The sequence below is a fragment of the Nocardioides limicola genome (assembly GCF_016827675.1).
Classification (GTDB): domain Bacteria; phylum Actinomycetota; class Actinomycetes; order Propionibacteriales; family Nocardioidaceae; genus Nocardioides; species Nocardioides limicola.
On sequence record NZ_JAERJA010000006.1, the window covers coordinates 57672 to 113872 of the forward strand.

59 protein-coding genes and 2 pseudogenes (2 of these 61 cut by a window edge) are annotated in these 56201 nt (G+C 68.5%); 41 read left to right on the forward strand and 20 right to left on the reverse strand.

Annotated features, from left to right (window positions below; genetic code table 11):
- Positions 1 to 306, forward strand: partial view of a 50S ribosomal protein L9 gene (gene rplI, locus JKG67_RS12570; protein WP_203337668.1) — the 3' portion only. Its footprint begins 144 nt before the window's first position; only the last 306 of its 450 coding nucleotides appear in the window; its start codon lies beyond the left edge, outside the window; it ends in the stop codon at positions 304 to 306.
- A 115-nt stretch (positions 307 to 421) separates the two neighbouring features.
- Here the strand turns inward: rplI and JKG67_RS12575 are convergent, their stop codons facing one another.
- Together JKG67_RS12575 and JKG67_RS12580 are read right to left on the reverse strand one after the other, a co-directional pair.
- Positions 422 to 952 carry a hypothetical protein gene (locus JKG67_RS12575; protein ID WP_203337669.1) on the reverse strand — a complete coding sequence of 177 codons (531 nt, stop codon included), beginning with the start codon at positions 950 to 952 and terminating at the stop codon, positions 422 to 424.
- A 29-nt stretch (positions 953 to 981) separates the two neighbouring features.
- Positions 982 to 2337, reverse strand: coding sequence for an MATE family efflux transporter (locus JKG67_RS12580; RefSeq protein WP_203337670.1), 1356 nt, complete (start codon positions 2335 to 2337; stop codon positions 982 to 984).
- Positions 2338 to 2830: 493 nt separating this feature from the next.
- Here JKG67_RS12580 and dnaB point away from each other — a divergent pair, with 493 nt between their 5' ends.
- On the forward strand, positions 2831 to 4243 hold the full coding sequence (gene dnaB / locus JKG67_RS12585) for a replicative DNA helicase (protein ID WP_203337671.1): 1413 nt from the start codon (positions 2831 to 2833) through the stop codon (positions 4241 to 4243).
- A gap of 180 nt (positions 4244 to 4423) precedes the next feature.
- Complete coding sequence (locus tag JKG67_RS12590; protein ID WP_203337672.1) at positions 4424 to 5050, forward strand: class I SAM-dependent methyltransferase; 627 nt, start codon at positions 4424 to 4426, stop codon at positions 5048 to 5050.
- A 462-nt stretch (positions 5051 to 5512) separates the two neighbouring features.
- Here the strand turns inward: JKG67_RS12590 and JKG67_RS12595 are convergent, their stop codons facing one another.
- Positions 5513 to 6145 (reverse strand): Crp/Fnr family transcriptional regulator, encoded by a 633-nt coding sequence (locus JKG67_RS12595; protein ID WP_203337673.1) that lies wholly within the window; start codon positions 6143 to 6145, stop codon positions 5513 to 5515.
- A gap of 70 nt (positions 6146 to 6215) precedes the next feature.
- On the opposite strand from JKG67_RS12595, the gene JKG67_RS12600 reads away from it, so the two are divergent.
- Positions 6216 to 6986, forward strand: a complete 771-nt coding sequence (locus JKG67_RS12600) for a sulfite exporter TauE/SafE family protein (protein ID WP_203337674.1) — start codon at positions 6216 to 6218, stop codon at positions 6984 to 6986.
- 145 nt (positions 6987 to 7131) lie between these two features.
- Here JKG67_RS12600 and JKG67_RS12605 read toward each other — a convergent pair whose 3' ends face one another.
- Positions 7132 to 7674, reverse strand: a complete 543-nt coding sequence (locus JKG67_RS12605) for a TetR/AcrR family transcriptional regulator (RefSeq protein ID WP_203337675.1) — start codon at positions 7672 to 7674, stop codon at positions 7132 to 7134.
- Between the two features lie 68 nt (positions 7675 to 7742).
- Here JKG67_RS12605 and JKG67_RS12610 point away from each other — a divergent pair, with 68 nt between their 5' ends.
- Positions 7743 to 8693: an alpha/beta hydrolase gene (locus JKG67_RS12610; RefSeq protein WP_203337676.1), complete on the forward strand. Its 951-nt coding sequence runs from the start codon at positions 7743 to 7745 to the stop codon at positions 8691 to 8693.
- Between the two features lie 161 nt (positions 8694 to 8854).
- Positions 8855 to 9166 (forward strand): annotated as a pseudogene (locus tag JKG67_RS19235) (DUF1990 family protein); the annotation flags it as partial.
- A 151-nt stretch (positions 9167 to 9317) separates the two neighbouring features.
- On the opposite strand, the gene JKG67_RS12620 reads toward JKG67_RS19235, so the two are convergent.
- Complete coding sequence (locus JKG67_RS12620) at positions 9318 to 9713, reverse strand: RidA family protein (protein ID WP_203337813.1); 396 nt, start codon at positions 9711 to 9713, stop codon at positions 9318 to 9320.
- Between the two features lie 132 nt (positions 9714 to 9845).
- Here JKG67_RS12620 and JKG67_RS12625 point away from each other — a divergent pair, with 132 nt between their 5' ends.
- From JKG67_RS12625 to JKG67_RS12645, 5 genes are all read left to right on the forward strand, one after another.
- Entirely contained in the window at positions 9846 to 10817 is a 972-nt protein-coding gene (locus JKG67_RS12625) for a helix-turn-helix transcriptional regulator (RefSeq protein ID WP_203337678.1), read from the forward strand.
- 320 nt (positions 10818 to 11137) lie between these two features.
- Positions 11138 to 12718 (forward strand): ATP-binding cassette domain-containing protein, encoded by a 1581-nt coding sequence (locus JKG67_RS12630; RefSeq protein WP_203337679.1) that lies wholly within the window; start codon positions 11138 to 11140, stop codon positions 12716 to 12718.
- A 59-nt stretch (positions 12719 to 12777) separates the two neighbouring features.
- The gene (locus JKG67_RS19240; protein WP_203337680.1) at positions 12778 to 12948 is read left to right on the forward strand and encodes a TetR family transcriptional regulator; all 171 of its coding nucleotides are present in this window, start codon (positions 12778 to 12780) and stop codon (positions 12946 to 12948) included.
- Positions 12927 to 13661, forward strand: a complete 735-nt coding sequence (locus JKG67_RS12640; RefSeq protein ID WP_307816548.1) for a DUF6069 family protein — start codon at positions 12927 to 12929, stop codon at positions 13659 to 13661. The genes JKG67_RS19240 and JKG67_RS12640 overlap by 22 nt, the downstream gene beginning before the upstream one ends.
- Positions 13658 to 14449 (forward strand): SRPBCC family protein, encoded by a 792-nt coding sequence (locus tag JKG67_RS12645; RefSeq protein ID WP_203337682.1) that lies wholly within the window; start codon positions 13658 to 13660, stop codon positions 14447 to 14449. The genes JKG67_RS12640 and JKG67_RS12645 overlap by 4 nt, the downstream gene beginning before the upstream one ends.
- A 122-nt stretch (positions 14450 to 14571) precedes the next feature.
- Here JKG67_RS12645 and JKG67_RS19245 read toward each other — a convergent pair.
- The 3 genes and pseudogenes from JKG67_RS19245 to JKG67_RS12660 form a co-directional block, all read right to left on the reverse strand.
- A pseudogene (locus JKG67_RS19245) lies at positions 14572 to 14781 on the reverse strand (GrpB family protein); the annotation flags it as partial.
- Positions 14782 to 15469: 688 nt separating this feature from the next.
- Positions 15470 to 15898, reverse strand: coding sequence for an ester cyclase (locus JKG67_RS12655; protein WP_203337684.1), 429 nt, complete (start codon positions 15896 to 15898; stop codon positions 15470 to 15472).
- A complete protein-coding gene (locus tag JKG67_RS12660) occupies positions 15895 to 17367 on the reverse strand; it encodes an FAD-binding oxidoreductase (protein ID WP_203337685.1) in 1473 nt (490 codons plus the stop codon). The genes JKG67_RS12655 and JKG67_RS12660 overlap by 4 nt, the downstream gene beginning before the upstream one ends.
- A 12-nt stretch (positions 17368 to 17379) precedes the next feature.
- Between JKG67_RS12660 and JKG67_RS12665 the strand changes: the two genes are divergently transcribed.
- Positions 17380 to 18546, forward strand: coding sequence for a LuxR C-terminal-related transcriptional regulator (locus tag JKG67_RS12665; RefSeq protein WP_203337686.1), 1167 nt, complete (start codon positions 17380 to 17382; stop codon positions 18544 to 18546).
- Between the two features lie 63 nt (positions 18547 to 18609).
- Here JKG67_RS12665 and JKG67_RS12670 read toward each other — a convergent pair whose 3' ends face one another.
- Both JKG67_RS12670 and JKG67_RS12675 read right to left on the reverse strand, forming a co-directional pair.
- Complete coding sequence (locus tag JKG67_RS12670; protein WP_307816549.1) at positions 18610 to 18816, reverse strand: DUF3556 domain-containing protein; 207 nt, start codon at positions 18814 to 18816, stop codon at positions 18610 to 18612.
- Positions 18765 to 18956, reverse strand: coding sequence for an FAD-dependent oxidoreductase (locus JKG67_RS12675; protein ID WP_203337814.1), 192 nt, complete (start codon positions 18954 to 18956; stop codon positions 18765 to 18767). Before JKG67_RS12675 ends, JKG67_RS12670 begins: the two co-directional genes overlap by 52 nt.
- Positions 18957 to 19204: 248 nt before the next feature.
- Here JKG67_RS12675 and JKG67_RS12680 point away from each other — a divergent pair, with 248 nt between their 5' ends.
- From JKG67_RS12680 to JKG67_RS12690, 3 genes are all read left to right on the forward strand, one after another.
- Positions 19205 to 19495 carry a virulence factor gene (locus JKG67_RS12680; RefSeq protein ID WP_203337687.1) on the forward strand — a complete coding sequence of 97 codons (291 nt, stop codon included), beginning with the start codon at positions 19205 to 19207 and terminating at the stop codon, positions 19493 to 19495.
- 87 nt (positions 19496 to 19582) lie between these two features.
- Positions 19583 to 22132: a helix-turn-helix transcriptional regulator gene (locus JKG67_RS18900; protein ID WP_203337688.1), complete on the forward strand. Its 2550-nt coding sequence runs from the start codon at positions 19583 to 19585 to the stop codon at positions 22130 to 22132.
- A 66-nt stretch (positions 22133 to 22198) separates the two neighbouring features.
- Positions 22199 to 22645, forward strand: coding sequence for a cupin domain-containing protein (locus JKG67_RS12690; RefSeq protein ID WP_203337689.1), 447 nt, complete (start codon positions 22199 to 22201; stop codon positions 22643 to 22645).
- 48 nt (positions 22646 to 22693) lie between these two features.
- On the opposite strand, the gene JKG67_RS12695 is transcribed toward JKG67_RS12690, so the two are convergent.
- The 3 genes from JKG67_RS12695 to JKG67_RS12705 are packed head-to-tail and all read right to left on the reverse strand — an operon-like array spanning position 22694 to position 26120.
- Positions 22694 to 23362: a response regulator gene (locus JKG67_RS12695; protein ID WP_203337690.1), complete on the reverse strand. Its 669-nt coding sequence runs from the start codon at positions 23360 to 23362 to the stop codon at positions 22694 to 22696.
- On the reverse strand, positions 23359 to 25419 hold the full coding sequence (locus tag JKG67_RS19105) for a sensor histidine kinase (protein ID WP_203337691.1): 2061 nt from the start codon (positions 25417 to 25419) through the stop codon (positions 23359 to 23361). Before JKG67_RS19105 ends, JKG67_RS12695 begins: the two co-directional genes overlap by 4 nt.
- Positions 25416 to 26120, reverse strand: a complete 705-nt coding sequence (locus JKG67_RS12705; protein WP_203337692.1) for a hypothetical protein — start codon at positions 26118 to 26120, stop codon at positions 25416 to 25418. The genes JKG67_RS19105 and JKG67_RS12705 overlap by 4 nt, the downstream gene beginning before the upstream one ends.
- A gap of 217 nt (positions 26121 to 26337) precedes the next feature.
- Between JKG67_RS12705 and JKG67_RS12710 the strand changes: the two genes are divergently transcribed.
- From JKG67_RS12710 to JKG67_RS12790, 17 genes are all read left to right on the forward strand, one after another.
- Positions 26338 to 27123, forward strand: a complete 786-nt coding sequence (locus tag JKG67_RS12710; RefSeq protein ID WP_203337693.1) for a hypothetical protein — start codon at positions 26338 to 26340, stop codon at positions 27121 to 27123.
- Between the two features lie 416 nt (positions 27124 to 27539).
- A complete protein-coding gene (locus tag JKG67_RS12715; protein ID WP_203337694.1) occupies positions 27540 to 28874 on the forward strand; it encodes an aromatic ring-hydroxylating oxygenase subunit alpha in 1335 nt (444 codons plus the stop codon).
- Positions 28841 to 29461 carry an aromatic-ring-hydroxylating dioxygenase subunit beta gene (locus JKG67_RS12720; RefSeq protein WP_307816550.1) on the forward strand — a complete coding sequence of 207 codons (621 nt, stop codon included), beginning with the start codon at positions 28841 to 28843 and terminating at the stop codon, positions 29459 to 29461. Before JKG67_RS12715 ends, JKG67_RS12720 begins: the two co-directional genes overlap by 34 nt.
- 3 nt (positions 29462 to 29464) lie before the next feature.
- Complete coding sequence (locus JKG67_RS12725) at positions 29465 to 29749, forward strand: YceH family protein (protein ID WP_203337695.1); 285 nt, start codon at positions 29465 to 29467, stop codon at positions 29747 to 29749.
- On the forward strand, positions 29746 to 30447 hold the full coding sequence (locus JKG67_RS12730) for a type 1 glutamine amidotransferase (protein ID WP_203337696.1): 702 nt from the start codon (positions 29746 to 29748) through the stop codon (positions 30445 to 30447). Before JKG67_RS12725 ends, JKG67_RS12730 begins: the two co-directional genes overlap by 4 nt.
- Before the next feature lie 25 nt (positions 30448 to 30472).
- Positions 30473 to 31960 (forward strand): glutamine synthetase family protein, encoded by a 1488-nt coding sequence (locus JKG67_RS12735; RefSeq protein ID WP_238998392.1) that lies wholly within the window; start codon positions 30473 to 30475, stop codon positions 31958 to 31960.
- A 24-nt stretch (positions 31961 to 31984) separates the two neighbouring features.
- Positions 31985 to 32305 (forward strand): 2Fe-2S iron-sulfur cluster-binding protein, encoded by a 321-nt coding sequence (locus JKG67_RS12740; RefSeq protein WP_203337697.1) that lies wholly within the window; start codon positions 31985 to 31987, stop codon positions 32303 to 32305.
- Position 32306: 1 nt separating this feature from the next.
- Complete coding sequence (locus tag JKG67_RS12745) at positions 32307 to 33566, forward strand: NAD(P)/FAD-dependent oxidoreductase (protein WP_203337698.1); 1260 nt, start codon at positions 32307 to 32309, stop codon at positions 33564 to 33566.
- A gap of 80 nt (positions 33567 to 33646) precedes the next feature.
- Entirely contained in the window at positions 33647 to 34369 is a 723-nt protein-coding gene (locus tag JKG67_RS12750) for an alpha/beta fold hydrolase (RefSeq protein ID WP_307816551.1), read from the forward strand.
- A gap of 85 nt (positions 34370 to 34454) precedes the next feature.
- Entirely contained in the window at positions 34455 to 35375 is a 921-nt protein-coding gene (locus tag JKG67_RS12755) for a LysR family transcriptional regulator (RefSeq protein ID WP_203337700.1), read from the forward strand.
- A complete protein-coding gene (locus JKG67_RS12760) occupies positions 35372 to 36475 on the forward strand; it encodes a mandelate racemase/muconate lactonizing enzyme family protein (protein ID WP_203337701.1) in 1104 nt (367 codons plus the stop codon). The genes JKG67_RS12755 and JKG67_RS12760 overlap by 4 nt, the downstream gene beginning before the upstream one ends.
- Positions 36476 to 36525: 50 nt before the next feature.
- Positions 36526 to 37383: a catechol 1,2-dioxygenase gene (gene catA, locus JKG67_RS12765; RefSeq protein WP_203337702.1), complete on the forward strand. Its 858-nt coding sequence runs from the start codon at positions 36526 to 36528 to the stop codon at positions 37381 to 37383.
- Positions 37383 to 37682 (forward strand): muconolactone Delta-isomerase, encoded by a 300-nt coding sequence (gene catC / locus JKG67_RS12770; protein ID WP_203337703.1) that lies wholly within the window; start codon positions 37383 to 37385, stop codon positions 37680 to 37682. The genes catA and catC overlap by 1 nt, the downstream gene beginning before the upstream one ends.
- 50 nt (positions 37683 to 37732) lie before the next feature.
- The gene (locus JKG67_RS12775; RefSeq protein WP_203337704.1) at positions 37733 to 38917 is read left to right on the forward strand and encodes a thiolase family protein; all 1185 of its coding nucleotides are present in this window, start codon (positions 37733 to 37735) and stop codon (positions 38915 to 38917) included.
- Entirely contained in the window at positions 38914 to 39609 is a 696-nt protein-coding gene (locus JKG67_RS12780) for a 3-oxoacid CoA-transferase subunit A (RefSeq protein WP_203337705.1), read from the forward strand. Before JKG67_RS12775 ends, JKG67_RS12780 begins: the two co-directional genes overlap by 4 nt.
- Positions 39606 to 40301, forward strand: a complete 696-nt coding sequence (locus tag JKG67_RS12785; protein WP_203337706.1) for a CoA-transferase — start codon at positions 39606 to 39608, stop codon at positions 40299 to 40301. The genes JKG67_RS12780 and JKG67_RS12785 overlap by 4 nt, the downstream gene beginning before the upstream one ends.
- Before the next feature lie 229 nt (positions 40302 to 40530).
- Positions 40531 to 41868 (forward strand): flavin monoamine oxidase family protein, encoded by a 1338-nt coding sequence (locus tag JKG67_RS12790; RefSeq protein ID WP_203337707.1) that lies wholly within the window; start codon positions 40531 to 40533, stop codon positions 41866 to 41868.
- Positions 41869 to 41893: 25 nt separating this feature from the next.
- On the opposite strand, the gene JKG67_RS12795 is transcribed toward JKG67_RS12790, so the two are convergent.
- Both JKG67_RS12795 and JKG67_RS12800 read right to left on the reverse strand, forming a co-directional pair.
- The gene (locus tag JKG67_RS12795; protein ID WP_203337708.1) at positions 41894 to 42298 is read right to left on the reverse strand and encodes a nuclear transport factor 2 family protein; all 405 of its coding nucleotides are present in this window, start codon (positions 42296 to 42298) and stop codon (positions 41894 to 41896) included.
- A 61-nt stretch (positions 42299 to 42359) separates the two neighbouring features.
- Positions 42360 to 42857: a GNAT family N-acetyltransferase gene (locus JKG67_RS12800; protein ID WP_203337709.1), complete on the reverse strand. Its 498-nt coding sequence runs from the start codon at positions 42855 to 42857 to the stop codon at positions 42360 to 42362.
- 66 nt (positions 42858 to 42923) lie between these two features.
- Between JKG67_RS12800 and JKG67_RS12805 the strand changes: the two genes are divergently transcribed.
- The 3 genes from JKG67_RS12805 (at position 42924) to JKG67_RS12815 (ending at position 44468) form a co-directional block, all read left to right on the forward strand.
- Complete coding sequence (locus JKG67_RS12805; RefSeq protein WP_203337710.1) at positions 42924 to 43154, forward strand: FitA-like ribbon-helix-helix domain-containing protein; 231 nt, start codon at positions 42924 to 42926, stop codon at positions 43152 to 43154.
- Entirely contained in the window at positions 43141 to 43533 is a 393-nt protein-coding gene (locus tag JKG67_RS12810) for a type II toxin-antitoxin system VapC family toxin (RefSeq protein ID WP_203337711.1), read from the forward strand. Before JKG67_RS12805 ends, JKG67_RS12810 begins: the two co-directional genes overlap by 14 nt.
- A gap of 179 nt (positions 43534 to 43712) precedes the next feature.
- Entirely contained in the window at positions 43713 to 44468 is a 756-nt protein-coding gene (locus JKG67_RS12815) for a hypothetical protein (RefSeq protein WP_203337712.1), read from the forward strand.
- Positions 44469 to 44477: 9 nt separating this feature from the next.
- Here JKG67_RS12815 and JKG67_RS12820 read toward each other — a convergent pair whose 3' ends face one another.
- Positions 44478 to 44936, reverse strand: a complete 459-nt coding sequence (locus JKG67_RS12820) for a GNAT family N-acetyltransferase (protein ID WP_203337713.1) — start codon at positions 44934 to 44936, stop codon at positions 44478 to 44480.
- A gap of 96 nt (positions 44937 to 45032) precedes the next feature.
- Between JKG67_RS12820 and JKG67_RS12825 the strand changes: the two genes are divergently transcribed.
- Positions 45033 to 45608: a TetR/AcrR family transcriptional regulator gene (locus JKG67_RS12825; RefSeq protein WP_238998426.1), complete on the forward strand. Its 576-nt coding sequence runs from the start codon at positions 45033 to 45035 to the stop codon at positions 45606 to 45608.
- The gene (locus tag JKG67_RS12830) at positions 45605 to 46546 is read left to right on the forward strand and encodes a patatin-like phospholipase family protein (protein WP_203337715.1); all 942 of its coding nucleotides are present in this window, start codon (positions 45605 to 45607) and stop codon (positions 46544 to 46546) included. Before JKG67_RS12825 ends, JKG67_RS12830 begins: the two co-directional genes overlap by 4 nt.
- A gap of 93 nt (positions 46547 to 46639) precedes the next feature.
- Here the strand turns inward: JKG67_RS12830 and JKG67_RS12835 are convergent, their stop codons facing one another.
- The 3 genes from JKG67_RS12835 to JKG67_RS12845 all read right to left on the reverse strand — a co-directional run bounded on the left by JKG67_RS12835 (position 46640) and on the right by JKG67_RS12845 (position 49699).
- On the reverse strand, positions 46640 to 47722 hold the full coding sequence (locus JKG67_RS12835; RefSeq protein ID WP_203337716.1) for a hypothetical protein: 1083 nt from the start codon (positions 47720 to 47722) through the stop codon (positions 46640 to 46642).
- A gap of 145 nt (positions 47723 to 47867) precedes the next feature.
- Positions 47868 to 49568 carry an aldehyde dehydrogenase family protein gene (locus tag JKG67_RS12840; protein ID WP_203337717.1) on the reverse strand — a complete coding sequence of 567 codons (1701 nt, stop codon included), beginning with the start codon at positions 49566 to 49568 and terminating at the stop codon, positions 47868 to 47870.
- Positions 49568 to 49699, reverse strand: a complete 132-nt coding sequence (locus tag JKG67_RS12845; RefSeq protein WP_203337718.1) for a GMC family oxidoreductase N-terminal domain-containing protein — start codon at positions 49697 to 49699, stop codon at positions 49568 to 49570. Before JKG67_RS12845 ends, JKG67_RS12840 begins: the two co-directional genes overlap by 1 nt.
- 171 nt (positions 49700 to 49870) lie before the next feature.
- Here JKG67_RS12845 and JKG67_RS12850 point away from each other — a divergent pair, with 171 nt between their 5' ends.
- The 4 genes from JKG67_RS12850 (at position 49871) to JKG67_RS12865 (ending at position 55842) form a co-directional block, all read left to right on the forward strand.
- Positions 49871 to 51049: a PucR family transcriptional regulator gene (locus JKG67_RS12850; protein WP_203337719.1), complete on the forward strand. Its 1179-nt coding sequence runs from the start codon at positions 49871 to 49873 to the stop codon at positions 51047 to 51049.
- Between the two features lie 114 nt (positions 51050 to 51163).
- On the forward strand, positions 51164 to 52558 hold the full coding sequence (locus JKG67_RS12855; protein ID WP_275403363.1) for a flavin monoamine oxidase family protein: 1395 nt from the start codon (positions 51164 to 51166) through the stop codon (positions 52556 to 52558).
- 256 nt (positions 52559 to 52814) lie between these two features.
- The gene (locus JKG67_RS12860) at positions 52815 to 53333 is read left to right on the forward strand and encodes a nuclear transport factor 2 family protein (protein ID WP_203337721.1); all 519 of its coding nucleotides are present in this window, start codon (positions 52815 to 52817) and stop codon (positions 53331 to 53333) included.
- A 352-nt stretch (positions 53334 to 53685) separates the two neighbouring features.
- Complete coding sequence (locus JKG67_RS12865) at positions 53686 to 55842, forward strand: thiamine pyrophosphate-dependent enzyme (protein ID WP_203337722.1); 2157 nt, start codon at positions 53686 to 53688, stop codon at positions 55840 to 55842.
- Between the two features lie 7 nt (positions 55843 to 55849).
- Here the strand turns inward: JKG67_RS12865 and JKG67_RS12870 are convergent, their stop codons facing one another.
- Positions 55850 to 56201: the 3' portion of a TetR/AcrR family transcriptional regulator gene (locus JKG67_RS12870; RefSeq protein WP_238998394.1), read on the reverse strand. 287 nt of this gene lie beyond the right edge of the window; 352 of the gene's 639 nt are visible here — the last part of the coding sequence; its start codon lies off the right edge, out of view; its stop codon occupies positions 55850 to 55852.

A 56201-nucleotide genomic window follows, 5' to 3' on the forward strand; every position in this document is an offset into this window, starting at 1 on the left:
TCGATCAAGGCCGCTCGCAAGGCCCGCGCGGTGCGCGACGCCGAGCACGCTGTCGAGATCAAGACCAAGCTCGAGGCCGGCACCGTGCAGCTGCCGGTCCGTGCGGGTGACAGCGGTCGCCTGTTCGGCTCGGTCACGGTCGCAGACGTGGCCGCCGCGGTCTCCGCTGCGGTCGGCGAGCAGGTCGACAAGCGGACCGTCGTGGTCGGCAACCCGATCAAGTCGCTGGGCGCCCACAAGGTGGGCGTCAAGCTGCACGACGAGGTGACGGCCACCGTGTCGCTCAACGTCGTCGCTGCCGGCTGACGAAGCTCGACGTCGCCCCGATCCTCACCGAGGGTCGGGGCGACGTGCATTTCCAGGGGTGCCTCAGGCGGGCGCCTCAAACGGGCAGATCAGACGGGCACGTCGAGCGGGCAGATCAGGCGGGCACGTCGAGGCGGGCCCACCGCCGCCCGGCGTACACGAACATCAGGCAGATCAGCATCAGCAGTGACAGCCCGGCGACGATCGGGAACCACTCCTCGAGGATGCCGATCCCGGCGCCGAACGCGAGCACCGGCAGCACGCCGGCGATCAGGATCCATCCGGCGGTGAAGCGCAGCCAGTTCCGCGCCGGCGGATCCACCGGCGCGGCGGTCTCGGCGAGCGCGACGCACAGGTACGCCGTGAATCCGAGTTGCGGCAGATTCAGCGCCCAGATCACGCCGGGGTCGGTGCCGTGCAGGGTCTCGGCGAGGTCGGGGAACCACAGCACCCCGGCGACCAGCAGGGCGATCAGGCCGAGGGTCTGCAGAGTGCGCCGGCGAGCATTGGCCAACTGAGCCTTGGCGGTGCCGACCAGCACCAGCACCCAGCCGATCGGGTCGGCGAAGATGTCGTGTCCGCTGGGCAGTTCGGCGTGCAGCGCGATGATGATCAGCCCGAGGGCGATCGGCTGCAACGGCTTCATGGCCGCCCACCCTAATGGCAGGGCGCGGGTCAGGCTGCGCCGGTGATCAGCCACCGGTCGCCGCGCGCCCGCTGCACGAGCACGACGCAGCGTACGCCCATGAACAGCACCGCGAACGCTACCCACAGCCAGGTGAGCGAACCGCCGCCGAGCGCCACCAGCAGCGCGGCCGGCGCATAGGCGATCAGGACCACCAGGCCGCCCCAGGCCAGGTAGGCGCCGTCCCCGGCACCGATCAGCACCCCGTCGAGGACGAAGACCACACCGGCCACCGGCTGGGCGAGCGCGGCGACCACCAGCACCGGCACCAGCAACGCGTGCACGCCCGGGTCGGGGGTGAAGAGCCTGCCCACCACCGGTGCGACGGCGGCCAGGGCGAGCCCGGTGACCACGCCCGAGGCGACGCCCCACTGGATCATCCGCGCCGTGGCGGCCCGCGCGGCGGGCACGTCGCCGGCGCCCAGGTGTCGGCCGGTGATGGCCTGGGCGGCGATGGCGATCGCGTCGAGGGTGAAGGCGAGGAAGGTCCACAGCGTGAAGGCCAATTGGTGGGCCGCGAGGACGGTGCCGGAGTCGTCGATGACCAGTCGTGCTGCCGCATAGGTGGTGACCAGCAACGCGGCGCGCAGGGTGAGGGTGCGGATCACCAGGGGTACGCCGGCGCGCATCGCCCGACGGACCCCGGCCAGGTGCGGGCGCATCCGGGATCCGTCGCGGCGGGCGGCCCGGGCCACCACCCAGAGCAGCAGCCCGGCGCCCAGGCTCTGGGCGATCACGGACCCGACGGCCGCCCCGGCGATGCCGAGCGCCGGCGCCGGCCCCACGCCGTACACGAGGACGACGTTGAGGATCACGTTGAGGACGTTCGCGACGACGGCGACCAGCAACGGCGTCCGGGTGTCCTGCAGGCCACGTAGGATTCCGGTCGCGGCGAGCATCACCAGCACCGGGGTCACGCCGAGCAGGCTGATCCGCAGGTAGGTCTCGGCGTGTTCGGTCACCGCGGCGCCGGCGCCGAAGAGGCCGACCAGGCGGCTGGCGGCCACCACCCCGATCAGCGTGGCGAGACCGCCGATCAGGACCGCCAGCCAGACCCCGTCCATGCCTTGGCTGAGCGCGTCGCGGCGCCGGCCGGCACCGAGCAGGCGGGCGACCTGGGCGGTGGTGCCGTAGGCGAGGAAGATGCACATCCCGACGACCGTCTGCAGGACCACCGCGGCGACGCCGAGGCCGGCGAGTTCGGCGGTGCCGAGGTGGCCGATGATGGCGGCGTCGGCGAGCAGGAAGAGGGGTTCGGTGATCAGCGCGAGCAGGGCCGGGAAGGCGAGCCGGAGGATCTCGTAGTCCTGTGCCCGGGTGGCGGGGGAGCGACGGAACCTGGGCACCGCCCGAGGGTACGACGTCGACACGCGGCGTTGACCTGCGGATTCGTCGGTGGAACACGTTCATTACCACCGAGGCGGCCTGTGAGTAAAGGGGCACTTCCTGTGGATCACGCCGAGCCGTCGCTAAGTCGACAAAGCCGCGAATGTGACCTGGGTCATGCCATTGGGTGGCCAGCAGATGAACAAAGAATCTTCCAGAAACTTTCTATCCACAGGCGGTGGACAGCGTTCGTGCAGGTCAGAGGGGGTGAACAGGGTGATAACTCGCGGGTATCCACAGGACGATCCCCAGTCTGTTCACACCGTGCCGCGTGTCGTCCACGCGTGTCCCCAGGTTATCCACAGGGGCCTGTGGACAAGGTGGTTCCATTGCGGGTGCTCCGCGGCGTACGGTCGCGTGTCTGCACCCGGATCCGCCGTCACGGAATCTGTCGGTGGCCGTGGTTAGCGTGGCGGTGTCGAGTCGTTCAGATGAGTCCAGGTAGGGGAGCCGATGAGCATCGTCGAGGACACGAGGCCACCGCTGGGGCCGGAGCCGGAGTTCGGTGACGGCCCGGCGTCGTACGAGCCCGGTCACGCGCCTCGACACCCCGGCGATCGGACGCCGCCCACCGACGATGCCGCCGAGCAGAGCGTGCTCGGTTCGATGCTGCTCAGCAAGGACGCGATCGCGGACGTGATCGAGGAGGTGCGGGGCACCGACTTCTACCGGCCGGCTCATGAGCTGATCTTCGACGCGATCCTGAACCTCTACGGCCGGGGTGAGCCGGCCGACCCGGTGACGGTGGCCGACGCACTGCAGCGCCGCGGTGAGTTGCAGCGCGTCGGCGGCGGCCCGTACCTGCACACCCTGTCGGCGAACGTGCCGATCGCCGCCAACGCCGGCTACTACGCCTCCATCGTCCGGGAGAAGGCGGTGCTGCGCCGGCTCGTCGACGCCGGCACCAAGATCGTGCAGATGGGGTACGCCGCCGAGGGCGACGCCGACGACGTGGTGGACGCCGCCCAGGCGGAGGTCTACAAGGTCACCGACAAGCGGGCCAGCGAGGACTACGCGCCGCTGAGCGACATCATGGAGGGCGTCCTCGACGAGATCGAGGCGATCGGCAACCGCGACGGCGGCATCTACGGCGTACCCACCGGCTTCGCCGACCTCGACGAGCTCACCAACGGCTTCCACGCCGGCCAGATGATCATCGTGGCGGCGAGGCCCGCTATGGGGAAGAGCACCCTTGCTCTGGACTTCTGCCGGGCGGCGTCGATCCACAACAACCTGACCAGCGTCTTCTTCAGCCTCGAGATGAACCGCGCCGAGATCACCATGAGGCTGCTCTCGGCAGAGGCGAAGGTGCCGCTGAACCACATCCGCAACGGCGAGATGACCGACGATGACTGGGCCAAGTTGGCCCGGAAGATGGGCGAGGTCTCCTCGGCGCCGCTGTTCATCGACGACTCGCCGAACATGACCATGATGGAGATCCGGGCCAAGGCGCGGCGCCTGAAGCAGCGCCACGACCTGAAGCTGATCGTGATCGACTACATGCAGCTGATGACCTCAGGCAAGAAGGTCGAGTCGCGGCAGTTGGAGGTCTCGGAGTTCTCCCGGAACATCAAGCTCCTGGCCAAGGAGCTTGAGGTCCCGGTGATCGCGCTCAGCCAGCTCAACCGTGGCTCGGAGCAGCGCGCCGACAAGAGGCCGATGATGAGCGACCTTCGCGAGTCGGGCAGCCTCGAACAAGATGCCGACATGGTGATCCTGTTGCACCGTGACGACGCCTATGAGAAGGAGTCGGCACGCCCCGGTGAGGCCGACGTGATCGTGGCCAAGCACCGCAACGGCCCCACCCGAGACGTCGTCGTCGCGTTCCAGGGGCACTACTCGCGGTTCGTGGACATGGCCCACTGACACCAGCAGTTGTGTCGAGATGCAGGAAAGATTGCCGAGCTTTCCGCGGGGAAGATTGACGAGTCCGGTCCACGAGCATCTGGTCAACGTACAGATCCGGCTGCTCGGCCCTTGCCCCATCAGCGGCCAACTCCGGATGTGCACTACGTATCGGAGGGTAGTTCTGGAACCATGGCCGCCGTGAGCGCACAACCGGGCTACGACGAACTCGCCTCCGCCTACGACGAAGCCTTCCCCGTTGCATACACCTCCGCGGTGGAGCGCCACGCGGTTGCCATCTTCGCCGATGCCGTCTTGGCGAGTGGGCTGACCGGGACCGTCCTTGACATCGGTTGCGGCACCGGGCATGTCGCTCACGACCTTTCGAAGCGCGGCATCGACGTCGTGGGTGTCGACCCATCCGAGGCAATGCTGGCCCTTGCTGCAAAGCGTTACCCAGACATCCGGTGGTCTCAGGGTGACGCGAGGATTTCTCATCTGGCCGCAGACGATCGGCTAGCAGGCATCATCGCCCGCTTCAGCCTCATCCACTTGGACCCCCAGGTGGTGCCGGAGATCCTTACCGCCTGGGTTGAGCGTCTTCAGCCCGGCGCCCACGTCCTGGTCGCGTTCCAGTGCAGCGATGATGCTGCAGAGCCAGTCGTCGAGTTCCCGCACCGGGTCGCCCGCGCGTGGAGGTGGCGTCCAGACGCGTTGTCAACTGCGCTGACCGCTGCAGGACTGTCCGAAAAGTGGCGCTCCATTGCTTCGCCTGACGACTTGCATCGCTACCCCGAATGTCATCTTCTTCATCAGATCCCGGTGTAGCGAGCGGCCGCGACGCCGGCCAACGGCTGCGGAGCGGGAATGTCTTCCGACCTAGCTCGGTGGGCGGAGTTCGGGCGGGAACTCGTCGTTCTTCGAGTAGTAATCGATCGCGCGAGTTCGCTGCTCAGGGGTGAGGCTGTCGAGCCACTGGTCGAAGCGCGCGCCGCCACCGTGGCCCCAAGACTAGGGCCGGCCGCTCGCTGCACCGCCAGCGCTCGAGGTCGTCAAGGGCACCTGAGACGGCGTAGCGCTGCCCGGCTCCCCGTGGATGACCGGCGCCGGGCGTGACGGCAACTGTGACAGGCTGAGGTGGTGGACCTCGGCTTCCGCGGGGAGGTCGCCGACCTACACCGGTACCGGCGGGGGGGGTGCCCGGATGAACCGGCCTGCGCCAGTGGGGGACGGACACACGGGTGTGCCGTGCGGGGTGGACGGTGCCGTCACGGCTGGGCGTTGCCGGCTTCACCGGGGCTGCATCTGGATGCGGTTTCGGCGGACCCGCACCAGGCCTTCGTCAGTGAGCGCGCCGAGGGCGCGGGTGACCGTGACCCGCGACAGTCCGAGCTCAGCGGCGAGGCCATCTTGCCCGTCGTCGAGCGCGATCGCGCCTTGAGAGTCGGCCATCTCACGCAGGCGATCCAGCACCCGAGTAGCGGGATCCTGGATCGCTGCGTCCAGGAAGTCGGCACGCGAGCGGTTGGCCTGAGTGGCGAGGTGGAGGGCGGTCTGCAGGAGCACCGAACGGTCGGACTCGACCAAGTCCAGGAACAGTGCTCGGGGGATGGTGCGGACGCGGCAGCGGGTGAGCGTCATCCACGTGAACAGGTGGTTCTGCCCGGCGAGCGCAGTGGCCTTGTCAATGGCGACGGGGGCGTCGTCGACCCGGATCCGGGCGACCCGCCCGCTTGCGGAGGTGCGCAGGGCGACGGCGCGCCCGGCCTCGATGATCTGCAGCGAGTCGCACGGCTCACCCTCGAGCGCGAGCACGGTGTCGGCGGGGACCATCCGGGCCGAGCTCTGGGAGGTCACGCGCTCGCACGCGGTGTCGTCGAGGCCACTGAACAGGGGGATCTTCCGCAGGGCGTCGAAGTCCATGACCACAAGTATGCGCCGTGCGTATCGCGCGATACGGAGTACAGGCGCCTGCCGCCCTACCGTGACGCTCGTGCCTGATGGTTCCGCCGATCTCATCCTCGTCATCGCCGCCGTCATCGGCGTCAGTGCCGTGCTCCAAACGAGCACAGGGTTCGGGTTCGCGATCCTCAGCGCCCCACTGCTGACCGCACTCGTGGGCGGCCCGATGGCGGTCACCACCATCACGATCACGGGGGCAACCGTCGACGCCCTGATCCTGGGCGGAAGGCGCACCCTTCCGCGACCCGACTGGCGCAGCGTCGTCGTGCTGGCGCTGTGGTCCACGCCCGGCATGGTTCTCGGAGCTGTGGCGCTGGCCAGGATGCCTCAGTCCGGGCTGCAGCTGCTGGTCGCGGCCGCTGTCCTCCTGGCGGTCGCCCACCGGGTGTACGCCGTCCGCCGTGACCTAGAGGAGTCATCACAGGCCACGCGCGTCCGAAGGCGTGGGTGGCACGCTCCTGTCGCCGGCCTCACCTCGGGGGCTCTCGGCACGTCGACCACCTTGGCCGGACCACCCGTGGTCATGTATCTCACCCGACATCTCGGAGACCCGCTGACAACGCGGGACACCCTGGTCGCGCTGTCCCTAGTGCGGCTCCCGCTGGCGATCCTCGTCCTCACGCAAGCCGGAGCCTGGGCTCCGCCCACCTCGGGGCTGTTCGTCATCCTTGCCGCCGGGGTCGTCGGCTGTGTCGCCGGACAGGGCGTGCACGCGCGCCTGGACCACCGGTCCTACCAGCGCGCGACTCTCGGACTCCTCGCCGTCGCGGCCGCCGCCGCGACCATCGCGGCGGTGATCTGAGATGCAGGGCACGCCGGCGAAGCGCGCCCTCCATTGACAGGGCATCCGGTCGTCCCGAAAACCGAACCTCCCAGGGGCACGCCGCAGGTCGCCGGTCGAGACCGCCCGGTCATAGCCGATGAGCGAGTGCAGGGATGTGAGTCCGTCAGAGCGCCGCGAGTCGCTGCACGAGGGAGTGACACAGGTCCGCGGTCGCGCCGGCGTCCAGGTCGTGAGTGACGGCTCCCTCGATGGCGAAGGTGACGACCGCGGCCTCGGCGTCGCGTTGAGCGCCCGAGACCTGGATGGTCAACTGCTCCTCGAAGAGGGCTTCCACCTGCCGGTGGAAGTCGGAGTGCCACTCCGCGATTCGCGGTGACCTGGCTACGCGGGCATGAACGGTGGCGACCAGGTGGCGTACTGGCCTCAGGTTGTCGACGAGCCACACGAACTGCTGCGCCAGGGATTGGTGGGCGACAGTCTCGTGCTGCTGGAGGAGAACCTCCAGGTACAGGTCGGCGACCGCGACGAACAGTTCGTCCTTGTCACCGAAGTACCAGTACAGGGTTGTTGGGGTGACTCCGGCGGCGGCGGCGATCTTGCCCATCGATGCCCCGTCGTAGCCCGCCGAGAGGAACAGTGAACTGGCGGCGGCAACGATCGCGTCGCGCTTCGCCTGCCGGGACTCGTCGTGTCGGTTACGTGGCACACCTCATCTTGACAGGCATTCAAGAGCGATGCCAGCATCTCTTGAATACCAATCAAGAGGAGCTCCTTGTGATCGACCGCAGCGAAGTCTTCTTCCCCTCAGGGGAGGATCGATGTCACGCATGGCTGTATCTGCCCGAGGGCGCGACCCCGGCGACTCCTGCGCCGGTTCTCGTCATGGGCCACGGCCTAGGGGCCATCAAAGAGATGCGTCTGGCCGCGTTCGCCGAACGATTCCAGGCCGAGGGATACGCCTGCCTTGTCTTCGACTACCGCCACTTCGGGCAGAGCACGGGCGAGCCCAGGGAGCTGCTGAGCATCCCCCGGCAGCGCGAGGACTGGCGGTCAGCGGTGGCCTTCGCACGCACACTGCCCGACGTCGATCCAGCCTCGGTGATCGTGTGGGGCACTTCGTTCGGAGGAGGACATGCCATCGTTACGGCCGCCGACGATCCCTCCATCGCGGCGTCGATCGCGCAGTGCCCCTTCACTGACGGGTTCGCGTCCCTGACGAGGATTCCGCCCAGAGCGGCTGCTCGCCTGACCCTGGCGGCGCTCCGCGACCTCCTCGCCGCAGCAACCGGAGGCGAACCCGTGCGGGTGCCGGTTGCTGCCCTCCCCGGCGAGGTCGCTCTGATGAGTGCGGACGACGTCTCCGAAGGAGTGCTCGAGTTGCTTGAAGCGTCCGGTCTCACCGAAGCCGAGTACAGGTCCGAAGTCCCGGCTCGCATCGGCCTCGCTGTGCCCCTCGCGAGACCAGGTCGCCGAGCTAAGGACCTGACCAAGCCTGCCCTGTTCTGCGTCTGCGACCGCGACACCGTCGCCCCCGCACGAGCCACACTGCGCCACGCCGCCAAAGCACCCAAGGGAGAGGTCCGCCGCTACGACGCCGGCCACTTCGACATCTACCTCGGCGACGACTTCGACCAGGTCATCGCCGATCAGATCGCGTTCCTACGGCAACACGTGCCGTCGCGCCTCAACGGGACAACCAACGTTGGTGACGCCGGCGGAGTGTGAACGCGCCACATTCGCGAGCTCTTCGGCGTCTTCCTATGCCGCGATCGGCTCGCTCCTGATGACGTGCGGGTGCCGGTCCTCGATGATGTCCTCGTGGCAGTACGCGAACTACCGGCCCATCGGGCCGCGGCGCTGCGCGCGCACCCTTCACCTACGAGCAGGTCGGGGCAACCGCCGGCGAGCGACCGGTGGGGTACGACTGGTTGGAGCGCTCCGCGCCGTTGGCCCGTCGAGACTTCGAGGGTGCATCCACGGACCTGTTCATGTGGCGACTCCACGAGCGGGCCGGACTCCGCGTGCAGGCATCTGAGTCACCGCTCCGACAGGACACTGTAGTTCTTATGCATCTCGGCCTGGGTCCTGCCTCACGCTTGGCCACTCTCGGCGGACCCATCACACGGAGGGTGCAGCAACTGATGACCACGCGCTATCTGCGCGCGTTGGACCGTCCCGAATCTCGACATGTTCGCTGAGGCAGGTGTTCAGGCGGGTCGGAGTGGGTGCGACTGGTCCAGGCGCAGCGCTGGTGGCAGGCGCCGATCGTACTCAGCTCACGCATCAGCAGTCATCTCCACTGCCTGCTGCCCGCGCTATCGGTGGCCGGCGCGGGCAGCAGGGAATCGCTCAGGCGACCGCGGTCCCTTCGAGTTCGATCATCTGGCCGGGAATCGCCAGCCGAGTCACGCCGAGCATGGTGGTTGCCGGCGCTACCTGGGCGGCTCCTAGCCGCGAAGCCAGCACTCCGTAGTGCTGGAAGAGCAGGTCGACGTCGGTGGTGTAGACGTTGAGCCGGACGAGGTTGGCCAGCGACATGCCGGCCGCCGTGAGCACGGCCTGTAGGTTGTCCAGGCTCAACGCAACCTGGGCTGCCATGTCTCCCTCATGCCGGGGAGTTCCGTCGGTCCCCATCGCGGTCTGCCCAGAGCAGTACAACGTCCGCGTGTGGCCGGCGACCACCTCGCCCTGGTTGAACCCCATCTCCAACGACCACGTCACCGGGTTTACGGCCACTCGTTCGATTGCCACATCAGCTCCATTCAGGTTCCTACGGGGCGTGTCCCCGATTGCGCGTCGCCGCGGTTCGGCGGCGCGTCATGAACCCTGCCGTTGAATCACGACACCTTGTGTCAGGTATTCGATAGCGTCTCTCACGTGCGAGCAGATCGGCTGGTGTCCTTGGTTCTACTGCTGCGTCAACGCGGCCAGCTGACCGCGGACACGCTGGCCCAGGAGCTCGAGGTCTCTCAGCGCACTGTCCTGCGCGATATCGAAGCGCTTTCCGCAGCCGGCGTCCCCGTCTACGCCGAACGTGGCCGGTACGGCGGGTTCTCCCTGTTGCCGGGGTTCCGGACAGAGCTCACCGGCCTCAACCACGACGAAGCCCTCGCGCTGCTCACCGCCGGCTCGGGACCCGGCGAGCAGATCTTCGGACTCGGAACCGCTCTCGCATCAGCCATGCGGAAAATCGTTGGCGCGCTCCCCGAGAGCCACCAGGTCGCTGCGAACATCGCGGTCCAGCGAATCCTCGTCAATCCCGATACCGACCTGCTCTCCCGTCGCCTGACCCAAGACCAGCTGCCTGACGCCACCCTGATAGTGGTGCGCCGCGCGGTCCTCGCCGGACGCAAACTGCGGATCCACTACGCCTCCCGCGACCAGCCACCTCAGTGGCGCACGGTGGACCCGATCGGCCTGGTCACCGTGCGAGACAAGGGCTACCTGCTGGCCACCGAATCCGGCACTGACCGGACCATGCGGATATCGCGGATCCACGCCGCCGAAGAGCTCCCCGAACGGGCGCAGCGAGCAGATCAGGTCGACCTCGAACACATCTGGGCCCAACGCTGTGCCCAGTTCCTGTCCGAGGGCCACATCCCCGTTCAGGTACGGGTGAACCCGGCGCGCCGGGATGAGCTACTCGACATGGCCGAAGCCGTGCGCGCCGAAGAGCCCGAACCAGACGGCTGGCTACGCCTCGAGGTCACCTTCCAAGACCTCTGGCATGCAGAGTGGGCGCTATGGCAACTCGGCACCAACGCCGAAGCACTCGCCCCGCCCGAACTGCGCGCCGCGCTGCACACTCGGGCACGCGCGGTCGCCGACCGCTATCGAGAGCATGCCTGAGCCCGAACCGATCCGGCGCGCGCCCACCCGGTGCCTGCCCACTTCGGAGCGAGGTCGAAACCCACCAGCACCGGTGCGACTCAAGAACTGAGCGGTGTCGAACCCGCCCCATTCGGGGCTGATCGGGATCGGACGCCACGCCAGGCTCGGCACATCTCCGGGGGCAAGCCGACGTGGAAAAAGACCTGGGTACGCAGCCCACGACCGGGCACTCGAAGCGAACTGACAGCGCGGCACAGTGAACAACCCGTCGGGAGGGCCGCCTACCTTCCTCCCATGTGCGCACAGAACCAAGGGGACGTTGTCGCTCGATCGAACGGTTGGAGGCCGAGTCGGACCTCCGTCGCTTGAACAACGAGTACTGCCATGGAGCAGACAAGCGGGACCGGGATCGATTCGCCGCTGTCTGGGCACCGCAGGCGGTCTGGGTGGTCGGCCCCCAGCAACAGTTCGAGGGCGTCGACGTGATCTGCGATGCGGTGGCCCGGCAGTGCGCAGCGTTTCGACGGATGCTGCAGTGGACACGCGAGGCGCTGGTCTGGAAGAACACCGCGCTGCGACTGATCAACGGGCTCATCCCTCACTTTCACGAGGGCAACCTCAGCGGCGCCGCGCGCACGGGTGAGATCGACGTACCCTCCACACCGCTCGACCGGATCGGACGACGAACCGGGACCGTGCTCCAGCATCCCCGTCGCCAGTTCTTCACCGACACTGTTCGCGCCGAGCTCTCCTTCGCGATGGAGAACTTCGCCTTCGACCCCGTGCGCGCCCGCGACCGGCTGACGGTGGTGATCGAGGAGTACGGTCTTGCCGGGCTCGTGTCGGCCCGGCTCTCAGAGCTCTCCGGTGGCCAACAGCAGGCCGTCGCCACCGCCGCGGCCACTGCGCATGAGCCGGACGTGCTGCTTCTCGACGAACCGACCTCCAACCTGTCTTCGGACGCCTTCGCCCGGTTCCGGATCAACCTGATGCGCCTCAAGGAGCAAGGGACGACGATCGTCATCGCCGAGCATCGCGTGCACCAACTCCGTGAGATTGCCGACCGCACGGTGTTGCTGCGGGACGGACGCGTCGACACCATCTGGGATGCCGACCAACTCGCCAAGCTGGACGATTCTGACCTCCTGAGTCTGGGTCTACGCGCCCAGTGCCCCCCGGCACGGCTGCCGCCCGTGCCGGCCGCTGGTGCCAGCATCGCGGCCGGCCCGCTGTCGCCAGTGGGGGTTTCGGAGTCGTCCGGCGTCACCCTCGACGGGGTGCGCTGCCACTTCCGTGGCCGGCTGGTGCTCGCTGTCGATCACGCCCTGTTCCGGGCGGGCAAGGTGACCGCGATCCGCGGGCCCAACGGCGTCGGCAAGACCACCCTGGTGCGCGCGATCGCCGGTCTGCAGCGTCACGCCGGGGCCGTCAGCATCGATGGCCGACGGGCATCGCGTTCACGGCGACAGCGCGCCACTTCGATGGTGATGCAAGACGTCCAGCGGCAACTCTTCTCCGACTCGGTGTCGGCTGAGCTCACCGTCGGTCTCCCTGCCGACCTGCGTGCCCGAACTCGTGTCGACGCCGCCATGCACGACCTGAACCTCCACGGTCTCGGGGATCGCCATCCGCTTTCGCTGTCCGGAGGTCAGCAGCAACGCCTGGTCGTCGCGGCGGTGCGCCTCGCCAGACGGTCCGTGGTCATCTTCGACGAACCCAGCTCCGGCGCCGACCGGTTCCACCTCGAAGCCGTCGCCGCGGCCATTCGTAGCGTGGCTGACGAAGGGGCGACGGTCCTGCTCGTCAGTCACGACGAGGAGCTCGTCACGCTGGCCGCCGACGCCGAGCTCCGCCTCCGTATCCCTGGATCGACACGTCCGGGCGTGCGAACCGATCACGAGCGAGTTCCCATGCCGTGAACTAGCGAGGATCGCTAGATCATGCCGCGCGCTCGCCGAAGCACGACTCCGAGACGATCGTGGCGGCAGCACGCGACCTGCTGATCTCCGGAGGCCCACGCGCTGTCTCGGCCCAGGCCGTGGCCGCAGCGCTGTCTGCTCCGTCGGAATCCATCTACCACCGATTCGCCAGTCGCGAGGCCCTCGCTGCGGAGGTGTGGCTCGATTCGTGCGGACGGCAGTGTCGCTGACCGTGATCTCGTTGGTCCCGCCTTTCCTCGTCGGGGCAAACACCGCCACCGCCACCGCGCTCCTCGGGCTACACCTGGTCGCTGCGGCGGTGATGACTATTGACAATTTTTCTTGTCAATGCCACGGTGGCGTCATGCAGGACGTCGAGGTCATCGAGAGCGCAGAGGCAGCCACCGCCGCGCTGGATCCGGTCCGGGCCCGGCTGCTCGGTGAGCTGGCCGTCCCGGCCTCCGCCGCCGGGCTCGCCGCCCGGGTCGGCATCGCGCGCCAGAAGGTCAACTACCACCTCAAGGCGCTCGAGGCGCACGGCCTGGTGGAGCTGTCCGAGGAGCGCCGGCACGGGGGCATCACCGAGCGGGTGCTGCAGGCGTCGGCGGCGTCGTACGTCGTGTCGCCGGCGGCCGTCAGCGCGTCCGCGGCCGACCCGGACGCCAACGCAGACCACCTGTCGGCGGGCTACCTCGTCGCGCTGGCCGGCCGGCTGGTGCGCGAGGTCGGCGCCCTGGTGCGCCGGGCCGGAGCGTCCGGCAAGCGCCTGCCGACGTTGACCATCGACACGCAGGTCGGCTTCCGGTCGGCCGCCGACCGGGCTGCCTTCGCGGACGACCTGACCGCCGCGGTGCTCGACCTGGCCGCTCGCTACCACCACGACCACGGGCGCCCGCACCGGCTCGTCGTCGCCGCCCACCCACTTCCTGAGGAGAGCGCATGAGTACCACCCCGAACGTCCCGTACCGCCTGGAGTTCAGCGTCGAGGTGCCGGGCACCCCGGAGCAGGTCTGGCAAGCCATCGCCACCGCCAAGGGCATGAGCGCCTGGTTCCTGCCGACCGAGATGGAGGAGCGCGAAGGCGGATCCCTGCACTTCACCATGGGCCCCGAGATGGGCTCGGACGGCCAGGTCACCGGCTGGGACCCGCCGCGCCGCCTCGTCTACGAGGAGGACTGGGCCGCCCTCATGGGCAAGGACCCGGATGCGCTCAGCCCGCTGACGTCGGAGTTCCTCGTCGAGGCGCAGTCCGGCGGCACCTGTGTCGTGCGCGTCACCAGCAGCGGCTTCGGGACCGGCGCCGCCTGGGAGTCGGAGTTCTGGGACGACATGGGCTCCAACTGGATGCCGTTCTTCGACAACCTGCGCCTCTACCTGTCGCACTTCCCCGGCCAGGAGGCCACGCCGCTGGAGGCCACCGCCTCCCACCCCGGCGACGCGGAGGCGCTCTGGTCAACCCTGCACGACGCGCTCGGGCTGGGCGATGAGGGCGCGACGGTCGAGGTGCGCGGCGCCACCGGCACGGTCGAGCGTGTCGGCGAGCGGCAGACGCTGGTCCGGCTCACCGCGCCGCTGCCCGGGATGCTCAGCGTCTTCGCGTACGGCGAGGGCGACGGCAAGGCGACGGCGGGCGTACGGGCGTACCTGTTCTCCGCCGACGCGGCGGACTACGTGCGGCGCGAGGAGCCGGCCTGGCAGGCCTGGCTGCAGGGGCTCTCCGTCCCCGCCTGAACCTCTGCGCGGAACCGTACACCCCTGCCCGCGAGGCTCACTGTGCGAAGGTCGAGAAGGCAGCCAGAGCGTCTTCCCCAACTCGGAACTGACTTCAACCCTCGCGGACGTTCCGCGCCGCACTATGAGTGCTCAGTAAGCACCCGGGCGACGAACGCAGACTTGGCCTCGGTGTAGCCGGGCCGGTCGAGGGCATGCTCACGCAAGAGTCGCCTCTTGAGGTTCTGGTACTCCTGCCGAAGCGTCACGTCCGAGCGAAGCGCGTCCCTGAAACGCAGGCGCAGACGCCACTCTTCGGAGTCCGCCTCGATCAACGACAGGTAGTGCGTCCGCCACTCGTCTGGCCCTTCGGAAGGAAGACCCGACTCTCGTACACCCGGTCGGTCAGGCGGAGTTCCAGGGCTCGACGTGGGAGTCCGAACGCGTCATCCTTCACCCGAGGCATGCTAGGCCAGGCGGCCGCATGCCCAGGCACTCAGATAGCCACGAGCTGGTCGTTGGCGTCGCGCCAACGCTTGACCATCGACGAACCTAAGCCGGAGCAGCTCGCCGCGTCGCATCCCGGTGCGGGCCAAGGCGATGACCATGAGCCGGTCGAGCAGGTTCGGCAGAGCCCGCGCCGCGTTCATGAACGCGACAGCCTTGGCGTCGTCGAGGAACCTCGGCAGGGGCCTGTCGAGTCGGGGACGGTCGCTGGCGTAGACCGGGATCCGTGCCGGGGCGTCGTCGTAACTGCCGTCGGCGACGAAGACCCGGCGTTCGCCGATGCGGACATCGCCGAACCGCAGCCTGAGGACCTCGCAGCTGCGGGGCCTTGCGGGCCGGGGTCACCCTTCTCGCCCTGCCTGCTCCAAGTCAGCTGGGTCTCGTTCCGGCCGCACGCCTCACCGCTTTCAGCGTCGATGACTCGCTGCGGCCACTACCGTGCCGGGGGAGAAGATTCTGCGCTTGGTCGATGTTGCTGTGCCACGTCGGTCGCCTCCTGAGCCTGCATTCGGTAGTCGGCTGTCTGCTGCGCACTCACCACGACTTCTGCTCACCCACCACGCCCAGTTGCCGCATCAGCCCGAGGGTGTCCCACTGTCCGTGCTCTTCGATGATCTTGCCGTCGAGCACGCGGTGGATGTCGACGCCGGTGAAACTGACCTGCTTGCCCGTCGCGGGCACGCCGAACAGCTCGCCGCCCTGGCGGCCGGTGGCCGACCAGCGGGTGACCACAGTGTCACCGTCGGCGATCTGCTCCTCGATGGTGATGTGGAGCTCGGGAAAGACCTTGGCGAACTCCTCGCACACGGCGCGGTAGGCGGCCTTGCCGCGCACGGGTTCCGGGAAGGCCGGGTCGTAGGAGACGACGTCGTCGCTGACCAACTCGTCGATGACGGCGAGGTTCCAGGTGGAGATCAGCTCGTCGAACTTGCGGCGGACGAGCGCCTTGTTGGTGGAGTTCATGATGTACCTCCCGGTGGGATGTTGTGGTTGAGCCGGAACAGGTTGCCGGGGTCGTAGCGCCGCTTGATCGCGACGAGCCGGTCCCAGGTGGCGCCGGGGTACGCGCAGCGCAGCCGGGACGGGCCGTCGTTGCCGAGGAAGTTGACGTAGGCGGAGTCGCAGCTGCCGTCGCGGATCGCTGCCGCGAGGTGTTCAACCCAGGCTTCGTGCCTCGGCCGGTCCTCGGAGCGCTTGTAGATGACTGCAGCGGTGGCCATCACGCGACGGCTCCGGTGGGCGAAGGCGGTTGCCTCGGCGTGTACCCGGGCCATGGCACCGCCGAGCGGTCGGAGCTCGACGCTGGCCATCGGCGCGGACGTGGCGCGGATCTGCTCGATGATCGTCTCCGCATCCGCGAGGGTGATCGAGTCGACGAACATCGACCGCACGGCGACCAGCGGCTGGTCGTACTCCTCGTCCATCTCATACAGCCCGCGGTAGGGCATGGCCCGTACCAGGTCGACGATGGGTGGTGCCAGGCCCCGCAACCGCGCGACGGCCCGTTCGCCCGCGTCGGTGGCGCCCGCGTAGCACAGGCGGATCATGATGGCGGGCGTGCCATGGTGCTCAGGTGGCACGAACGGCAGTGGCGGCGCGACCATGATGTCGGCCATCACGGTCAACTCGTCCGGGGCCGCGAGTGCTTCCTCGACGAGCGAGACGACCACCTTGGGCGTCGCGGGCAGCATCAGCATGCCGCCCACGATCGTCGGGATCTCGTGCAACCGGAACTTCATGCGCGTCACCACGCCGAAGTTGGCGCCGCCGCCGCGGATAGCCCAGAACAGCTCAGGTTCGGTCGCGGCATCGATGTGGCGCACCTCGCCGTGGGCCGTCACGACCTCGGCGGCCAGCAGGTTGTCGATGGTCAGCCCGTGTTTGCGCACCAGGTAGCCGATGCCCCCGCCCAGCGTCAGGCCACCGATCCCGACCGTGCCGGTGTCACCGAAGCCCGTCGCCAGCCCGTAGGCGCCGACGGCTGCGGTGTACGCACCGGCGGTCAGCCCGGTCTGCGCCCACGCGGTCCGGTGCTCGACGTCGATGTCGAGCGCGCGCATCAGCGAGAGGTCGAGCACGATGCCGTCGTCGCACACGCCGTAACGGGAGAGGCTGTGGCCGCCGCAGCGGACGGCGAGCGGCAGCCCGCTCTCCCGCGCAAGCGTGACGACCCGAGCGACCTGGGACGTGCCCGCAGGGCGCAGGATCACCACGGGCCTGCGGTCGGGCCCGCCGATGAAGACCGTGCGGGCCTGGTCGTAGCCGGCGTCGCCCGGTGCGATCACCTCGCCATCGAACTCCGAGCGCAGACCCGCGAGTGGAAGGTCAAGCCGGTCGTGGGTGTCAGCCATAGTCATGGCTTCACGATGATCCAGCCGCCGGCCCGGGCCTATACCAGGAATCTGGCATCTCCGCTGGGAGGAAACGGGCATATGCTGCGATATGTGAGTGCGTACTCCAAGGAGCGCGCCATCGAGCGGATTGCGCGGCTGGCGCGCTCAGGCTTGGACGTTGACAGCTTCTTCCAGGCAGCGGGCGAGGTGATCATGTCCGCAGTCCCCGCCTGCGAGTCGCCATGCTGGACCACTTTCGACCCGGCATCACTGCTGATCACCAGCTCCCATCAGGAGGGCTGGCCAGAACTACCACCGGAGGCGTTGGCTGCCGAGTATCTCGAGGACGATCCTCTGAAGTCCCTCGATGTCGCTCGCTCGGAGCGGGGCATCCAGACGTTGCAGGAAGCCACCGGCGGCGACCCCAACCGCAGTCGTGCGTACCGCGAGTACATGGCGCCGGCCGGGATTCGACACTCCGTGGAAGCCGCCCTGCGCACCCGGACAGGCCAGACGTGGGGCACTGTCGGCCTGGCACGCCAGGTCGGCCAGCCAGATTTCGACACCGACGACCTGGAGTTCCTGCTTGCGATCGCCGTGCACCTGGCGAACGGTGTGCGGCAAGGGCTACTGGTCGGCGAGGCCACCGACCCCGAGGGACCCAACTCGCCAGGGCTGGTCGTCCTTGACGCCGACTGGGGCGTCGAGTCCCTCAGCCCGGACGTGGACCGCTGGCTCGCCGAACTGCCCGGCGAGTGGAAGAAGCACGGCGCACTGCCACCTTCGGTGGTGGCGGTGGCTGCGAGCGCACTGCGTACCGCGCGTGACGAGAACGCACCCGGTGAGGTCGCCATCGCGCGGGTGCTCTCTCGGGCAGGGCGCTGGATCGTCCTGCACGGGGCCGCACTGGTCGCCGCGGGTGGAAGGCGAGCCGCGGTCATCGTCGAGCCCGCGCACCCGGCCCGCATCGCTCCCTTGCTGATGGCCGCCTACGGCCTGACCGAACGCGAGCAGGAGGTGACCCGGCTCATCCTGCGGGGCGAGGGCACCGCACAGATCGCTGCTGCGTTGGTCGTCTCCCCGCATACCGTGCAGCAGCACCTCAAGAGCGTGTTCGACAAGACCGGCGTCCGCAGCAGGCGGGAGCTCGTCAGCAAGATCTTCTTCGCCCACTACGAACCCCGCGTCCGCGACAACGAGCACCGCGTCATCACCGACCGGCCGATACGAGGCGGCCCATTTCCCTGGCCAGGCCTCGTCGGTGACGGGCGGCGTTAGACACCTCCACCGCCGATTCGGGCAGCACGAGCGGCTTGGCGCCGCCGGGCGCCACGTGCCGGCTCAGGATGGGTGATGGTGCAAATGGGTGGCCGGTGTTCGTTCCCGCGACCAGGTCATCTGGGTTGGGATCGGTCCGTTCGGCAGCCAGGGCTGCTCGGCGACCGCGTCAGCGACATGCCAGGTGCCGCGCTCGATCACACCAAGGGCTGCGTCGATCACCTTGTAATGTTGCACCCGGGAGTGGCTGGCCTGCGACTCGACCCACACGATGATCCACTCGCCTGGGGCGAACGCACGTCGGCGACCCCGGCCCTCGCGAGGTGGTAGGCCGTGCTCAGACCCATCACGCCGCCACCGATGATGACGACCGAAGCTCGTGTCGGGACCTCAGTAGCTGCCACAGTCATCCTCGATTCGGGAAGGGTGATCCTCCGGACAGACTTATCGTGACCGCGCCCACACTTTCGAACAAGAGGACTTTGCCGACAACAGTTGAGGATCCTTGATGTGTCCCGACTGAGCCTCACCCAGCTCGCGTCCTGCACGTCCGCGGCGACCTGCTGACGCACCCGGTCGGGCTGCTGTACGAGCCGCGTGTCCACCTCCAGCACCGACCGAAGCGGGGGCTCCGGCCTCCGAGCCTAGGCTCGGAGCCATGACGGAGTACCAGGTGACTCGATGGCGCGATCTGCCGTCCATGGTCGCGGCCCGGGCGGGCGACGAACAGGTGAAGGTCCAACTCGCAGCGCGGTTCCAAGAGGCGATCGATGAGGCCGCGATGCGGCTCGGTGATACCGGGGCCGACGACTACCTCGCAGGTTGGGAACGCTCCCCCTGGACCGAGGCCGACGGGACCCCGGCCGAGGTGCTCGACCGAGTCGCCGCCGAGCTCGACGCGCAGTGGCCGGCCGACACGATCGCCGAGTACCTCGACGGGCTGGGTTGACGTGGCCTGGTGCCAGGCGGCGCGGCGCTTTCGCACAGCAGCCTGCGAGTAGTGCGCAACTCGGATCAGGCTCGCTAGCCTGACGCCATGGAGAGGCCGTGGCCGCTCATCGGCCGGGACGAGGAGCTGCGCAAGGTTGCGGCGGCGATCCGGCCGGGTGCGGCGGGGATCGTAGTGGCGGGCCCGGCCGGGGTGGGCAAGACCCGGCTCGCCGGCGAGGCGCTAGCGGTTCCCGAGGGACGGGGAGCGACCGTCGTCTGGGCCCACGGCAGCACGGCGGCCCGGCCGCTGCCCCTCGGTGCGTTCGCCGGCCTGCTCGACGTCCAGGCCGGCGACGCCGCAGAGATCATCGGCCGGGCGCTGGACCAGCTCACCCGGCAACGGCCGCTGGTGCTGGCCGTCGACGACGCGCACCTGCTCGACGAGCACTCCGCGATCGTGCTGCACCGCGTCGTCGTTCGGCAGCTTGCACCGGTCGTGGTCACCCTCCGGACCGGGGAACAGGCACACGACACGGTGACGTCTCTGTGGAAGGACGACCACCTCCCGCGTCTGAATCTGGCCCCCCTGGACGCCGCCGAGACCACCGGCCTGGTCGCGCGGGTGCTCGGCGGTCCGGTCGAGTCGGCCTCCGCGCACCGGCTGTGGACCTTGACCGAAGGCAGCCCGCTGTTCCTGCGGCATCTCCTGGCCGGTGAAGTGGCGGCAGGCCGGTTCACCCCGGCGTCCGGGATCTGGCGGTGGACCAGCGAGCCGACGATCTCCCCGGAGCTTGCCGGCCTCCTCGAGCACGAGATCGGCAGCCTGGCGGCGGGGGTGCAGGACGTGGTGGACCTGGTCGCGCTGGCCGAGCCGGTGGCGGTCCCGACGTTGTCCGCGCTGACCTCGTCTGCGGACCTCGAACAGGCCGAGGACCGGGGCCTGGTGCGCACCGACGGGCTGGTCGCCAGGCTGGCGCACCCGCTGTACGGGGAGGTCCGCCGCGCCGCCATGGGTACGCTGCGCGCCCGCCGGCTGCGCGGCCGGGTCGCGCAGACCCTGGACGCGGCGCCGGACCCGATCCCCCGAGCCGTGCTCACCCTCGACTCCGACCTGCCCCCCGAACCCGCGCTGTTCCTGCAGGCGGCCGAGGCTGCGACTCGGATGTACGACCTGCCGCTGGCCGAGCGGCTGGCCCGCGAGGCCGCCGCTACCGGCGATCCTGTCGCTCGGCTGGTGCACGCCGCTGCGCTGTCCTGGCTCAGCCGCGGTGACGAGGCCGAGGCGATCCTCACCGACCTCGCGGCGAGCTCCTCGGACCCGGCGACTCTCGCGCTGGTGCAGCTGCACCGCGCCGGCAACCTGCTGTGGACGATGGCCCGGCCCGACGAGGCACGCGAGGCGCTGGCCGCGGCCGAGGCCACCGGAGCGGCTCCGCTTCACGTCGCTGGGATGTCGCTCGCCCTGGCCGCCGCGGGCGGTGACCTTCCGCCCGTGCTCGCCCGCGGTCCGGAGCTCCTGCAGGAGGAGCTGCCCGACGACCTGGCCCGCATCCTGGTCGCCTCCGCGGTGTCCGCAGCGGCTGCGGTCACCGGCGGGCGCGAACTGCTCGACGAGGCCGCACTCGTGGGCGGGCTCACCGCCGACCGGGTGCCCACCGTCATCCCCGGGTTCGGGCTCGCGGACCTCCAGGTGCTCGGTCACCGGCTCGCGGGGACACCAGACCGGGCCCACGCCCAGGCCCGGAGAATGCAGGCCGCCTCGGTTGACCTCCCCGGCCCGGCCAGGCTGATGGGGCTGGTCGTTGCCGGTCACGCCGCCCTCGCGGGCGGGCAGCTCGGCGACGCGTCGCGGCTGCTGCGCGAGGCGTGGGCCGGGCTGGCGGACTCGGGGCACGAGTTCCGCTTCCGCTGCCGCACCCTGTTGGCGACCACCTTCGCCCAGGCCGGCCAAGCGGCGCAGGCCGCTCCCCTCCTGGACGGCATCGCCGCCGGGCAACATCCGGCGTACCGGATCTACGAGCCCGACGACCTCCTAGCGCGGGCGTGGGGAGCGGCCGCCGAAGGTGCGACGACCGAGGCGCTCGGCCACGCCCTCGCCGCGGCCGGCCTCGCCCATGAGAACGGGGCTCCCGCCTACGAGGTGCTCGCCTGGCAGACCGCGGTCCAGTTCGGCGACGCGACCGAGGCGCTTCCCCGCCTCACGGCACTAGCCGAGTTGAGCCCTCGGGCCGGGGTGGCCCACGCCCATGCCCGGGCATGGGCTGACCAGGACGCTCAGGCCCTGCTCGCTACGGCCGACGCCTGGACCCGCCTCGGCGATCTCCTGGCCGCCGGCGACGCAGCGGCTCAGGCGGCCGACGTACATCGTCGGCAGGGGCGGCAGGGTTCGGCGCTCTCCGCCGCGGCTCTCGCCGAGAAGCTGGCCGGCCGGTCCGGCGCCCGCACCCCGGCCCTTGCGATCGCGGCTCGACCGCTGCCGCTGAGCCCCCGCGAGCGCGAGATCGCCGCGCTGGCCGCCCGGGGGTTGACGAACAAGGACATCGCCGAGCGGCTGACCGTGTCGGTGCGGACGGTTGAGGGGCATCTCTACCGCGCCTGCCTCAAGCTCGACCTCTCCACGCGCACGGCACTGGCCGACGTTCTCGGAGACGAGTAGCGCACTACTCGCTCCCTTGGCGCTCCGCCGCCGGAGGCTGTTCACACCCCAGCCAGAGGAGGAGCCATGATCCCCATCCACGTCCGGCCCGGAGAAGGCCGGCACTACCCCATGATCGACGGCGACCACATCGCGAAGGCTGCCGTCCAGGACGACCGCGGAGCCTTCGAGGTCTTCGAGGTGATCGCGCCCGCCGCGCCGATGGCGCCCCCGCACGTCTCGCCGTGGACCAGCGTTCTGTTCCTGCTCCAGGGTCGAGTCACCGCACTCGTCGGCGCGACGTCGTACGACGTGGAGCCTGGCGGGTTGATCGTCTTCCCGGCCGGGACACCAAGCACCTTCGAAGTCGTCGGCGAGTCCGCCCGGTTCCTGGCGATCACCTCCGGTGACGGCGCCGGGCGGTTCTTCGCCGACTTCGCCGGCTCCGTTCCAGCGGACCGGCCGGTCGAGGACTCGATGGCGGCGATTCTGTCGGTGACCAGACGTCACGGCGTCGAGTTGGCGGGCGCGTAGGTCGCACCTGGGCCCGGAGGGGCAGGCGCCGGCGAGTCTTCCACGGCCCTAGCCCATGCCCGCGTCGCGGGCGCGGATGATCGCCTCGTGTCGGTCCGCCACCTGGAGCTTGGTCAGCACGTTGGAGACGTAGTTGCGCACGGTCTTCGGTCGGAGGCTGAGGCGGCGGGCTATCTCTGCGTTCCCGAGTCCGGTCGCCACCAACTCCAGGATGTCGTGCTCGCGCGCGGACAGTTCCACGAACGGTCCACGCGGGGCGGACGAACGGCGCTCGGCCACCAGGCCGAGCAGTCGCTGGGCCACGGACGGGGAGAACATGGCCTCGCCGATGGCGACCGCACGGATCGCAGCGACGATCCTCGCCGGGTCCGCATCCTTGAGCAGATAGCCGCGCGCGCCGGCACGCATCGCCGCGAACACCGTCTCATCGTCCAGCATCGTCAGCACGAGGATGCCTGCCTGCGGGTTGCTGTGGGACAACTCGACGATCAGGTCGATCCCGGAGACGTCGGGCAGCTTCAGGTCGACCACGACGACCTCGGGCGCCAGCCCGGACACGAGGGTCGCCGCCTCCCGACCGGTGCCGGCCTCGCCCACGACGACGATGTCCGGCTCGCGTTCGAGGCGGGTGCGGAGCCCGAGCCGGAACGTCGGGTGGTCCTCGACAAGGACTACCTCGATCAGGTCCGGGTCGGGGTTCACCGGCTCGGTCGTCATAACGGGATCCTGGCACGGACACAGGTCCCGCCGCCGGCTGCCGGACCGGTCGCGAACTCGCCGCCGAGCTCCTGGGCGCGGCGCAGCATGGACGTCATCCCCGCGCCAGGAACGGCGTCACCGAGACCCCGGCCGTCGTCGATGACGCTCAGGTGCACTGCTCCGTCCGCGACCAGCACCCCCACCGTGCAGTGGGTCGCCGCGCCATGCCGGGCGGCGTTGGTGAGGCTCTCCTGCACGATCCTGAGCACCGCCACCTCGACGGCGGCGGAGATCTCGGCGTGGGCGATGTCCAGGCTCACCTCGACGGGGAGACCGGAACCGGTGAATCGGTCGGCCACAGTGCGCAGCGCCACTGCCAGGCCACCGGCATCGAGGGCTGCGGGTCGCAGGTCGTGGGCGATCCGACGGATCTCGGCGAGAGCCTCATGAGTCATCGCGTCGAGCTGCTCCAGCTCGACGACCGGCTCGCCGCGCTGGCTGGCCTCATGTTTGAGCTTGTCCATCGCCAGGAGTTGGGTCGCCAGCAGGGGTCCCACCCCGTCGTGCAGATCGGAGCGAAGGCGGCGCCGCTCGTCCTCCCGCGCGGTCGCTGCGGTGGCCCGCGCCTCCTTGAGTTCGCGCGCCTCCTCCTCGGCCAACAGGACCAACGAAACGAAGGGCAGCACCTCGTGCAGGGTCCGCTGATCGGCCGCAGTCAGTCGCGCCCGCCCTTCGGGGGCGCACAGGTGTACCTCCCCCACTTTCAGGCCGTCGGCCTGGAGGACCTCGTGCCGGTGAACCCGCTGGCAGGGCGTGCCGTGATCCGAGACGGCGACTCCCTCCGCGTCGAGAACCGCGACATAGGGCGAGGCCATCACCGAGGCGAGGGATGCGGCCAGGTTCTCCGCGCCGCCGCTGGCGGGGGATATCGTCCGGGCGAGCTCGGCGGCCGCCGCACCGGGCGTGGCGCGCGAACCGAGAAGCCGAGTCCGCAGCCGCCCCCGCGCCTGGAAGGCTGCCAGGCCTCCGAGGAGGCCGAGCAGACCCACGATCAGGGCACCCAGCAGTGACGCCATCACCCCCGAGATCACCACGCTCGCGACCGCAACCGTGGCGACGTACACGCCGGCGACCAGCACCAGGGCGACCGCGTAGACCGTCGCTCGCCGGACCACGACGTCGACGTCATAGAGGCGATGCTTCATCAGTGCCAACCCCACGCCGAGCACGATCAGGCCGATGGCGCCGTAGTCCACCACCACCAACACCATCTGGACCGCGCCGAGCCAGCCGCCCAGGCCGGCGGCGATGGCCAGGCATTGGTTAGCAACCAGCACCACGATGCCCAACAGCGGCCACTTGCTCTGCTGGCGGGCGGTCCAGTCGGACACCCGGAGGTAGCGATGGACCGGCACGCCCAGGACGTAGGCGACGAAAACCAGGTCGAACGCGAGATTCGCGGCCTCCCATCCCTCCGGCCCGAAGCGACCGATCACCTCTCGCGCCGCGAAGAGCCCCACGACCCCCGGCCAAGCCCACCGCAGCCAACGAGGTGACCAGGTCCCGGTAGGAAAGAGCCCGAGGAACACCACGACGAGAGCGCCGACGGCGACGAGCACCCACCCGCGCTCCTCGCCACCGAACGGCCCGGCGGCCGTTGCGAGGACCAGGAAGGAGGTGACCAGGGAGACCGGCTGGTCGGGGGCGTGACGGACCAGGGCGAGCGCCACCCCGATGCTGAGTGCCAGGGTGGCCCAGCACAGCAGGATGACGACCAGGGCCCAGCTCGTCTCGGACATCCGCAGGGACTCGAGCAGCGCCAGGGTCTCGGAGGTGGGTTGCTCGAAGGTGCTGCACAGCTCCTCGCGGCACGGCGCGGAGAACCGCCGTACGGCGGTGGGAGTACGGGCGATCGCGTAGGCGACCGTCGCAACGCAGGCCAGGACCACTACCGATCGCCCGGCGGTCGCTCGTGGCGACCCCGCGACCCTCCCGGGGTCGACCGCCGAGCGCCCGGACTCCGGGGAGACCCCTCCGGGGTGGTCGGATGTCACGCCCTCGGGACGGCGGTTCACCCGATGATCCTAGCCTCCTGGCGGGTCCTGATCATCGCGATGCCGATCACCATGGCAAGCAGGCAGGCGGCGGCGGGGGGCATCCCGCCGGCGGCCGGGATCGGGGCCAGCACGGCCACCAGCACGGCGACCGCCGTCACGACAAGGCCGGTGCGGCGGGCGATGTCCAGCCGACGGAGATGGGCCGCGAGCGCGATGACCGCGAGGCAGCCCGCGATCACCGACACCGCCGTCGTGCTCTTGGCCAGGGCCGGGAAGTTCTCCCGCACCCACGGCATCGCGTCGCCCTCGGCGAGGAGGGAGAGGAACAGGGCCATGCAGCCCACCCAGGCGACGCCCGCCACCACGGCGGCCCCGCGGGCCAGCGCGCCGCGTCCCCCTGCCTGTCGCGTGACCAGCCAGATGCCCACGCCGAACAGGGCGAAGGCGATGATCGTCGGCGAGATGACGCCCAGCTCCAACCACAGCGACGTGTGCTCTTGCGCGATCGGGGCCAGCACGTCCCCGGGAAGGTCGTGCACGCTGAGACCGAGGCGATCCGCGGCGTCCTGCTCGGCGCGGAACCGGTCGGTGTTCAGCGACACGGCGATGACTCCCGCAGCGAACACCGGCAGGCTCGCTACCAGCAGCCAGCCGCTGCGGCGGAGAGGGACGGCGTCAGTCCTTGGTTGGACTGAGAGCGGTGGGACGGTCCTGGACATGGCTTCTCCTCGTTGGTCGAGTGCACGGATGCGTGAGCGTCGCAGTCCCGATGTCCCGCTGAACAGGGACAGAACGTCCTGGAGCGATGGGCGTAAAGAGCACGGATGCGGAGTCGCTGCCAGTTGACACTGGCCGGAGCAGGCGTAGCGTTCTAGAGGCCCCATTTCCAATGCGGGTCTGCGGCAGGAGGCCCGCTCTCTTCGAAGGGTTGGTCTCATGCGTACAAACGGTCGCGAACCTCCAGTCTCCTCTGCGCAACGGCCGGTCAGGCGCCGGCTCACCTACGCCAACGTGGTCTCCACGCTGGCCCTGTTCGCGGCCCTCACCGGCGGCGGCGTCGCCACGGCGTCGCATCTGACCGTGCGCACGAACGACATCGTGAAAGGTGCGGTCACCACCCCGAAACTGGCCGGTGGCGCTGTCAAGAGCGGCAAGATCGCTGGTGGGGCCGTCACGAGCGGCAAGCTCGCCGGTGGCGCGGTCACGAGCGGCAAGCTCGCCGGTGGCGCGGTCACGAGCGGCAAGCTCGCGAACAAGGCCGTCACCGCCGCGAAGCGTGCGGCCACCCCCCAGGTGAAGGTCGGCTACGCCCCACAGAACCCGGGCGTGACCGTCCCCCACCACACGGGGACGCTGGTTCCCTTCAACGTGGAGCAGTTCGACACCGGTGACATGTGGACCGCGTCCCAGGGCAACCGGATCACCATCAGGACCTCGGGGACCTACCTGGCCATCGGCTCGGGGGTCTGGCAGAGCGGACAGGACGGCGGCACTGAGCGCAACCTCTGCGTGATGGTGTGGACGGCGAGCAACGCGATCAAGGACGCGGCCTGTCAGCGGGTCGTCCCCACGACGTCGTGGACCCAATCCCAGCACATCCCGCTGCTGATCCAACTCAACGCCGGTGACTACCTCAATCTCGAGGCATGGCAGAACAGCGGCGACAACGCCAACCTGCTCAGCCCACAACTCGCGGTGGTGTGGCTCGGTCCGGCCTCCTGACGAGCGGCAGCACCCCCGCCTCCTCGCGGCCGAGCGCGGGGGTGGTTCGCTAGCCTCGTGTCGCTCACACAAGTGGACTCGGGTTCCCTGGGAACGGTGGACGGCTACACGGCCTAGCCGGATCAAAGTCGCGAGCATCCCTCGGGTTGGGTGGCGAGTGGTTGCACCGCTGTGACGCCGCTCTCGCGCAGGCTCGCGAGGCCGCCGGTCACCGGAGCGTGCCCGTAGCCGGGTGCGCCGCCACGGTCTGGGGCGACTGATCGATCCTCCTAATAAATCGAGCGGGTGTTCGTACTTCACATCGATCTATCGGTCTGTTTGGGTAGACCGTGAAGTTGGCCACATCGGTGGTCGAGCATGTACGTCGAAAAAGCGGGCGAGACCCCCTCACCGGCTAGTGATATGGAGGCCATGGAATGACCAGCCAGAAGTCCGTTCCCCGAGGCCCGGGGAAGACGGCCACGGCCTTGGCCCGGGGTCGATGGAGCGCGCACGTCCTCGAGGATCGAGTGCACCGCACCCTCTACACCGACCCGGCCGTGTTTCACGAGGAGCTGGTCAAGGTCTACGGGGGTCAGTCGTGGGTCTACCTGGCCCATGAAAGTCAGCTTCCGGAGCCCAACTCCTACCTGTCGGTCAACATGGGCCAGCGTCCGCTGATCCTCACCCGGGACCGCAACGGCGAGCTCCATGGAATCTTCAACCGATGCTCCCACCGCGGCGCAACGCTGTGCCGCGACGAGTCGGGCACGGCCCGGAGCTTCCAGTGTCCGTACCACGGTTGGACCTTCCGCAACACCGGCGAACTGGTGGGCGCTCCCTGGCCCGAGGGATACGGACCCGACTTCGACCGGTCGAAGTTCGGCCTGCGCAGGGTCAATCGCATCGCGAGCTACAGGGGCTTCATCTTCGGCACGCTCAACGATGACGCCGTGTCCCTAGGGGAGTGGCTGGGGCCGGCGCGCGGATGGCTGGACTATTGGATCGACAGGGCACCGGGCGGCGAGGTCTTCGTCCGGAGCGCTGCGTTCCGGATGGGGTTCCGGGGCAACTGGAAGCTCGCGTACGACAATGCCGGCGACGGCTACCATCCAGCCTTCTCCCACCGGTCCCTGCTCGACATGGCCTCGCGGATGGGCGATGCCAAGGACATGTCGTACTTCGGAAAGACCCCCGATGACGGACCGATGAAGTCCTACGCACTCGGCCACGGCCACAGCGTGATCGACCAGAGGCCGGCACACGACGGGCCAGGCAGCTTCTGGTCCAACCAGCGTCCGCAACCGGGACGAGAGAAGTTCGAGGAGTTGATCCGAAGCCAGCACCCCGCCGATGCGGACACGTTGCTGGACCTGTGCGTGGGATCCCAGATCAATCTGAGTATCTTCCCGAATCTCCTCATCATCGGGAACCAGATCCAGGTCATCGAGCCGTTGGCGGTAGACCGCACCCAACTCACCTGGCACGCCACCACAATCGGCGGTGTCCCACCTGAGGTGAACACGATCCGGATCCGTACCCAGGAGGACTTCCCGGCATTCGGCGAGCCCGACGATCAGGCCAACTTCGAGGAGGTCCAACGAGGTTTGGCGGTGGTCGAGGACGAGTGGATCCTCATGAACCGCGGCCTTGGCACCGGCTGGCAGGAGATGACCGAGGACGGCGTTGTGAAGACGACCGTGACCGACGAGCTGCACATGCGCCGCTACTACGAGGAGTGGGTCCGGCTGATGGCAGGAGAAGCGACGTGAGCATCCCGGATCAGTACGCCGACACCTCGACCTGGTCCTACCACATCGATGAGGAGTACTACGCAGCGCTGGACCGAACTCGTGCACTGTTCGAGGAGGATTGGCCGGAGCCTGACGCCACCCTGCTTCACGAGGCGACGGCATTTCTGAGCCGTGAAGCGCGCCTCATTGACCAGGGACGGTTCAACGCTTGGCTCGAGTTGTTCAGTGACGACTGCCTGTACTGGGTTCCGGTTACCGCGGGCGGCGGCGACCCGAGAGTCGAGGTTTCTCACGCGTTCGACGACCGGCGGCGGCTCACCGACCGGGTGTACTGGCTGCGCACGGGCTTGGCCTACAGCCAGATCCCCGCTTCCCGCACCCGGCGGCTTGTGGGGAACGTAGAAGCTCTCGAGCTCGATCCTGAGACGCGGTTGATCAGATCGAACTTCGTCGTCCACGAGTTCCGCGCAGGTGTCACCAAGGTGTACGCGGGTTGGTACGCGCACACCCTGGTCAAGACCGAGCATGCCTGGCAGATCAAGGTCAAACGAGCCAACCTGCTCGACTCCGAGCAGTACCACGAGAACCTCACCCTGGTGTTCTGAGCCATGACCCACCAAGATGCTGAAGAACGCGTGGCCGAGCTCGAGCGGGAGAATGCTCACCTGCGCCAGCGAATGGACCGGCTGGAACGCGAGGCCACGTCTATGAGGCCGGTCGTGCAGCAGGTCAAGAACCTGCAGATCTGGGACTTCACGCCCTACGGCGTTCACCCGGACGGCAGCTGGGTCGCTGTCGATCGGGCCTGTGCCGCGGAGCTCTTAGCCGCGCTGGCTGGCGTGGACCACTGGGAACCCTGGGCCACCAGGATCGAGCCGAGGATCCAGAAGTGACAGCGCCGACTGTCCTCGTGATCGGCCACGTCGCCCAGCTTTCCCTCGACAGGCTCGAGTTGGCCGCAAAGGAGCACGGTCTTGCGCTGCAGGTGGTCCGACCCGCGCTCGGCGAGCAGTTGCCGGCAACCGTTGATGACCAAGCAGGTGTGGTTGTGCTCGGAGGGCCGCAAAGTGCCTACCACCTCGCCGAGCACCCGTACCTAGCCGACGAGATCGTCTTCATCGCATCCGCCCACCGTGCACGGCTTCCAGTCCTGGGCATCTGCCTGGGCTCTCAGCTCCTCGCTGCCGCATTGGGTGGCGAGGCGCTTCCGGGCCGCTCGGGCTTGGAGTGCGGATTCATCGACGTGTTGCCCGTGGGCGAGGAGGGCGCGGGGGTCGCCGGACGTCACTTCTCCTTCCACTCCGACACCTTCCGCCTTCCGGAGGGCGCGACCCTGTTGGGAAGCACGGACAGATACCCACAGGCCTGGCAACTCGACGAGTCACTGGCTCTCCAGTTCCACCCCGAGTTCGACCGTGCCGGCGTGGAGTTCCTACTTGGTGTCGAGACCGAGAAGTTGACCCGCTGGGGGATCGACGTCGAACGGCTGCGCATCGAGAACGCAGAGGAACGACGCGCACCAGAAGACGGCGCACGCCTCATCGACCGATGGATGCGACGTAGCGCGCTCCGCCTTGTCCAATCCCGCTAGCCCTAAACCACCACAGGAGATCCCCATGTCTGAGAAGTTCGTCCGAAAGCACTCCATCCACTCCCCCGAACAGCTCGCCGCGGCCGAGCGATCCATCGAGACAGTCAACCGTGAGGAGATTGAGATCGTCCGGCTGGTCTGGCCTGACCAGCATGGCCTGTTGCGCGGCAAAGCATTGACCAGGAAGGCGTACCTTGCTGCGCTGGAGTCCGGGACCGAGATCACCATGGCCCCGTTCTTCTTCGACCCGGCCAATGCGATCGTCTTCAACCCCTTCACGCCGGATGGCGGCTTCTCGGTCGAGGGCCTGGGGGGGTCGCCCAACCTCAAGATGGTGCCCGACCCCGGAACGTTCCGGGTACTCCCCTGGGTCGAGAGCACCGCAGTCGTGTTCTGCGATCTCTACATGGCCAACGGACAGCCGTTCCCGCTCGCCCCTCGCACCATCTTGAAGGAGACGCTGTCGGACTTCGCCAGCAGCGGCTACAAACTGATCTCGGGTATCGAGATGGAGTGGTACCTCACTCGCGTGGTCGACGACGGCTTGGCCAAGGGATCGCTGGGCGCGCCAGGGACCCCGGCCGATCCACCGGTTGTGGCTCCGGTTGCGCGGGGCTACAACTACCTGCTCATGGATCACCTCGACGAGATTGACGATGTGCTCCGGCCGATCCGGCGTGCGCTTGAGCAGATGGGTTTGCCACTGCGTTCCTTCGACGACGAGTGGGCCCCCAGTCAGGTGGAAACGACCTTCGACGTACTGGAAGGGGTCGCCGCCGCCGACGCTGCCGCACTCTTCCGAATGACGACCAAGCAGATCGCGAAGCGGCAGGGATACCTGGCGTCGTTCATGTGCACGCCGGCCATCGCCGGCTTCTACGCAAGTGGTTGGCATCTGCATACATCGGTTGTGGACGCGGGCACCGGCCGAAACCTGATGGTGCCCTCAGACAACGCCCCGCTGTCGGAGTTGGGACGCCACTATGTGGGTGGAACGCTGGCACACGGCGTCGCAGCCTCTGTGTTCACCACGCCGACGATCAACGGTTACCGCCGGCGTCGCCCCTACTCCCTTGCACCTGACCGGCTTACCTGGGGGCAGGACAACCGCGCCGCCATGATGCGCGTCATCAGCGCCCCCAACGATGCTGCTTCCCACGTCGAGAACCGGGTCGGTGACTCTGCTGCGAACCCCTACCTCTACCTCGCGGCTCAGGCCGCGGCCGGTCACGACGGCATCGTTAACCGGGTTGACCCCGGACCGATCAGTGAGGACCCCTACAACGCCGAGGTCGAGCAACTGCCCGTCACCCTGGCCGACGCTGTAGCGGCGCTCGAGGCCGACACCTTCTTCCGGAAGGCGTTCGGCGACGGCTTCATCGACTACCTCGTTGCGATGAAGCGCAGTGAGGTGGATCGGTTCGAAGCATGGACTGCGGAGAACTCCGATCCGGACACCTACATCAACGGGGTCACGGACTGGGAACACCGCGAGTACTTCGAGAACTTCTGAGCACAACGAGTGCTGGGAACCGTCATGCCCAAAGTCATCTACACATCACCGGACGGCCGCGCCCACACGGTCGATGCCCGGATCGGCGCCTCCGTGATGGAGACCGCAGTCAAGCACGGCATTCCCGGCATCGTCGCCGAGTGTGGCGGCGCTCTCTCCTGCGCCACCTGTCACGTCTTCGTCGCGACGAGTTGGATCGACCAGACCGGGACCGCCGAGGACTTCGAAGACGAGATGCTCGACGACGCCACAACTCCGAGGCAATCCCACAGTCGCCTGTCTTGCCAGATCCGGTTGACGGACGAGTTCGACGGCCTTGAAGTCACCATCGCACCGGAGCAGTGACATGACTCAGGACCAGGCAACCGAACAGCACACTGGCATCCTCGTGGTGGGAGGGGGTGAGGCGGGCGTCGCCGTCGCCACCCAGCTCAGGACACTCGGCTACGCGGAGGCCGTCACCATCGTGGGGGGTGAGCCGTACGCGCCCTACCAGCGCCCGCCGCTGTCCAAGGGCTTCCTCAATGGCACCGAGGACGAGGAATCACTGGAGCTCCGCGCGAGTGAGTTCTTTGAAGAGCAGCGGATCGTCGTATGGACCGGACGTCGAGTAGAACAGCTCGACCTCGGCACGAACTGTACTGGCGGCGTAGCGACCCTCGATGATGGAAGCCGCGTTAGCTATGACGGCCTCGCCCTGGCGACCGGAGCCAGCGCGCGCACCCTCCCGGGCATTCCTCCCGGACTGAGGGGAGTACACACCCTCCGGGGCATGGCTGATGCCATCGCCCTACGGGCTGCGCTCGACGGTTCGGCGGAAGTAGTGGTGATCGGGGGTGGCTTCATCGGGCTCGAAGTGGCGGCCACCGCGAGGAGCCGTGGCGCGCGAGTGACCGTCGTGGAGACGATGAGTCGCCTGCTGCAACGACTGTGCGCCCCACCGCTCTCCGAGCACTGTCTCAAGGTCCACCGTGACGCAGGCATCGACGTGCTTCTCGACTGCTCTGTGGCCAGCCTCCGAGCAAGCCACGGGGCCGTGACCGGAGTTGAACTCGACGATGGCACCGTCCTCCGCGCGAGCCTGGTTGTGGTGGGTATCGGCGCTGTGCCGGACATCGAACTTGCCCAGGCTGCCGGTCTGCGCTGTCAGCGCGGCGTCGTGGTCGACGCGGCTGGCAGGACCGGACGCGTCGACGTGGTCGCAGCCGGCGACTGCACGGTGCAGCGGCATCCCCACCGCGTAGATGCGCTGCTTGGAATCGAGTCCGTGCACAACGCCGTCGAGCAGGGCAAGGCTGCGGCACATGTGCTCCTGGGGCTGGAACCCCCGGCTCCTGCCACGCCGTGGTTCTGGTCGGATCAAGGTGACCTGAAGATTCAGATGGCCGGAATCTCAGACGGGTACGACGACCATGTGGTCCGCAAGGTCGATGACCGGCTGACGGTCCTCTACTACCGACACGGCAACCTGATCGCCGTGGAGGTCGCCAACAACCCACGAGAGTTCATGATCTTGCGGCGCGCCCTCGACAAGGGTCACCACATCGACCGCGATCGCGCGGAAGATGTCGCCACACCCCTCAGGGAACTGGTCCAGTCGCCGTGACCCTCAAGGTGACCACGGTCGAGTTCAGCCGGTCCCGGGACCGCCCACTGCTAGTGCTCGGTCCGTCGCTGGGCACTTCAGTGACGGCACTGTGGAGCACCTGCGCGCGGCAGTTGGGGACCTTGTTCCACGTCGTCGGTTGGGAGCTTCCCGGCCACGGCCACAACTCCGCACGCCCCCCGGAGCGGCTGAGCATGGCCGACCTCGCGACGGGGGTGCTCTCAGCCATTGATGAGGTGTTCGTGCGCCGGGGCCAACCCCCCGACGTGTTCGCCTACGCCGGCGATTCGGTCGGCGGCGCGGTGGGCCTGCAACTGCTGCTGGAGTCACCGGAGCGGATCACAACGGCAGTGCTGGTTTGCACCGGCGGACGGATCGGCGAGGCGCACGCCTGGCACGAGCGACGGGCGCTGGTCCTTGGCGAAGGCACACAAGCGGTCCTGGAGTCATCCAGGCAACGGTGGTTCGGCCCGGAGTTCGAGGGCCGCGATCCAGTGGCCGCCCGAGCATTGGTCGACTCCCTCGCCGATACCGATCCGCACGGTTACGCGGCAGTGTGCAGCGCACTGGCAGACTTCGATGTCACGCACCGCCTGAGCGAGATCGCGACTCCTGTGCTCACGGTCGCAGGGTCCGTCGACATTGTCACCCCGCCAGCGCTCCTACGAGAGCTCGCCGCCGGCCTACAGCAGGGTCGCTACGCCGAGCTCGCCGGAGTCGGGCATCTGGCGCCTGCAGAGGCTCCCGATGCGGTGGCTCGGCTCATCACTCATCAAGCTTTCATAACAGAACGCGATCAATGATGGGCGTATTCATACTTGTCAATTATCTATTGCGCCTTCTAGCGTTGGTTCAGGCACTCAACAGAAAGGTGGGAGGGCAGCTCACATGGAACTCCGCCATCTCCGGTACTTCGCTGCGGTTGCGGAAACCTGCCACTTCGGCAAGGCCGCGGAGCGGCTGCTGATCGCGCAGCCGGCACTCTCGCAGGCGATCCGCAACCTCGAGTCCGAACTGGGCGCTAGCCTCTTCAGCCGGACCACCCGTCACGTGTCGCTGACCCCAGCGGGCGAGTTCCTCCACGAGCGGACCCGTCAGCTCCTGGCTTACGTCGATGACAGCGTGCGGGGGATTGAGGAGATCGCTTCCGGTCGCACCGGCGTGGTCCGAGTGGGCATGGTCGGCACTGCTGCATTCTCCCACCTCCCCCGGATTGCCAGTTTGGTGAAGCAGGCTCTGCCGCAGGTGACTCTGGAGATCCAGGCGGACATGCTCACTCCGGATCAGTGCGACTCGCTCCGCTCCGGCGCCATCGATCTCGCGGTACTGCGGCCGCCGGCGATCGGGGACGGCATCAGCCTGCGGGTGCTCGAAGTGGAGCCGCTGATCCTGGCTGCGCCGACCGCACATCCGCTCGCCGACGCGGCGGACGTGGCATTGGAGGATCTCCGGGCGACCCCATTCATTGGCTACGGGGCCCGTGACTCTGCGGTGAACCAGGCAGTGATGCGCGCCTTCCGAACCGTGGACTTTGCCCCCTTCCGGACGCACGAGGCTCCCGGCACGGCGGTGCTGCTTGCGCTGGTTGCTGCCGGGCTGGGGGTGGCCCTGGTGCCGGCATCGGCGCGAGCTGTGCCGCTCGCTGGCGTGGTCTTTCGCGACGTACGTGAGGGCGGGTCGGTCGAACTGGCACTCGGATGGCGTCAGGACGACCCGAACCCCGTCGTTGCCTCCGTGCTCTCGATCTTGGTCGCGGACAAGGAGCTCGCTGAGCTCGCGTCCTCCTTCGTTCCGGAGGGCACTCCATGAAGATCACCAAGGTCGAGGCGATCCCCTTCGCGATCCCCTACCAGAAGCCACTCAGGTTCGCGAGCGGTGAAGTGCACGCGGCCGAGCACGTCCTGGTGCGTGTTCACACCAGCGACGGGGTAGTAGGCGTCGCTGAAGCCACCCCGCGGCCCTTCACGTACGGCGAGACCCAACCAGGGATCGTCGCGGTGATCGAGCAGATCCTGGCGCCGCAGCTGCTCGGGTTGACGCTGCTGCAGCGGGAGGCCGTGTGGTCCCGGCTGCATCGGACGGTGGGCAACCCAGCCGCCAAGTCCGCCATCGACATCGCCCTCTGGGACGCGCTCGGGCGCACGTTGGACCAGTCCGTCAACGGCTTGCTGGGCGGGTTCACCGACCGGATGCGCGTGTGTCACATGGTCGGCTTCGAGGAACCCGCCCGGATGGTGGCTGAGGTCGAGCGCATGATTGACGCCCACGGCATCCGAACCTTCAAGGTGAAGGTTGGCCGCAAGCCGGTCACCCTCGACACCGCCGCAGTACGTGCGCTCCGGAACCGCTTCGGCGATGAGATCGAGCTCTACGTCGACGGGAATCGCGGTTGGAGCGCCAGCGAAGCACTCAAGGCCATGCGCGAGATGGCGGACCTGGGGCTCACCTTCGCCGAAGAGCTTTGTCCCGCCGATGATGTGATTAGCCGTCGATGGCTGGTCTCGAAACTAGACATCCCGTTCATCGCAGATGAGTCCGCGACGACGCCATCGGAGGTCACGCGCGAGGTCCTGTCCGGTGCCGCCACAACTGTGAGCATCAAGTGCGCACGGACCGGGATCACCCAGAGCCAGCGGGTGCACGACCTGGCCGAGGGTCTGGGCCTGGAAGTCGTGATGGGCAACCAGGTCGACGGCCAGCTCGGGACCGCGTGCACCGCGGCGTTCGGCGCCGCATTCCGGCTCACCTCGGAGCGGCCCGGCGAACTTTCGAACTTCCTCGACATGAGCGACGACCTACTCACCCAGCCACTAGTGATCGACGACGGCGAGTTCGTGATCGGCCTCGGACCGGGGATCGCGGTCGAGATCGATGAAGAGAAGCTCACCCGATACCGGCTGGATCGCTAGCGAAGGCCACGGCAGACACCATCACGATCAGCACAGTGGAAGGAAGAGAAATGACCATCGACACCGAGACAAGCACAGCGGCTGCCTCAGGCGCCTCAGCGACCGAGCGGTTCCGGGCCGACAAATCACCCTATGCGGCCGTGAAGGACACGCCGAAGGAGCGCGTCGACGTCCTCGCCCGGGAAGTCCTCGGCGCGGTCCATGCGACCATCCGCAAACACAAGGTCACCTACGACGAGTACAACGCCCTGAAGTCATGGCTGATCCAGGTTGGCGAAGGCGGCGAGTGGCCGCTGTTCCTCGATGTGTGGGTTGAGCATGTCGTGGAGGAGGTCGCGACCTCACACCGCCAAGGCAGCCAAGGCACGATCGAGGGACCCTACTACGTGCCGAATGCCCCCGAGTGCGGGGCCGACGGCACCATCCCGATGCGACCGGAAGAGCCGGGGACACCACTTGCCTGGGAGGGGACCATCACGTCGACCGACGGCACACCGCTCGACAACGCGAAGCTTGAGATCTGGCACTGCGACGATCTGGGCCTGTACTCCCAGTTCTCCAAGGGTCAACCGGAGTGGAACCTGCGTGGCACGTTCACCGTGGGACCAGACGGGAGATTCACGGTCCGTACGATCAAGCCCCAGCCTTACCAGATCCCTACTGAAGGCGCCTGCGGGCAACTTATCGAGGCCGCAGGCTGGCACGCCTGGCGTCCCGCGCACATCCACGTGAAGGTCACAGCCCCCGCCCATGAACTCCTGACCGCCCAGCTCTACTTCCCAGGAGATCGGCACAACGACGACGACATCGCCTCAGCAGTGAAGCCTGAGCTCATGCTCGCCCCTGAGGACCGGCCGGACGGCAGTCTAGGTGTTGCGTACGACTTCATCCTCGATCCGATCCAGTGATGCTCTTCCACGTACGCATGGATGTCCGGCTCCCCCCCGATCTCGCGCCTGCGGAGCGGGCCGAGATCGTCGCCCGGGAGAGGGAGTACTCCCAGCGGCTGCAGAGGGCCGGAACGTGGCCGCACCTCTGGCGAATCGCCGGACAGTACGCCAACTTCTCGATCTTCGACGTCGAGTCCAACGAGGAACTACACAACGCGCTCTCCGGGCTGCCGCTGTTTCCCTATCTGGACCTCCATGTGACTCCGCTAGCCACCCACCCCTCTGATGTCAACGCCCCGCTGCGGGGTTCCGGCTGACGAGGCGACCTCGTCGACCCTTCTAGTCCGTCACACATAGGGAGCGCCCGTTGTCCTATCTGTTTGCCGGCATCCGTACGCCCTTCGGACGGTTCGGCGGCGCCTTGGCAGGCGTGCGCCCCGACGATCTCGCCGCTGCGGCCATGACCGGACTACTAGGCCAGGTTCCAGCACTCGACCCGACCCAGGTCGATGACATCGTCTGGGGCAATGCCAATGGCGCCGGTGAGGACAACCGCAACGTCGGCCGGATGGCGGGGTTGTTGTCGGGCTTGCCGGTCACCGTGCCCGCCACGACGGTCAATCGGTTGTGTGGTTCTTCTCTCGACGCCGCCATCATCGGCTCCCGCGCCATCGATGTCGGAGATGCCCACCTTGTCGTGGTCGGCGGTGTGGAGTCCATGACTAGGGCGCCTTGGATTCTGCCAAAGGCATCTCGCCCCTACCCCCCGGGTGATGCCACGCTGGTCTCCACGTCACTGGGGTGGCGCCTGGTCAACCCGCGGATGCCCACTGAGTGGACGCTGTCCCTCGGTGAGTGCAATGAGGAACTGCAGCGCCGGTTTGGCATCTCACGTGAGCGACAAGACGAGTTCGCGGCCCGCTCGCACCAGCTCGCGTCCCAGGCTTGGTCCTCCGGCTTCTACGACAGCCTGGTGGTGCCGATCGCAAACCTCAATGGCGACGAGGGAGTCCGACCTGACACGTCGCTCGAGGCCCTCGCCGCGCTCACACCTGCGTTCCGTCCGGACGGCACCATCACCGCCGGCAATGCTTCGCCGTTGAGTGACGGCGCGAGCGCCATTCTGCTGGGCTCGGAGCGTGCGGCCAGGGTCGTGGGCCGCGATCCGCAGGCGCGCATCGCCGGACGTGCTGCGTCTGCTCTCAGCCCGCAGGAGTTCGGCTTCGCGCCCGTTGAAGCAGCCAATCGTGCTCTCGCACAGGCCGGATTGGATTGGGGTCAGGTAGGCGCGGTCGAGCTCAACGAGGCATACGCAGTCCAGGCGCTCGCGTGCATCGACGCGTGGGGAATCGACCCCGAGATCGTGAACACTCGTGGAGGAGCTATCGCCCTGGGGCACCCGCTGGGCGCATCGGGCACCCGCCTCCTGGGCACCCTGGCCGCGGTGCTACGTGAACGCCGTGAGCAGTGGGGCGTTGCGGCCATCTGCATCGGTGTCGGACAAGCTCTGGCAGTGGTGCTTGAGAACCTCGAGCTGGGCGTCGCAGCATGAGCCGGACACAGTTCCCGTCTACACCCCTTGAAGCAGTCGCAGGCATCCCGGACGGAGCCACAGTGCTCGTGGGCGGATTCGGTCTGGCAGGCATGCCGTTCGCCCTCATTGACGCCCTTATCGAGCACGGCGCACGGGACCTCACCATCGTGTCCAACAACGCCGGCAACGGCGAAGTCGGTCTCGCCGCGTTGCTTCGAGCCGGCCGAGCGCGCAAGGTCATCTGCTCATTCCCTCGGCAATCAGACTCCTTTGTCTTCGATGAGCTCTACAGGGCCGGCAAGATCGAACTGGACGTGGTCCCCCAAGGCAATCTCGCCGAACGCATGCGGGCCGCCGGGGCCGGCATCGGGGCCTTCTATTGCCCGACTGCCGTGGGTACGCCGCTCGCCGATGGCAAGGAGTCACGCGTGATCGACGGGCGAACGTACCTTCTCGAATACCCGATCCGCGGTGACTTCGCGCTGATCGCGGCCTCGTGCGCCGACGAGCTGGGGAACTTGGTGTACCGCAGAACGGCGCGGAACTTCGGTCCCGTGATGGCCACTGCCGCAGGCACGGTTATCGCGCAGGTCTCCGACATCGTGCCAGCGGGGTCGATGGACCCCGAGGCGGTGGTGACGCCCGGTATCTACGTCGACCGGGTGGTCCGCGTTGCCTCGCACTCCCGCCTGGACGAGGTGGCCCGATGAGTACGGCAGGACGCAGGGCTGACGCGGACGAGCGCTACCGGAACCTCACCGGCCAGGGGCCTCTCACGATGGACGAGCTGGCCAGGGTGGTGGCTCGGGACATCCCCCGCGGCGCGTACGGCAACCTCGGCATCGGGCATCCCACCAGAGTCGCTGAACACCTGAGACCCGAGGCTGGCGTCGTGCTGCACACCGAGAATGGCATGCTCGGCATGGGGCCGCTCGCGGTCGGCGACGATGTGGACCCGGACCTGACGAACGCAGGCAAGCTCCCGGTCACCGAACTCCCAGGCGCGGCGTACTTCGATCACGCGAGCTCATTCGCAATGATGCGGGGCGGGCATCTGGACTTCTGTGTGCTCGGGGCCTACCAAGTGTCGACTGACGGCGATCTGGCGAACTGGCACACCGGTGCCGGAGACGACATCCCCGCAGTCGGCGGTGCCATGGACCTGGCCATCGGTGCCCGGAACGTGCTCGTCATGATGACACTTTTCACCCGCAGTGGAGCGCCGAAACTCGTCCCACGATGTACGTACCCGCTTACAGGAGTCGCATGCGTCTCGCGCGTCTACACCGACTACGCCGTGTTCGACATCTCCCCGGGGGGCGGCCCGCGGGTTCGCCAGACCTTCGGGATTACGCCCGCCGAACTTGGTCAGAGGCTCGCCCTTCCCTACACCCTGCGTTGAGGCGGGCCGGGGGGCCCTCGGTGGGGCTTGGGGACGATCGGCGGAGTGATGGGGACCCGACCCCGCCTAGCAACGCACCAGTCGTCATCGTCCTCCCTCTTCATCGACCACTCAGATCGAGATGGTGTGTGGCACAAGCCCCACGTGCGCTGCCCGCTTTGGGTAGCGTTGTGTCGGACGATCCCCGTTGAGGCGTTCACTCGACCGACTGCATAGTCAAGGAGCGGACATGAAGGTGGTCGTCATCGGCGCCGGCCTGGCGGGCCTCTGCGCCGCGCGGGACCTTCAGCGGGCCGGAGTCGAGGTGGTCGTGCTCGAGGCACGTGACCGCGTCGGCGGCAGGCTCGAGGGTGGAGAGATCGGCGGCCACCCGATCGAGCTCGGCGGCACCTGGGTCGGTGAGGGGCACGCTCGGATGTACGAGCTGATCGAGGAGCTCGGACTGCAGATCTTCCGCACCTGGAACGACGCTGGCCAGGTGCTCATCCAGCTCGGCGACAAGCGCGTCCTGCTGGACGGCACCCAAGGCGCCATCCCTCGGCTCAACCCGATCGCCCTGGCCGACCTCGCCCAGGGCATGGCCCGCTTCGGAAGCCTCGCTCGCGGCGTCGACCCCGCCGAGCCCTGGTCACACCCGAAGGCGCACCACCTCGACAGTCAGACCTTCGAGACCTGGGTACGACGGAATCTGCGCACCGCGGCTGGTCGCGCCTACTTCCGGGTCGCGACCGAAGCGATCTTCGCTGCCGACGCCGCGGACATCTCCCTGTTGCATGCGCTCTTCTACGCGACCAGCAACACCGACCTCGAGACGCTGATGGCGGTCGACGGGGGCGCCCAGCAGGATCGCGTCGTCGGCGGCTCGGTCCTGGTGGCCCAACGACTCGCCAGCGGCCTCGAGGTGAGGCTCTCGAGCCCGGTCGCCTCGATCGCTCACGATGACACCGGGGTGACCGTCACGACGCGCGACGGGGATGCCTTCGCCGCCGATCGTGTCGTGGTCGCCCTCCCGCCGACCCTCGCCGGACGCCTGACCTACGACCCGGTGCTGCCCGCCTGGCGTGACCAGCTCACCCAGGTGCTTCCGGCCGGCACCGTGGCCAAGACGTTCGCGGCGTATCCGACTCCGTTCTGGCGCGAGCAGGGCCTCAACGGCCAGGTCGCCTGCGACACCGGCCCGGTGAAGGTCACCTTCGACGTCTCTCCGCCGGACGGCGAGATCGGCGTCCTGCTCGGCTTCGTCGAGGGCGGCGAGGCGCGCCGGTGGCAGCGGCTCTCCGATTCCGAGCGCCGCCAGGGCGTGATCGACTCGTTCGTCCGGTACTTCGGCCCTGCGGCGGGTGACCCCACGGCGTACGTCGAGAAGGACTGGAGCGCGGAGGAGTTCAGTCGCGGCTGCTACGGCGCGTACTTCGCGCCGGGAGTGTGGACCGGCTACGGCGATGTGCTGCGGCCACCGATCGGGCGGATCCACTGGGCCGGCGCCGAGTACGCCGTGGAGTGGAACGGCTACATGGAAGGCGCTGTCCGGTCCGGAAGCGCGACGGCACGAGAGATCCTCGGCTGACGACGTACGAACCTGGGGGAGCGGGTCACGACGACGGGTCCGCTGCGGCTGCCTCCTGGGCGATGCGGTCGAACTGAGCCCCCATCGCCGCTGCGAGCTCCTGCGCTCCCGAGAGCGGTCGCACCATGACGGTGAAATCGTCGATGCGCCCGTCCTCATCGAGATGCAGGAAGTCGCAGCCGTGGACCTCTCGGCCGTTGACGGTGGCCTTGAACTGCAGCGCGTGGTTGCGTCCGTCCGCACTGCTGATCTCGTGCACGTAGTGGAACCCTTCGAAGACCCGCATCACCCCGCGCAGGATCGACGCAGTGATCGCCTTGCCCTGGTAGGGCTTGAACGCCACCGGGCTGGTGAACCGCACGGCCTCGGCCAGCAGTTCCTCGATGGCGGCGTGGTCTGCGGCCGCCACGGCTTCCTTGAACTCCTGCACGGCTCCTCCATCGTCAGTGGGTGCTTCCGTGCAGTCTGCACTGTCGCGATGGAACGGCCCGTCAGCGTTCACACAGCAACCACACCACGTCGCCGTCAGTCCCGGCGGTCACGTGGTGGCGCTGGAACCCGAGCTTCTCCAGCACTCGCAGCGAGGGCGCGTTCCAGGCGGCGATCGTCGACCAGATGCGCCTACGTCCAGTCGCGAAGGCGGCATCCAGCAGCGCCCTCGACGCCTCGGTGGCATATCCGTTCCCGTGCGCCCGGGGCAACAGTTCGTAGGCGAGTTCAGGTTCGTCGAGCGAACCACGGCCCACGACGATGGCGCAGTAGCCGATCGGGTCCCCGTCGGGCTTGGTGCGGAGCACCAGGGCCCCGATCCCGGTGGCCTCCATGGTCTCGGCCATCTGCGCGATCTTCGCGCGCGCATCGTCCACCGTGAACTCGCCCTGGGCTCGTGTGTTGAGCAACGCCGCGAACCACTCCGCGTCCTGTTCCACTTCCGGGGTCAGCACCAGACGTTCGGTCTCGAGACGTTGCGGGAGGGGTGGGAAGCGCACCCACACAGTGAACCAGCGGTAACTCAAACGCTTGGAATATGACGCCAGGAGCGCCATAATGGCGCCATGCCCAGCGTGCAGATCAAGGATGTCCCGGATGAGACCCATGCGGTCCTGCGCCAGCGCGCTGCGGCTGCTCACCAGTCCTTGCAGGAGTACCTCAGATCACGGCTCATCGAGGAGGCGAGCACGCCCACTCTCGACGAGGTGCTCGATCGTGCCGGTGGTCGAGCAGGTGGGAGCGTGCCGATCCCAGCGGCAGTGAGCAGCCTGAGGGCAGAGCGTGCTCGTCGTTGACGCGAGCATCCTCGTCGTCGCCCTGGCGGACGATGGGACGGACGGCGACGGCGTCAGAGCGCGCCTTCGCGGGGAACAGTTGACCGCGCCGGAACTGATCGACCTGGAAGTGGCCTCGGTGCTCCGCGGACGCCTCGCTGGCGGACACCTCGATGACCGCCGTGCCGAACTGGCGCTGGGCGACCTGGGGGCGATCCCGCTGACCCGGGTGCCGCACCGCCGGCTCATCGCACGATGCTGGGAGTTACGGTCCAACCTCACCGTCTACGACGCCGCCTACGTTGCGTTGGCCGAGGCGCTCGACGCCACGCTGCTCACCGGAGACGCACGGCTCGCCAGGGCGACCGGGCCGCTGTGCCCGATCGAGGTGTACCGCTGAGCGCAGTTGCTCGGCGTACCGACGCCCTTCAGGGTGCAGAGGCAGTACGCCGTCACGGCCTGAGAAGCGCGAATGAGTCCGTTTCCGATTCACCAGGCCGAAGCAGGCGTAGCGTTCTTGGTGACCCTTTCCGATGCGGGTCAGTGAGAGGCCCGCGCTTCTCCTGATGGTTGTGTCCCATGGACTCACGCGTACGCGAATCCTCACCCTCCAACCAACGTGGGCCGGCCAGGCGTCGGTTCACCTACGCCAACGTGGTCTCCACACTGGCCCTGGTCGCTGCCCTCACCGGCGGCGGCGCTGCAGCCGCCTCGCATCTGACGGTGCGCAGCAACGACATCGTCAAAGGGGCAGTCACCACCCCGAAGATCGCCGGTGGCGCGGTCAAGGCCGGCAAGATCGGCAAGGGAGCCGTCAAGACCGGCAAGATCGCCAACGGTGCGGTGACCTCCGGCAAGCTCGCCAACAAGGCGGTCACGGCCGACAAGCGCGCCGCCACCCCCCAGGTGAAGGTGGGGTACACCCCACAGAACCCCGGGGTGACGGTTCCGAACCAGGTCCCCACGCTGGTCTCCTTCAACGTGGAGGAGTTCGACACCGGCAACATGTGGACCGCGTCCCAGGGCAACCGGGTCACGATCAAGCGAGCCGGCACCTACCTGGCGGTTGGCTCGGGGACGTGGCAGAGCGCTCAGGCTGGCGGCGCTCAGCGCCAACTCTGCGTCATTGTGCGGACGTCGAGCAGTTCGTCCAAGGACTCGGCCTGTCAGCGTGTGGTACCCGCCGTCGCCTGGACCCAGTCCCAGCACGTGCCGCTGCTGGTCCAGCTCAACGTCGGTGACTACGTCGTGCTCGAGGCATGGCATGACCGAGGGGAGGATGCCGACCTCTTGACTCCGCGCCTTGCGGTGCTGTGGCTGGGACCGGCCTCCTGACGAGCAGCCTCAGCGACCGCAGCGGTCGGGGCGTTCCCAGGGCCACTCCTCGGCCAGCCAGGCAGCCACGGCATCGGCCAAGGGGGTGTCCAGGTGTGCCCGGTCGGCGCGGACCCACGACTGGACCACGACATCGTGGTCGGCCGACCCAGTCGGGTACAGATAGACACAACCGATCACGTCTCCGTACACCGGGTCGAGCACGGTGAACGTATAACCCTTGCTGGCCGCGAAGTCGGCGGCGTGGCGGGTCAGGTCGGCGAGGTTGGCCTGGAGCGTCATCCCCTCCGGTGGCGGCCAGGAGCCGTCGGGATAGCCCGGGGTGGCACGGATGTGCTCGATGCTGGACATCCACGCCCGATGGTCGGACTCGTTGTGCTGTGGCCCCAGCGGCTCGAGACGGAACTGCTCGGTGATCAGCGAGGTCGGCGGCTGGAAGCCGGCGGGCACGAACGTTGCCGAGATCATGCCCCGACGCTAGCCGAGGCCCGGCCTCTGCGCGATCCGATATACCTGCCGAACGGATCGTGACAAGTCAGTGACTGGTAAGTTGTCCGGGTGACCATGACCCAGAGCGCGCGGCGAGCCACCACGCGTGCGGCCCTGCTCGCAGCGACCATCGACAGCCTGCTCGCCCAGGGCGTGGCCGGCACCAGCACCCGCGGGGTGGCCGAGCGGGCGGGTGTCAGCCAGGGGGCGCTGCAGCATCACTTCCCCAACAAGGCGCAACTCGTCGAGGCTGCCCTGTCGGCCTCCTTGGTGACGTCGCTGGAGCAGCTGCTCGCGCCGCCGTACGACGCCTCGTCAGCACCTGCCCGGGCTGCGGAACTGCTCGATCGGCTGTGGCACTTCCACCGCCTGCCACTCTTCGGTGCGGTCTTCGAGATGCTGGCCCTGGCGCAGCAGGACCCCGTGACCGCGGAGCGCACTGCAGGCACCCTTGATGCGCTGCTGGCCCGGATCGAGGATGCGGCAGCAGCGGTGCTGCCGGACGACCCGACCCGACGGACCCGTATCCGGCTGGCGGTCGCAGCAGTCCGCGGTGCCGCCGCTGTGGAGACCATCCCCGGCGCCGGGGGCTCCGACTGGGACCTGATCCGTCGCGGGCTCATCGACGTACTGATCGGGGAGGCCCGGTGACCGCCGCGTCCGTTCTCGACGTGCTCATCGCTCGCCGCGAGCACGGCAGCCGGCCGGGGGCGCGGCGTGACGACTTCCGGCTGGCCCTCGCGATCGAGGGCGGCGGCAACCGGGCGGCGTACTCCGCCGGGATGGCGATCGCGCTGGCCGAGGCCGACCTCATCGACTGCCTGGACGACGTCTTCGGGACCTCCGGAGGCGCCCTGAACGGGGCCTGGCTGCTGACCGGCGAGGGCGAACGTTGGTTGCCCTCGTGGGCGTGGCCGGAAGTCGCCGCGGCCGGAGTCACCGACCCCCGCCGGCTGCTTCGCGGCGGACCGCTGGTCGACCTGCGCCGTCTCGTCGAGCACGTCTACGAGCAGGTCACCCCCATGGACTTCGACGCGATCCTCACCAACCCGGTCCGGTTCCACCCGGTGGCCACCGACGCCCGCACCGGCCACGCCACCGACCTGGCACCGCTGATCGAGGACCGTAGCAGCCTGCAGGCAGCCCTGCGGGCGAGCGCCTGCCTGCCCCTGCTGGGTGGCCGACCGGTGCACCTGGGTGGGCGCGCGTGGCTTGACGGCGGTCTCGCGGAACCGGTCCCGTACCGCCAGGCCTTGGCCAGCGGCGCCACGCACGTGCTGGTGCTCCGCACCCGGCGCGAGGACCAGACCGTGGCACCGTCACGCCTCGAACGGCTCGCCCTGGCGCCGTACTTCCTGGCCCACGGCCGAGGCGCCGGGCGCAGCCACGCCTCCCGACACCGCGGGTACGCAGCCGACGACCGCCGCCTCGCCACGGGTGCCCCGACCCTGGCCCAGGTCCGCCCCCCGGCCGGAGCGCCGTCGGTGGCCCGCCTCTCCCGCGACCTCACCGCGATCAGCGAGGCGATCGAGCTCGGTCGTCGCAGCATGCGCTCGTTCCTCGCCGGCACCCCGGCGCAGCGCCCCTGAGGACCGGCCGACCGGCAGCGTCGAGTGGGGGGTGGGCCGCCCTCCGGTTCGCCCTCGACCCGGAGCGGTGCCAACCGGATGAAGGCCGCGCTGCTATGCCTCCAGCGCCGTGACCACCTTCTCGACGAGGTCGATGCGTTGCAGCACGTCCAGCAGGCCACTGAGCACGAGACGGTCGGCCGTGCCGCCGCGCGCGGCCAGCGCGTCGACAGCAGCGAACGCCACCTTCAGCGCGAGGGCTTCAGGCAGTCCGGGTGCGCCGTTGTGAGAGGAACCCCGTCGGGCGAGGACGCCCAGCAGTTCGGCCGGCCACACTTCGTCCCGTAGGCGACTGGTGGCCCACACTGCGGCACGGACGATGTCGGTGCTTGTGCCGACGAAGAGCGTGCCCCGGCAATCGCCGATCCTCGATCCCGGCCACTCCGGAACGATCTGGGTGTGGGCCGCGAGATCCGTCCACCGTCGGAGCAACTGGCGTGCCGAGGGCGGTTCCAGGGCACCGTCGATGTCGTGGAACCATCGCTGAGTCGGCTTGCGCGGGCCCAGGTCTCCGAGTAGCCGTACGAGTGTCGTGATCTCGTCGGCGGGGAACACCCGCGCGGCTTCACGGGCCGGCCCAGCCCACGCGTCGCCGTCGACCACGAGGGAGAGGTCCAGGATCTCTGGAGGTGTCGCCGAGGCGGCGACCCTTCTCGCGAGGTGGCGCATCTCCTTGATCCGCAGTTGCTCGTCGCCGACCGACTCTAGGTAGGCGATGCACCCGTCGAGGGAGCGCGTCAACGCCACATCCGCCTGTCCCGCTGCGCAGACCCTTCTCGCCCCTTGCAGTGCCATGGCGAAACGACGATCGTCGTACAACCCGCGGTGCACCACTGCCTCCAGTGCCGTTGCGGCGGTCGCTGCCGTCCAGGGAAGCCGAAGCTGTGGCAGACGCTCCCACGGAAGACGCTCGCGACCCATCCAGTCGAGCCCAGTGGCCTCCGGGTCGACAATGACCAAGATGTCTCCCGGCGTCGCGTCCGCCTCGACCAACGCCAGGAGGACGAGCACGGCGGAAAGTCTGGCTTGGGCATCCAGGCGTGGGTCCGTCACGATGCTCGGCCAGGCGCCCCAGTCCAGCCCCAGCCCGGTGAGCGCGCTGTCGACCACCGCGCGATGGGCCTCCAGATCCGACACGCAGCCGAGTATGCCCGCTGAACTCTCCTGAACGCTTGATCCCGGTGGCTCGGCCGCGGTGACCGGGTCGCGCACCGTTGCTCGCAGGCGTGTGGATGAACCGGTGGTCCGTGCCGACGTACGCAGCCGTCCTCGGGACGCGCGATCAGCCGCGTAGCGCGGACGCGAAGATCGCTGGTAGCGACCGCCATCTCGGCCTGGCGGCGAAGTAGGTGAGCCTGCGCCCGGTCACGGCTGCCGTCCTGTTGGTGACGAACCATGGTGGGCGCGGGCTCATCGTGAGCATTCCTGTCGCGAGGGATCGTGGCGAGGGTCGGAACGGGCCGCGCACGACGGTCCGTTCCGGGTCCTTGATCAGCAGGGCGTTGTGGGCCACGCCGATACCACTTTGAACGTCGTCGACAGTGTGACCGGGGAAGGCGCCCCAGCTCGCTCGGGCCGTCAGGAACCCGACGCCGGTCCAGGCGTTGACGGCGACGGTGCCGTAGCGGAGGTTGGCGATCGCGTTCTCGAAGCGTTGTCCGAGCGTCCGCAGGGTCTTGGGGTGGGCGATGAGGTTCACCCCAAGCGTGCCCGTGAGCCGGTTGTTGGCCAGATCGACGGCTGCACCGAGGAAGTCCAGTCCGGTGCCTGGGAGTTCGGTGACTCCCAGCACCGGTGAGAAGTACTCGGTCCGGAAGGCATCCTCGTCGCGGTCGGGTGACAAACCCGTCACCAAGTGGCGGCCGACGCCCTGGCCGATCCGATTGTCCTCGGGATAGGACTCCAGCGCGCTGGCGACCCGGACGTCGCTACCCGGGTAGTAGGCCGTCCGAGTAGGCGCCGCGTCGTATGCCCAGCGGAGTTCGTTCAGGAACTGCTGCTTCTGAGGCCAGTCCGCGCTGAGCACGACGACCTGCGAGGCAACGCAGTTGTATCCATTGTTGTGCAGCTTCTGGGTGACGAGGTGCTCGGCCTGGAACCGCAGGTCACGCGCAGACCACTTGCCTGGCAGCACGATTGTTGGCGATACGCCCCCCAGTTCGCTGGTCATCGGCTTGGTCAACAGCGGGTTGTTCGCCGCCTTCCGCGCAGCCCCCGCCTCGCCGGGACCGAAGACGATTGCATCGTGGGTGATGTTGCTGCCGGTCATGTGCACATGGGTCACTGCCGGGTGCTGTGCCAACTCGGTGCCGACGTCGGCACCGCCCCTGACGATGCGGACCAGATCCCGGGCGATGAAGGGCGCGAACACTTCCTCGAGCACCGGCAGAAGGCGATCGGTGATCGGGTTGAGCTTCAGAACGACCACACGGTTGTGAGCGAACAGCTCGTAGAGGGTGTCCAGCGGTGCGATCGAGAAGATGTTCCCCGCGCCCAGGACGAGGCCCACGCCCCCGGTGAGCTCGGGTGTCTTCTGGGCCAGGCCCGCGCTGCGATGGACGTCGACGGGGTGCGCTCCCGGTTGGGTCCAGACCTCGACCTCGAATCCGTTGAGCAGCAGCCAGTCGAAGGCGTTGTGCGGCAGGACATGGACAGCCCTGCGCCCGCCGGGCGCTTCGGTGACCTTGAAGCCGTCGACCGGGCTTCCGCCCCGCTCGAGGGCTTCGAGGCTCGCCATGAGCGCGCCTGCTCCGGTGAGCACCGGGTACGGGCCGCTGATCCACTCCTCGCCAGCGAGCGGCGAGTCCGGAGCCAACCCCTTGATCTCAAGAGCGATGTCCACCCACCTTTTCGCCTGGGCCTCGGTCGCGGCCACCAGTTCGCCCAGGAGCGCGCGGCGGTCACCAAGAGTCAGGGACGCCCAGACCGCCTCCCCCTTCTGCAGGTCGGCGACCGCCTGGTCGACGTCGCTGTTGCGGGACATCAGAGCCCTCCGCGCGCGGTGTCCGACGCCGCGGCCTCGAGCAGTGCGACGCTGAACTCAGGGTCCTCGGTGGGGCGGACGGCAATCACGCTGCCGGCCGAGCCGGCGCCCACAACGATGGAGTCATACATGGCTTGAGTTCTCGCAATCTGCAGCGGCCTGATCTGGACGCCTCCATCGTGATCCCGGTGGCCCCGTTCTGGCGATGGGCCTAGGCCCCCGAAACGGCACCCGCCGATGTGCACAGGCACATTGCTGGTCGTCCTCATCCGCGACCCGCCGACACGAGTACCGTGTGCGCCATGCCCCGCACGGTGCCTGAGCATGCCCAACCCGAGGCGCTCGCACGCGAACTCCTCCGGTCCGTCGATGAACTGGCTGAGGAGCTGTGCCATCGCATCCTGGCCGGCGACCATGCCTACGCCGAGGCGACCCAGTTGACCCACGAGCAACTGTTCGGCGCCTGCAGGGAGAATCTCGTCACGATCCTCCGCCAGGTCGCTGGAGAGGCGCCAGCCGACCTGGAGGCTGCCCGGGCAGCGGGACGCCTGAAGTCCCACCATGGCGTACCGCTCGCTGCGCTGCTGCACGCCTACCGGCTGGCCGGACGCCTGGTCTGGGAGCGCATGATGGAACGCGCCTCAGCCGAGGACGCCGAGACCCTCCCACAATTGGCCGCCGAGCTCTGGAGCCTGATCGATGAACTCTCCAGCGCGGCGGCCGAGGCGTACGGCCAACAGTCCGCCGAGAGGGCGAGGCGCGACACGCGGGCCCGCGAACTGCTCCTTCGCTCGCTACTGGACGGCACCTTGGATAACCCTTCTCGGCTGTGGGAAGCCCGGCGAGTCCTGCAGCTGCCCGAGACAGGTGCGTTCCTCGTCGTGAGCGCGGAAGCCATGGATACCGATCATGAGCCACTCCACGGAGTCGAGGACAGACTCCGCAAGCGGGACGTCAAGTCAGTGTGGATCACCGAGGTCGAGGCCCAAATCGGTCTGGTCAGCCTCCCTTCCCCACGTCACTTTGACGGGGTACTCCAGCTCCTTACTGAGTTGGCAACTACTCGCATCGGCGTGAGCCAGCCGTTCGACACGATCACTGACGCCCACGCCGCCTTTCGCCATGCCCAACTAGCCAGCCGATCCGCACGACCCGGCAGTGCATCGATGACCTGCTTCGGAGATGCACCGGTCCAGCTTCTGCTCGCGACTCTCCCCGAGTCGAGCCGTCAGCTCGCAGATCAGGTACTCGCCCCCGTCATCGCTCTCCCTGATCCTGAGCGGGAAGCCCTGCTCGACACGCTCGATGCGTGGTACTGCAACGGAGGCTCGAGTGCGAAGGTCGCGAGCCAGCTGCACTACCACCGCAACACCATCCGCCAGCGGCTCAGGCGCATCGAGGAACTGACCGGGCGCTCTTACAGCAACCCCATCGACTCGGCGGAGTTGTATGTCGCGTTGCAGGCGCTCCGCCTCTCCTGACGGGCCCAGTGATCACCCGACCATCTGTGTCGTCAGCGGCGGGGAGCCGATCGTCCGAGAGCCGATGAGGTTGGCTTCGGTGCGGAACCAAGGGCCGAACAGTGCGCTAGCCTCTTGCACTCCTTACACGATTGGAGTGCGGCGATGGTGGATGTGGTAGTGGTCGGGGCCGGGCTCTCGGGACTGGTTTGTGCCAGGCGTTTGCGAGAAGCAGGAGCCGAGATCGTCGTCCTAGAGGCGCGCGACCGGGTCGGCGGGCGCGTCGTTAACGAGCCGATCGCCCCCGGCCAGGTTGTTGAGATGGGCGGGCAGTGGGTGGGACCGAGCCACACCGAGATCCGCCGGGTTGCCGCTGAGGTCGGCGTGGACACGTTCCCCACCTACGGTGAAGGCAAGCACCTTTTCGCCCATGCTGGGCGGACCACGCAATTCGGCGGCGACATCCCAGCCAGAATGCCTTTCGGCTTGGTCGACTTCCGGATCGCCCAGGCCCGGCTCGAGCGGCTGGCGCGGCACATCGACCTGGGTGATCCGGCGAGCACCCCACGATCGCGCCGCCACGACACGCTCACTGTGGAGACCTGGATTCGCCGCCACATGCATACCCGCTCTGGCCGCAACCTGATGAGGCTTATGGTCAAGGCGGTGCTCGCCACCGAGCCGAGCGAGCTGTCGCTTCTGCATTGGCTGTTCTACATCGCGTCCGGCGGCGGCCTGAACTCACTGGTCCGGGCTGACGGTGGCTACCAGCAGGACCGCTTCGTCGGTGGCTCCCAAGAGATCGCCCTACGCCTCGCAGACGACCTGGGCGAACGGGTGCATCTCTCGGCTCCGGTGCGACGGATCGAGCACACACCAGAGGGGGTTCGGGTACACACCGACACGACGACGTACGACGCGGACGCCGTCGTCATTGCCGTCCCTCCGCATCTGCTCACCACGATCGAGTTCTGCCCAGCACTGCCAGCCACGCGCAACCAACTGTCGGTGCGAATGCCTCCCGGCATGGTGACCAAGTTCGTCGCCGTGTACGACGAACCGTTCTGGCGCGCAACAGGCCTGTCTGGCCAGGCGACCCTCACCTCAGGGCCGATCGGCGTCACCTTCGACAACTCTCCACCCGGCGGGAGCCCGGGTGCGTTGGTGGCGTTCGCGCTCGGTGAGGATGCCCGCGCGCTAGAGAACCTCGATGCAGATGAAAGGCGTGCCGCCGTACTCGAACGGCTGGCTGAGTTGTTCGGGCCGAGCGCCGCTGAGCCGACGCAGTTCCACGAGCGGTGCTGGGCACGTGAGCAGTGGACTCGCGGCGGCTACGCGGGGATCTTCGGACCGGGTGGCTGGACCTCGTTCGGCAAAATCCTCGGTCGATCGCACGGCCGCCTGTTCTGGGCCAGCGCCGAGACCGTAGTCCACGCGCACGGGTCGATGGATGCCGCAGTCTCGGCCGGCGAGCGGGCAGCAGTGGAAGCCTTGGCGACCTGCCTGGCTGAGGTCCCCGCCTCTCGCTGAGGGTGTGAGCGACCCCCTCGGGGATGCACTCCGGGGTTGGGTTCACCGGCAACGATGCTTCGAGAACCGTTGAACTCCAAGGGTGCAGACGGTGGCCTACTGGTGGGTACGCTGTAATGATTCCAAAGAAGGGCCCGCCATTCCTACGGCGGGATCGGCCCCTTGGGCCGCCCGGACGGATCACTGAGCGTGCTCGAGGCTCGCGCCGCCGTCTGCTTCGACCTGTGCCCATCGCCACACCTACCTGAGGATCACGATGACCAACACCCGAGAACTCGTCGCCCGAGCAACCGCCTTCGTCGCCGAAGCCGAGCGGATGACCAACGAACGCGACGTCGACGGCATCCGTGCCGTCTTCGCCAGCGACGGTCATCAGAGTGCTGTTCTCGATGGGCTGCTGATCGAGTCTCACGGGATCGACGAGATTCACCGAGCATGGGGCCTCATGTGCGCCTTCATGGAGAAGCGCACGATGTTCGTCGACAAGTCGCTTGTCACTGCAGACGAGACCACCATCGTCAACGAATGGATCGGGACGGTCGCCGGCAAGCGGGCGGCACGCGGAATCGAGGTCTGGAACCTCGACCGGGAGGGCCTCGTCGTCGACCAACGTGTGTACGCCTTCCTCGACGCCCGTCCCGAGTCGAGCCCGGTGCAGAATCTGCGGATGCTGTTGGCGCACCCGCTCACCGCAACCGCTTTCGCGCGCGCGAAACTTCAAGCATCGCAATCCGGTGCCCAACGATTCACCGCAACCAAGGCTGGGGCCCGGTAGTCACCAGCCGCTCAGCTGTTCACTCCACCGCCGGGCGGACGAGCGAGTCCCTCGAAGCGGCGGCAACCGGGCGGCGTACTCCGCCGGGATGGCGATCGCGCTGGCCGCGGCCGGAGCTACCGACTCGCGTCGGCTGCTTCGGACCTCTGGTCGACCTACGCCGTCTCGTCGACCGACGCCCGCACCGGCCACGCCACCGACCTGGCACCGCTGATCGAGGAGCGCAGCGGCCTGCGGGCAGCCCTGCGGGCGAGTGCCTGCCTGCCCTGCTGGGTGGCCGCCCTCCACCGACCTGGTCCGTGCATTGCGCAGCCGGCTGGGCCAGACTGGGCGCTGACCCGGGAGGTGGTTCATGGACGAGGTGGAGCAGCACTTCCTCCAGCAACTCACCGCACCCGTCCCTGGGCCGACCGGCCCGGTGGCCACCGAGATCGCCGCACAGCTCCCGACCCTCTTCGCCGTCCAGGCACAGAGTCGGCATCTGGACGTCGCCGCCCGCTGGCTGCAGAGCCGGGGCGACGGCTTCTACACCATCGGCTCGGCAGGACACGAGTCGAACGCCGCCCTGGGCCTGCTCACCGAGGTCACCGATCCCGCGCTGTTGCACTACCGCTCGGGCGGCTTCTACGCCGCACGAGCCGCCGTCGAGGGCAGCACCGATCCGGTGCGCGACGTACTCCGCTCCCTGAGCTGCTCGACGGCCGACCCCGCCTCGGGTGGCCGCCACAAGGTCTGGGGCCACCCGCGCCTGCACATCATCCCGCAGACCTCCACCATCGCCTCCCACCTGCCGCGCGCGGTCGGCCTGGCCTTCGCGCTCGGCCTGGCCCGCGCCCTGGACCGGCGCACCCCCTGGCCCGCGGACGCCATCGTGGTGTGCAGCTTCGGCGACGCCTCGGCCAACCACTCCACCGCCACCGGCGCCCTCAACGCTGCCGGCTACCTCACCCACGTGCACCGGGACTGCCCGGTCCTGTTCGTCTGTGAGGACAACGGCCTCGGCATCAGCACCCCCACCCCGCGAGGGTGGACCCGGGCGGCACTGGAACACCGGCCGCACCTGGACTACCTGCACGCCGACGGCGACGACCCCGTCGGGCTGCTGCAGACCACCGCCACCGCGATCGAGAAGGTCCGCGGGACTCGCCGTCCGGCGGTGTTGCATCTGCGCACCGTCCGGTTCGGCGGTCACGCCGGCTCCGACGTGGAGCGCGCCTACCGGTCCACGGCCGCGATCACCGCCGACCTCGCCCACGACCCGCTGCTGGCCACCGCCCGCACCCTGATCCGGCTCGGCCTACGCAGCGCCGAGGAACTCCGGGAACAGTACGAGGAGATCCGGCAACGGGTGATGGCCACCGCCGAGGAGGTCCGCCACGAGCCCCGGCTCGACAGCCGGGCTGCCGTCATGGCGCCGCTGGGCCACGTCTTACTCCGGCCCGATCAGGGGGGCGACCGGCCGCCCGGGCCGCTACCGTCAGCGACCGGAGGCCCGGGGCTCACGCTGGCGCAGGCGATCAACCGCACCCTCGCCCAGGCGATGGCTGAGGATGCCGGCGTCGTGGCCTTCGGTGAGGACGTCGCCATCAAGGGCGGGGTGTACGGCGTGACCCGCGGTCTGCGGGCGCGCTTCGGCGCGGAGCGGGTGTTCGACACGCTGCTGGACGAGCAGACCATCCTCGGCACTGCGCTCGGCACCAGCCTGGCCGGGTTCCTGCCGATCCCGGAGATCCAGTACCTCGCCTACCTGCACAACGCCGAGGACCAACTGCGCGGCGAGGCGGCCTCGCTGCGTTTCTTCTCCGACGGCGCCTACCGGAACCCGATGGTGGTGCGGGTGGCCGGACTCGCCTACCAGCGAGGCTTCGGCGGCCACTTCCACAACGACAACTCCCTCGCGGTGCTGCGCGACATCCCCGGCCTCGTGGTCGCGGTCCCCAGCCACCCGGCCACCGCGCCCGGGCTGTTGCGCGGGTGCCTGGAGTTGGCCCGCACCGAGGGCCGGGTCTGCGTCGTCGTCGAGCCGATCGCTCGCTATCACACCCGCGATCTGTTCGACGGCGACGAGCAGTGGCTTGCGGCGTACGACGACTCGTCGACGTTCGTCCCGGGCGAGGTGACGACGTACGGCGACGGCCGCGACCTGCTGCTGGTGACCTTCGGCAACGGCGTGCACCTGAGCCGGCGGGCCGCCGCCAGGCTCGCGGCCGACCAGATCACGTGCACGGTGTTGGACCTGAGGTGGCTCGCCCCGCTGCCGATGGATCGCGTGCTTGAGGCGGCGCGCTCGGTCGCGGGTGTCCTCGTGGTCGACGAGACCCGGGCCAGCGGCGGGGTCGCTGACGCTCTCGTCGCAGCCCTCGTCGAAGCGGGCTGCCCGCTGCCGATCGCCAGCGTCCGCAGCGCGGACTCCTATGTTCCGTTGGGGCCTGCCGCGGCGACGGTGCTGCTGGGCGAGGACGAGATCGTCGAGGCGGCCCGGCAGTTGGCCGGGCGCACCGCCGGGTAGCGGCTCCTCAGCGACGTTCGCCTTCGGTCGCCGGCCGCTCGAGACCGGTGAAGAGCACGCTGCTGATCGTCTCGGCGAGTCTCTCCTCGGGCAGTCGCCCCTCGGGTCGGTACCAGTCCACCAGCGAGTTGACGAGCCCGAAGATGAGCCGACTGGTCACCTCCGGATCCACGTCCCGCCGCAGGTCGCCGTCCGCGGCAGCGTCGCGGACCAGGGTGGCCAGACGTTCGTCGATCTCCCGCCGTCGCTCCAGGGCGGCCCGCTCCAGCGGACTGTTGCCACGCACCCGCAGCAGCAGCGTGACCGCGGGCAGGTGCGCGGTCAGGATGTGGACGGCCGCTTCGACGGTCGCCCGCAGT

Coding starts and splice junctions, on each gene's coding strand:
- JKG67_RS12575 (WP_203337669.1), bottom strand. CDS start 952: ATGAAGCCGTTGCAGCCGATCGCCCTCGGGCTGATCATCATCGCGCTG.
- dnaB (WP_203337671.1), top strand. CDS start 2,831: ATGAGCATCGTCGAGGACACGAGGCCACCGCTGGGGCCGGAGCCGGAG.
- JKG67_RS12595 (WP_203337673.1), bottom strand. CDS start 6,145: ATGGACTTCGACGCCCTGCGGAAGATCCCCCTGTTCAGTGGCCTCGAC.
- JKG67_RS12645 (WP_203337682.1), top strand. CDS start 13,658: ATGAGTACCACCCCGAACGTCCCGTACCGCCTGGAGTTCAGCGTCGAG.
- JKG67_RS12655 (WP_203337684.1), bottom strand. CDS start 15,898: ATGAACTCCACCAACAAGGCGCTCGTCCGCCGCAAGTTCGACGAGCTG.
- JKG67_RS12660 (WP_203337685.1), bottom strand. CDS start 17,367: ATGCCCGTTTCCTCCCAGCGGAGATGCCAGATTCCTGGTATAGGCCCG.
- JKG67_RS12675 (WP_203337814.1), bottom strand. CDS start 18,956: ATGACTGTGGCAGCTACTGAGGTCCCGACACGAGCTTCGGTCGTCATC.
- JKG67_RS12680 (WP_203337687.1), top strand. CDS start 19,205: ATGACGGAGTACCAGGTGACTCGATGGCGCGATCTGCCGTCCATGGTC.
- JKG67_RS18900 (WP_203337688.1), top strand. CDS start 19,583: ATGGAGAGGCCGTGGCCGCTCATCGGCCGGGACGAGGAGCTGCGCAAG.
- JKG67_RS12690 (WP_203337689.1), top strand. CDS start 22,199: ATGATCCCCATCCACGTCCGGCCCGGAGAAGGCCGGCACTACCCCATG.
- JKG67_RS12695 (WP_203337690.1), bottom strand. CDS start 23,362: ATGACGACCGAGCCGGTGAACCCCGACCCGGACCTGATCGAGGTAGTC.
- JKG67_RS12705 (WP_203337692.1), bottom strand. CDS start 26,120: ATGTCCAGGACCGTCCCACCGCTCTCAGTCCAACCAAGGACTGACGCC.
- JKG67_RS12710 (WP_203337693.1), top strand. CDS start 26,338: ATGCGTACAAACGGTCGCGAACCTCCAGTCTCCTCTGCGCAACGGCCG.
- JKG67_RS12715 (WP_203337694.1), top strand. CDS start 27,540: ATGACCAGCCAGAAGTCCGTTCCCCGAGGCCCGGGGAAGACGGCCACG.
- JKG67_RS12725 (WP_203337695.1), top strand. CDS start 29,465: ATGACCCACCAAGATGCTGAAGAACGCGTGGCCGAGCTCGAGCGGGAG.
- JKG67_RS12735 (WP_238998392.1), top strand. CDS start 30,473: ATGTCTGAGAAGTTCGTCCGAAAGCACTCCATCCACTCCCCCGAACAG.
- JKG67_RS12740 (WP_203337697.1), top strand. CDS start 31,985: ATGCCCAAAGTCATCTACACATCACCGGACGGCCGCGCCCACACGGTC.
- JKG67_RS12745 (WP_203337698.1), top strand. CDS start 32,307: ATGACTCAGGACCAGGCAACCGAACAGCACACTGGCATCCTCGTGGTG.
- JKG67_RS12755 (WP_203337700.1), top strand. CDS start 34,455: ATGGAACTCCGCCATCTCCGGTACTTCGCTGCGGTTGCGGAAACCTGC.
- JKG67_RS12760 (WP_203337701.1), top strand. CDS start 35,372: ATGAAGATCACCAAGGTCGAGGCGATCCCCTTCGCGATCCCCTACCAG.
- catA (WP_203337702.1), top strand. CDS start 36,526: ATGACCATCGACACCGAGACAAGCACAGCGGCTGCCTCAGGCGCCTCA.
- catC (WP_203337703.1), top strand. CDS start 37,383: ATGCTCTTCCACGTACGCATGGATGTCCGGCTCCCCCCCGATCTCGCG.
- JKG67_RS12780 (WP_203337705.1), top strand. CDS start 38,914: ATGAGCCGGACACAGTTCCCGTCTACACCCCTTGAAGCAGTCGCAGGC.
- JKG67_RS12785 (WP_203337706.1), top strand. CDS start 39,606: ATGAGTACGGCAGGACGCAGGGCTGACGCGGACGAGCGCTACCGGAAC.
- JKG67_RS12790 (WP_203337707.1), top strand. CDS start 40,531: ATGAAGGTGGTCGTCATCGGCGCCGGCCTGGCGGGCCTCTGCGCCGCG.
- JKG67_RS12805 (WP_203337710.1), top strand. CDS start 42,924: ATGCCCAGCGTGCAGATCAAGGATGTCCCGGATGAGACCCATGCGGTC.
- JKG67_RS12815 (WP_203337712.1), top strand. CDS start 43,713: ATGGACTCACGCGTACGCGAATCCTCACCCTCCAACCAACGTGGGCCG.
- JKG67_RS12820 (WP_203337713.1), bottom strand. CDS start 44,936: ATGATCTCGGCAACGTTCGTGCCCGCCGGCTTCCAGCCGCCGACCTCG.
- JKG67_RS12825 (WP_238998426.1), top strand. CDS start 45,033: ATGACCCAGAGCGCGCGGCGAGCCACCACGCGTGCGGCCCTGCTCGCA.
- JKG67_RS12840 (WP_203337717.1), bottom strand. CDS start 49,568: ATGTCCCGCAACAGCGACGTCGACCAGGCGGTCGCCGACCTGCAGAAG.
- JKG67_RS12845 (WP_203337718.1), bottom strand. CDS start 49,699: ATGTATGACTCCATCGTTGTGGGCGCCGGCTCGGCCGGCAGCGTGATT.
- JKG67_RS12850 (WP_203337719.1), top strand. CDS start 49,871: ATGCCCCGCACGGTGCCTGAGCATGCCCAACCCGAGGCGCTCGCACGC.
- JKG67_RS12860 (WP_203337721.1), top strand. CDS start 52,815: ATGACCAACACCCGAGAACTCGTCGCCCGAGCAACCGCCTTCGTCGCC.
- JKG67_RS12865 (WP_203337722.1), top strand. CDS start 53,686: ATGGACGAGGTGGAGCAGCACTTCCTCCAGCAACTCACCGCACCCGTC.